The 56473-nt window shown below is 69.1% G+C and carries 52 protein-coding genes and 1 pseudogene (1 of these 53 cut by a window edge); 26 read left to right on the top strand and 27 right to left on the bottom strand.

Going from position 1 to position 56473, the window contains the following annotated elements; all coding sequences use genetic code 11:
• Together purF and MKK50_RS24660 are read right to left on the bottom strand one after the other, a co-directional pair.
• Window positions 1-271: the 5' end (the start) of an amidophosphoribosyltransferase gene (purF, locus tag MKK50_RS24665; RefSeq protein WP_499025822.1), read on the bottom strand. The gene continues 1205 nt to the left of window position 1, outside the view; 271 of the gene's 1476 nt are visible here — the first part of the coding sequence; its start codon is at window positions 269-271; its stop codon lies off the left edge, out of view.
• Window positions 272-691: 420 nt separating this feature from the next.
• Window positions 692-1285, bottom strand: a complete 594-nt coding sequence (locus MKK50_RS24660) for a CvpA family protein (RefSeq protein ID WP_253370064.1) — start codon at window positions 1283-1285, stop codon at window positions 692-694.
• Window positions 1286-1656: 371 nt separating this feature from the next.
• On the opposite strand from MKK50_RS24660, the gene MKK50_RS24655 reads away from it, so the two are divergent.
• Window positions 1657-2775, top strand: coding sequence for an MBL fold metallo-hydrolase (locus tag MKK50_RS24655; protein WP_499025821.1), 1119 nt, complete (start codon window positions 1657-1659; stop codon window positions 2773-2775).
• Window positions 2768-3391 (top strand): SCO family protein, encoded by a 624-nt coding sequence (locus MKK50_RS24650; RefSeq protein WP_499025819.1) that lies wholly within the window; start codon window positions 2768-2770, stop codon window positions 3389-3391. The genes MKK50_RS24655 and MKK50_RS24650 overlap by 8 nt, the downstream gene beginning before the upstream one ends.
• Window positions 3392-3419: 28 nt before the next feature.
• Here MKK50_RS24650 and radA read toward each other — a convergent pair whose 3' ends face one another.
• The 13 genes from radA to MKK50_RS24585 all read right to left on the bottom strand — a co-directional run bounded on the left by radA (window position 3420) and on the right by MKK50_RS24585 (window position 14012).
• Window positions 3420-4850 carry a DNA repair protein RadA gene (gene radA, locus MKK50_RS24645; RefSeq protein ID WP_499025817.1) on the bottom strand — a complete coding sequence of 477 codons (1431 nt, stop codon included), beginning with the start codon at window positions 4848-4850 and terminating at the stop codon, window positions 3420-3422.
• 46 nt (window positions 4851-4896) lie between these two features.
• Window positions 4897-6018: an alanine racemase gene (gene alr, locus MKK50_RS24640; RefSeq protein WP_499025845.1), complete on the bottom strand. Its 1122-nt coding sequence runs from the start codon at window positions 6016-6018 to the stop codon at window positions 4897-4899.
• A gap of 64 nt (window positions 6019-6082) precedes the next feature.
• Window positions 6083-7570, bottom strand: coding sequence for a replicative DNA helicase (locus MKK50_RS24635; RefSeq protein WP_056201164.1), 1488 nt, complete (start codon window positions 7568-7570; stop codon window positions 6083-6085).
• A gap of 367 nt (window positions 7571-7937) precedes the next feature.
• Window positions 7938-8510: a 50S ribosomal protein L9 gene (gene rplI / locus MKK50_RS24630; protein WP_004446280.1), complete on the bottom strand. Its 573-nt coding sequence runs from the start codon at window positions 8508-8510 to the stop codon at window positions 7938-7940.
• A gap of 37 nt (window positions 8511-8547) precedes the next feature.
• Window positions 8548-9585: a DUF2232 domain-containing protein gene (locus tag MKK50_RS24625; protein WP_253370057.1), complete on the bottom strand. Its 1038-nt coding sequence runs from the start codon at window positions 9583-9585 to the stop codon at window positions 8548-8550.
• Between the two features lie 136 nt (window positions 9586-9721).
• A complete protein-coding gene (gene rpsR / locus MKK50_RS24620; protein ID WP_004446294.1) occupies window positions 9722-9976 on the bottom strand; it encodes a 30S ribosomal protein S18 in 255 nt (84 codons plus the stop codon).
• A gap of 2 nt (window positions 9977-9978) precedes the next feature.
• On the bottom strand, window positions 9979-10425 hold the full coding sequence (gene rpsF / locus MKK50_RS24615) for a 30S ribosomal protein S6 (protein ID WP_499025815.1): 447 nt from the start codon (window positions 10423-10425) through the stop codon (window positions 9979-9981).
• 244 nt (window positions 10426-10669) lie between these two features.
• Window positions 10670-11164: an AAC(3)-I family aminoglycoside N-acetyltransferase gene (locus MKK50_RS24610; RefSeq protein ID WP_499025814.1), complete on the bottom strand. Its 495-nt coding sequence runs from the start codon at window positions 11162-11164 to the stop codon at window positions 10670-10672.
• A gap of 9 nt (window positions 11165-11173) precedes the next feature.
• Entirely contained in the window at window positions 11174-11548 is a 375-nt protein-coding gene (locus tag MKK50_RS24605) for a PH domain-containing protein (protein ID WP_499025812.1), read from the bottom strand.
• Between the two features lie 70 nt (window positions 11549-11618).
• Window positions 11619-11945 carry a hypothetical protein gene (locus tag MKK50_RS24600; protein WP_253370050.1) on the bottom strand — a complete coding sequence of 109 codons (327 nt, stop codon included), beginning with the start codon at window positions 11943-11945 and terminating at the stop codon, window positions 11619-11621.
• Between the two features lie 402 nt (window positions 11946-12347).
• Window positions 12348-12728 carry a DUF6481 family protein gene (locus MKK50_RS24595; protein WP_253370048.1) on the bottom strand — a complete coding sequence of 127 codons (381 nt, stop codon included), beginning with the start codon at window positions 12726-12728 and terminating at the stop codon, window positions 12348-12350.
• 219 nt (window positions 12729-12947) lie between these two features.
• Window positions 12948-13157 (bottom strand): cold-shock protein, encoded by a 210-nt coding sequence (locus MKK50_RS24590; RefSeq protein WP_253374008.1) that lies wholly within the window; start codon window positions 13155-13157, stop codon window positions 12948-12950.
• 594 nt (window positions 13158-13751) lie between these two features.
• Window positions 13752-14012 carry a hypothetical protein gene (locus MKK50_RS24585; RefSeq protein WP_253370046.1) on the bottom strand — a complete coding sequence of 87 codons (261 nt, stop codon included), beginning with the start codon at window positions 14010-14012 and terminating at the stop codon, window positions 13752-13754.
• 453 nt (window positions 14013-14465) lie between these two features.
• On the opposite strand from MKK50_RS24585, the gene MKK50_RS24580 reads away from it, so the two are divergent.
• A complete protein-coding gene (locus MKK50_RS24580; protein WP_499025811.1) occupies window positions 14466-14981 on the top strand; it encodes a peptide deformylase in 516 nt (171 codons plus the stop codon).
• Between the two features lie 124 nt (window positions 14982-15105).
• Window positions 15106-15543 carry a hypothetical protein gene (locus MKK50_RS24575; RefSeq protein WP_499025809.1) on the top strand — a complete coding sequence of 146 codons (438 nt, stop codon included), beginning with the start codon at window positions 15106-15108 and terminating at the stop codon, window positions 15541-15543.
• A gap of 20 nt (window positions 15544-15563) precedes the next feature.
• On the opposite strand, the gene MKK50_RS24570 is transcribed toward MKK50_RS24575, so the two are convergent.
• Complete coding sequence (locus tag MKK50_RS24570) at window positions 15564-17741, bottom strand: TonB-dependent receptor (protein ID WP_499025844.1); 2178 nt, start codon at window positions 17739-17741, stop codon at window positions 15564-15566.
• A gap of 286 nt (window positions 17742-18027) precedes the next feature.
• On the opposite strand from MKK50_RS24570, the gene MKK50_RS24565 reads away from it, so the two are divergent.
• From MKK50_RS24565 to MKK50_RS24545, 5 genes are all read left to right on the top strand, one after another.
• Complete coding sequence (locus MKK50_RS24565) at window positions 18028-18873, top strand: DUF3750 domain-containing protein (RefSeq protein WP_499025808.1); 846 nt, start codon at window positions 18028-18030, stop codon at window positions 18871-18873.
• Window positions 18874-19109: 236 nt separating this feature from the next.
• Complete coding sequence (locus tag MKK50_RS24560) at window positions 19110-19601, top strand: GNAT family N-acetyltransferase (RefSeq protein WP_253370037.1); 492 nt, start codon at window positions 19110-19112, stop codon at window positions 19599-19601.
• Between the two features lie 79 nt (window positions 19602-19680).
• Complete coding sequence (locus MKK50_RS24555; RefSeq protein WP_253370035.1) at window positions 19681-21072, top strand: GntP family permease; 1392 nt, start codon at window positions 19681-19683, stop codon at window positions 21070-21072.
• Window positions 21073-21196: 124 nt separating this feature from the next.
• The gene (locus MKK50_RS24550; protein WP_499025806.1) at window positions 21197-22513 is read left to right on the top strand and encodes a dicarboxylate/amino acid:cation symporter; all 1317 of its coding nucleotides are present in this window, start codon (window positions 21197-21199) and stop codon (window positions 22511-22513) included.
• 105 nt (window positions 22514-22618) lie between these two features.
• Window positions 22619-23680, top strand: a complete 1062-nt coding sequence (locus MKK50_RS24545) for an SDR family oxidoreductase (RefSeq protein ID WP_499025805.1) — start codon at window positions 22619-22621, stop codon at window positions 23678-23680.
• Between the two features lie 7 nt (window positions 23681-23687).
• Here the strand turns inward: MKK50_RS24545 and MKK50_RS24540 are convergent, their stop codons facing one another.
• A complete protein-coding gene (locus MKK50_RS24540) occupies window positions 23688-25415 on the bottom strand; it encodes an aspartate ammonia-lyase (RefSeq protein ID WP_499025804.1) in 1728 nt (575 codons plus the stop codon).
• 177 nt (window positions 25416-25592) lie between these two features.
• Window positions 25593-27134 (bottom strand): alginate export family protein, encoded by a 1542-nt coding sequence (locus MKK50_RS24535; RefSeq protein ID WP_499025803.1) that lies wholly within the window; start codon window positions 27132-27134, stop codon window positions 25593-25595.
• 454 nt (window positions 27135-27588) lie between these two features.
• Here MKK50_RS24535 and MKK50_RS24530 point away from each other — a divergent pair, with 454 nt between their 5' ends.
• The 4 genes from MKK50_RS24530 (at window position 27589) to MKK50_RS24515 (ending at window position 30779) form a co-directional block, all read left to right on the top strand.
• Complete coding sequence (locus MKK50_RS24530) at window positions 27589-28512, top strand: amino acid ABC transporter substrate-binding protein (protein WP_499025802.1); 924 nt, start codon at window positions 27589-27591, stop codon at window positions 28510-28512.
• 49 nt (window positions 28513-28561) lie between these two features.
• On the top strand, window positions 28562-29284 hold the full coding sequence (locus tag MKK50_RS24525) for an amino acid ABC transporter permease (protein ID WP_499025801.1): 723 nt from the start codon (window positions 28562-28564) through the stop codon (window positions 29282-29284).
• Window positions 29284-29976, top strand: coding sequence for an amino acid ABC transporter permease (locus MKK50_RS24520; RefSeq protein ID WP_499025799.1), 693 nt, complete (start codon window positions 29284-29286; stop codon window positions 29974-29976). Before MKK50_RS24525 ends, MKK50_RS24520 begins: the two co-directional genes overlap by 1 nt.
• A gap of 74 nt (window positions 29977-30050) precedes the next feature.
• Window positions 30051-30779: an amino acid ABC transporter ATP-binding protein gene (locus MKK50_RS24515; RefSeq protein WP_499025842.1), complete on the top strand. Its 729-nt coding sequence runs from the start codon at window positions 30051-30053 to the stop codon at window positions 30777-30779.
• A gap of 83 nt (window positions 30780-30862) precedes the next feature.
• Here the strand turns inward: MKK50_RS24515 and MKK50_RS24510 are convergent, their stop codons facing one another.
• From MKK50_RS24510 to MKK50_RS24500, 3 genes are read right to left on the bottom strand one after another with little or no spacing between them, the layout of a single operon-like run.
• Window positions 30863-31804 (bottom strand): DMT family transporter, encoded by a 942-nt coding sequence (locus MKK50_RS24510; protein WP_253370020.1) that lies wholly within the window; start codon window positions 31802-31804, stop codon window positions 30863-30865.
• Between the two features lie 57 nt (window positions 31805-31861).
• A complete protein-coding gene (locus MKK50_RS24505) occupies window positions 31862-33130 on the bottom strand; it encodes an arsenic transporter (RefSeq protein WP_253370019.1) in 1269 nt (422 codons plus the stop codon).
• A 48-nt stretch (window positions 33131-33178) separates the two neighbouring features.
• The gene (locus MKK50_RS24500) at window positions 33179-34303 is read right to left on the bottom strand and encodes a metallophosphoesterase family protein (protein WP_499025797.1); all 1125 of its coding nucleotides are present in this window, start codon (window positions 34301-34303) and stop codon (window positions 33179-33181) included.
• A gap of 412 nt (window positions 34304-34715) precedes the next feature.
• Here MKK50_RS24500 and MKK50_RS24495 point away from each other — a divergent pair, with 412 nt between their 5' ends.
• A complete protein-coding gene (locus tag MKK50_RS24495) occupies window positions 34716-34991 on the top strand; it encodes a hypothetical protein (protein ID WP_253370015.1) in 276 nt (91 codons plus the stop codon).
• Window positions 34992-35437: 446 nt separating this feature from the next.
• Here MKK50_RS24495 and MKK50_RS24490 read toward each other — a convergent pair whose 3' ends face one another.
• Window positions 35438-36055 (bottom strand): PepSY domain-containing protein, encoded by a 618-nt coding sequence (locus MKK50_RS24490; RefSeq protein ID WP_253370014.1) that lies wholly within the window; start codon window positions 36053-36055, stop codon window positions 35438-35440.
• A 261-nt stretch (window positions 36056-36316) separates the two neighbouring features.
• On the opposite strand from MKK50_RS24490, the gene MKK50_RS24485 reads away from it, so the two are divergent.
• The 4 genes from MKK50_RS24485 (at window position 36317) to MKK50_RS24470 (ending at window position 43318) form a co-directional block, all read left to right on the top strand.
• On the top strand, window positions 36317-37072 hold the full coding sequence (locus MKK50_RS24485; RefSeq protein WP_499025794.1) for an NUDIX hydrolase: 756 nt from the start codon (window positions 36317-36319) through the stop codon (window positions 37070-37072).
• A gap of 1 nt (window position 37073) precedes the next feature.
• Window positions 37074-38054 (top strand): SPFH domain-containing protein, encoded by a 981-nt coding sequence (locus tag MKK50_RS24480; protein WP_253370010.1) that lies wholly within the window; start codon window positions 37074-37076, stop codon window positions 38052-38054.
• A gap of 11 nt (window positions 38055-38065) precedes the next feature.
• Complete coding sequence (locus MKK50_RS24475; protein WP_499025792.1) at window positions 38066-38989, top strand: NAD(+)/NADH kinase; 924 nt, start codon at window positions 38066-38068, stop codon at window positions 38987-38989.
• A 246-nt stretch (window positions 38990-39235) separates the two neighbouring features.
• Complete coding sequence (locus MKK50_RS24470; protein WP_499025791.1) at window positions 39236-43318, top strand: Pls/PosA family non-ribosomal peptide synthetase; 4083 nt, start codon at window positions 39236-39238, stop codon at window positions 43316-43318.
• 276 nt (window positions 43319-43594) lie between these two features.
• On the opposite strand, the gene MKK50_RS24465 is transcribed toward MKK50_RS24470, so the two are convergent.
• On the bottom strand, window positions 43595-44251 hold the full coding sequence (locus MKK50_RS24465; RefSeq protein WP_253370005.1) for an alpha/beta hydrolase: 657 nt from the start codon (window positions 44249-44251) through the stop codon (window positions 43595-43597).
• A gap of 262 nt (window positions 44252-44513) precedes the next feature.
• Between MKK50_RS24465 and MKK50_RS24460 the strand changes: the two genes are divergently transcribed.
• The 6 genes from MKK50_RS24460 (at window position 44514) to MKK50_RS24435 (ending at window position 51390) form a co-directional block, all read left to right on the top strand.
• On the top strand, window positions 44514-45686 hold the full coding sequence (locus MKK50_RS24460; RefSeq protein WP_499025789.1) for a cysteine desulfurase family protein: 1173 nt from the start codon (window positions 44514-44516) through the stop codon (window positions 45684-45686).
• Between the two features lie 103 nt (window positions 45687-45789).
• Window positions 45790-47259 carry a Fe-S cluster assembly protein SufB gene (gene sufB, locus MKK50_RS24455; protein WP_012255147.1) on the top strand — a complete coding sequence of 490 codons (1470 nt, stop codon included), beginning with the start codon at window positions 45790-45792 and terminating at the stop codon, window positions 47257-47259.
• A gap of 270 nt (window positions 47260-47529) precedes the next feature.
• The gene (gene sufC / locus MKK50_RS24450; RefSeq protein WP_253370002.1) at window positions 47530-48282 is read left to right on the top strand and encodes a Fe-S cluster assembly ATPase SufC; all 753 of its coding nucleotides are present in this window, start codon (window positions 47530-47532) and stop codon (window positions 48280-48282) included.
• Entirely contained in the window at window positions 48282-49604 is a 1323-nt protein-coding gene (locus MKK50_RS24445; protein ID WP_499025787.1) for a SufB/SufD family protein, read from the top strand. Before sufC ends, MKK50_RS24445 begins: the two co-directional genes overlap by 1 nt.
• A gap of 106 nt (window positions 49605-49710) precedes the next feature.
• The gene (locus tag MKK50_RS24440) at window positions 49711-50955 is read left to right on the top strand and encodes a cysteine desulfurase (RefSeq protein WP_253369998.1); all 1245 of its coding nucleotides are present in this window, start codon (window positions 49711-49713) and stop codon (window positions 50953-50955) included.
• Between the two features lie 51 nt (window positions 50956-51006).
• The gene (locus MKK50_RS24435) at window positions 51007-51390 is read left to right on the top strand and encodes an SUF system Fe-S cluster assembly protein (protein ID WP_004446369.1); all 384 of its coding nucleotides are present in this window, start codon (window positions 51007-51009) and stop codon (window positions 51388-51390) included.
• Window positions 51391-51394: 4 nt separating this feature from the next.
• On the opposite strand, the gene MKK50_RS24430 is transcribed toward MKK50_RS24435, so the two are convergent.
• Window positions 51395-51655, bottom strand: a complete 261-nt coding sequence (locus MKK50_RS24430; RefSeq protein WP_499025786.1) for a hypothetical protein — start codon at window positions 51653-51655, stop codon at window positions 51395-51397.
• 204 nt (window positions 51656-51859) lie between these two features.
• Between MKK50_RS24430 and MKK50_RS24425 the strand changes: the two genes are divergently transcribed.
• On the top strand, window positions 51860-52240 hold the full coding sequence (locus tag MKK50_RS24425) for a HesB/IscA family protein (RefSeq protein WP_253369996.1): 381 nt from the start codon (window positions 51860-51862) through the stop codon (window positions 52238-52240).
• Window positions 52241-52339: 99 nt separating this feature from the next.
• On the opposite strand, the gene MKK50_RS24420 is transcribed toward MKK50_RS24425, so the two are convergent.
• The 3 genes from MKK50_RS24420 to MKK50_RS24410 all read right to left on the bottom strand — a co-directional run bounded on the left by MKK50_RS24420 (window position 52340) and on the right by MKK50_RS24410 (window position 55918).
• On the bottom strand, window positions 52340-53407 hold the full coding sequence (locus tag MKK50_RS24420) for a GGDEF domain-containing protein (RefSeq protein ID WP_253369994.1): 1068 nt from the start codon (window positions 53405-53407) through the stop codon (window positions 52340-52342).
• Between the two features lie 426 nt (window positions 53408-53833).
• Window positions 53834-55375 carry a DEAD/DEAH box helicase gene (locus tag MKK50_RS24415; RefSeq protein WP_253369993.1) on the bottom strand — a complete coding sequence of 514 codons (1542 nt, stop codon included), beginning with the start codon at window positions 55373-55375 and terminating at the stop codon, window positions 53834-53836.
• A gap of 303 nt (window positions 55376-55678) precedes the next feature.
• Window positions 55679-55918, bottom strand: coding sequence for a hypothetical protein (locus tag MKK50_RS24410; protein WP_253369991.1), 240 nt, complete (start codon window positions 55916-55918; stop codon window positions 55679-55681).
• 354 nt (window positions 55919-56272) lie between these two features.
• On the opposite strand from MKK50_RS24410, the pseudogene MKK50_RS24405 reads away from it, so the two are divergent.
• Window positions 56273-56473: pseudogene (locus tag MKK50_RS24405) on the top strand (porin family protein); the annotation flags it as partial.

The raw sequence follows: 56473 nt of genomic DNA, 5'->3' as shown, positions 1-56473 counted from the left end.
CCGAGCGGCCGGCGAGGCGCTCGATCGTGGCGCGGTCGGAGAAGGAATCGCCGACGAGGCCCTGGCGGCGTTCGGAGTGGAACACGCCCTCGTCGTAGGAGACGATGCCGGCCGCTTCCTGGCCGCGATGCTGCAAGGCGTGCAGGCCGAGCGCGGTGATGGCCGAGGCGTCGTCGTGCCCGTAGATGCCGAAGACGCCGCATTCCTCGCGAAGCGTATCCCCGTCGATGTCCAGGTTGCGGACATCGGCGCTCGCGCTGACAACAGACATGTCGATCTCGAATCCTGGAGGCGCGCAGGGCGCGGGCCTCGCATCCGGCACGGCGGGAAACGGCCGGAGACGCTTCCGCTCGCGACCTCTGCCGCGAGGGGTTACGCCGGGACCGTCGTGAAACCGTTACCTAGGCCCGGATCGCGTCGCAACCAAGACCGATTCCAGCATATCGCGCGCAACGCGGCTGCGTTGCTGGCGCAGGACAATCGCTCGACAGCGATCGCCCTGATTCTGTTGCTGGCCTCAGTCGCCGACGCCCGCCACTGCGGAAACTCTCGGCTCCCTGGGCTTATCGCTCCGCTCGATGCTTTCCGGGGTTACACCCTGAAAAGCCCGCTCCGCGCGCCGCGAAGCCGCTTCAGCGCCGGCTCTGATCGCTGGTGAAACGCAGATTTCGGATTCGAGGCGCGGTTTTCCTCAGCGCTTCGGCTCGGACCCGGCCTCGCTGCGGCGCTGGGCGGGGAGATCGGTCTCCGGCGGCGGCTCCTCCGGCCCGTCGCCCTTCGGCTTGCGGAACTGCTTGAGGAAGCCCTCCGGATTGTCGGGCAACTGCGCCACCAGCGCCTCGCCCGAGCTTTCGAGCAGCGACCGGCTCTTGGCCTGGGCCGCCCAATCCGGAACCTTGCCCTGGACGAGCCAAGCCAGGAACACCCAGCCGATCACGCAGATCAGGAAGCCGCGGCCCGCCCCGAACAGGAAGCCGAGCGAGCGGTCGACGGCGCCGATGCGCGAATCGAGCACGAGGTCGGAGATCTTCACCGTCACCAGCGAGACCACGATCAGGGTGGCGAGGAAGATCGAGGCGATGGAGGCGACGAGCGCGACCGTGTCGCTGGAGATGTGCTGTTTGACGGTGGGCAGGAGCAGCGGGTGGAGCGACCACGCCACCGCGGCGGCGGCCACCCAGGCGATGATCGCGAGCACCTCGCGGGTCACGCCGCGCACGGCGGCGAGCAGCGCCGAGACGAGCACGATGCCGAGCACCACGAGGTCGAGGACGGAAAACGGCATCGCAGGATATGGTTCGCTGGGGCGGGACGGGGCAGCCTTGCCCGGACGACGACGGCTCCCCCGGGCCGCGCGTCCGCTCTGGTCTTTAACCATATACCCCGGCGAACCTCGGCCGTCACCTTCGGGCCGCGCTCCGTACGAGCGCCGCCGACATTGCCGCATGTCCGACGCGGCAGAGGGGCAAGCTTCTTCCGGGATCGAGCGTCCCGACGCCGATCCGATCCGCCACGGAGGTCGGCGACGAGAGCGAAATCCCTCGCGGCCGCAGTGGCGCGCGCGGAATGTTTCGCGACTGCTCCGAAAGAGGAAAACATCTTCCGAGCGATCTCGGCTATAACCGGGGTATTCAATATACGGACGGGGTGCGCGGGATGGCCGGGACGATCGACAGGCGCGGTTTCCTCCGGGGATCGGCAGTCTTCGCGGCCGGTGCCGCCGCCGGGTTCTCCTGTATCGAGATCGCGAATGCCGCGCCGATCGCGGTGCCGACGGTCGACCGGTTGTCCCTGCGCGTCCTGATCGATTCGGCCCACGACCAGTTTCTGAAGCCCGCGACCGTGCAGGGCGTGCTGCATCAGCCGCCGGGCAACGGGCGCGGCAGCGATTACCGCAAGGTGCTGCACAATCAGTGGGGCCTGTCCCTCTTCGCCGAATCCTGGCGGGCGGAGGAGGCGCGCACGATCCTGCTCGATTTCGGCTACAGCCCCGAGGCCCTGCTCAACAACATCGAGATCCTGAAGGTCGACCCTACCAAGATCGATGCGCTGATCGTCAGCCACGGCCATCACGACCATTACGGCGGCCTGACCGGGTTCCTCGACAAGTACCGGAGCGCGCTCGCGCCCGACCTGAAGCTCTATGCCGGCGGCGAGGACAATTTCTGCCACCGCCACAGCCCGAGCGGCGTCCCCGGCCAGTTCACCGATTTCGGCCAGCTCGACCGGCGCGAGCTGACGGCGCAGAAGATCTCGACCGTGCTGTGCGAGACGCCCACCGTGGTCGCCGGCCACGCCTTCACCACCGGGCAGATCAAGCGCGCCTCCATCGAGCGCATCCTGCCCAACACCTTCGTCGAGCGCGGCATCACCGACGGGCTGGGCTGCGATGCCAGCCACTATTCGCCCGCCGAACTCCAGGGAAAGATCATCCCCGACGAGCACGTCCACGAGCACGCCACCTGCTTCAACGTGAAGGGCAAGGGCCTCGTGGTGATCTCGTCCTGCGGCCATGTCGGCATCGTCAACTCAGTGCGGCAGGCGCAGGAGGTGTCGGGCATCGAACGCGTCCACGCCATCGTCGGCGGTTTCCATCTCGGACCCGCGCCGAAGGACTACCTGACCCAGGTCGTGGCCGAGATCAAAAAGCTCCAACCCGACGTCGTCGTGCCGATGCATTGCAGCGGCCTGAACTTCGCCCTCGAGGCGCAGGCGCAGATGCCGGACAACGTCATCGTCCCGACGACCGGCAGCCGGCTCGTCTTCAGTGCGTAATCGGACGCTCGCGGCCGGACTGCTGCTCTGCCTGCTCGCGGCCTTCGACCCTGCGCGCGGCGAGACCCCGCCACGCCGCTCGGCCGCCGAGCTGATGGACGTGCTGATGTGGAACCGCGAGCCGGTCGGCGGTCCGTTCGCGCTGATCGATCAGGCGGGGCGGCCCCGGACGGAGGCCGATTTCCACGGCCGGCTCCTTCTCGTCTATTTCGGCTTCACCGCCTGCCCGGATGTCTGCCCCACGGACTTGATGGAGATCGGCCGGGCGCTGACGCTGTTGGGCGAGGCCGGCGACGCCGTCCAGCCGCTCTTCATCACGCTCGACCCCGAGCACGATACCGCCGCGCTGCTGGCGGACTACGTGCCGAACTTCCACCCGCGTCTGGTCGGCCTGACCGGCAGCGAGGCGGCGGTTCGCCGGGCCGCCGAGGCCTACAAGGTCTATTACGCGCGGATTGCAGGCTCTGACGGCGGCCGCGCCATCGAGCATTCCGCCTTCGTCTACCTGATGGATCGGTCGGGCGCCTATCTCGGATTCTTCCCGCCCGGCACCTCGGCCGAGCGGATGTTGACGATCCTGCGGCCGCATCTCGCCGCACGGCCCGCGCCCGAATAGGGCGCCCTCTGATCCGGTCAGGCCCGCGCTACATCTCCTCCTCGAACCGTACCGCCCGGGGCCGACCCCCGCCCTTGCGCGGCGCGCCCGAGGCGATGCCGGCCACGAGGTCGGCGATGTGGCGCAGCGCGTCCGTCGGCAGCGCCCGGTCTCCGGCCTCGCCGCGCCCTTGCGGGGTGATCGCCTTGCCGAAGCCGAGCTTCAGCGCCTCCTTCAGCCGGGCCGGCGCCTGCGAGACCGGCCGCACCGCCCCCGACAGGCCGAGTTCGCCGAAATAGACCGAGTCGGAGGGCAAAGCCGCGCCCGAGAGCGAGGAGACGAGCGCGGCGGCCACCGCGAGATCCGCGGCCGGCTCGGTGATGCGCAGGCCCCCGGCGACGTTGAGGTAGACATCGTGCCCCCCGAGCCGGATGCCGCCATGGGCCTCCAGCACGGCGAGCACCATCGACAGGCGGTTGGGATCCCAGCCGACCACGGCGCGGCGCGGCATGCCGAGCGAGGAGGGGGCGACGAGCGCCTGGATCTCGACCAGCAGCGGGCGCGTGCCCTCCATTCCGGCAAAGACGGCGGTGCCGGGTGCTGCGTGGTCGCGCCCGGCCAGGAACAGGGCGGAGGGGTTGAGCACCTCGGCGAGCCCGGCATCGGTCATCTCGAACACGCCGATCTCGTCGGTCGGCCCGAAGCGGTTCTTCACGGCGCGCAGGATGCGGAAATGGTGGCCCTGGTCGCCCTCGAACGAGGCCACCGCATCGACCATGTGCTCGACCACGCGCGGCCCCGCGATCTGCCCGTCCTTGGTGACGTGGCCGACGAGGATGACGGCCGTGCCCGTGGTCTTGGCGAATCGGATCAACGCCTGGGCGGAGGAGCGCACCTGGGTGACAGTACCGGGCGCCGATTCCACCGTCTCGGTCCACATGGTCTGGATCGAGTCGATGATGACGAGTGCCGGCGGGTGGCCCTGCGACAGCGTCTCGACGATGTCCTCGACATTCGTTTGCGCGGCCAACTCCACCGGGTGCCCCGCCAGCCCGAGGCGCTCGGCGCGCAGGCGCACCTGCCCCACCGCCTCCTCGCCGGAGATGTAGGCGACGCGTTCCCCGCTCTTGGCCATGGCGGCGGAGGCCTGCATCAGCAGCGTCGACTTGCCGATGCCGGGATCGCCGCCGAGCAGGATCACCGAGCCGCGCACGAAGCCGCCGCCGGTGACGCGGTCGAGCTCGTTGATGCCGGACGGCGTGCGCGGCGCCTCCTTGGCCTCGCCGGTCAGACCTTCGAGGGGGAAAACGCGGCCCCGCGCCCGCGAGGGCCGGGTCGCCGCCGGGCCGGATTGGGGGCCGGTGGAGGCGACCTCCTCCTGGATCGTGTTCCAGCCGTTGCAGGCCTCGCAGCGCCCGCGCCAGCGGTTGTAGACCGCCCCGCAGGACTGGCAGACGAAAGTCTGTTGGATCTTGGCCATTCGGGGAGGGGGTGTCTGTGAAGGAGACCGGCGGGACGGCTGTTCGTCACTCTACATAAGAGCGAACATAACGGGAACCCAGACCCGTCAGGATCTCGTAGCCGATGGTGCCGGCGGCGTGGCCCACCGTGTCGATGTCGAGCCTATCGCCGATCAGCGTGGCTTTGCCGCCGCGCCGGGCCTGCGATGCGTCGGTGACGTCGAGGATGATGAGGTCCATCGAGATCAGGCCGACGATCGGACAGGGCACGCCGCCGACCAGCGCGTGGCCGCGATTGCTGGCCGAGCGGGGATAACCGTCGGCATAGCCGAGCGAGAGTGTGGCCAGCCGGCGCGGGGCAGGGGCCTGCCAGCGGCCGTTGTAGCCGCAGGTCGCGCCGGCCTCGACGTCGCGGACCTGCAGGATCGTCGCCTCCAGCCGCACCACCGGCCGCATCGGATTGGGTTGGCCCGGCTCCGGATTGCCGCCGAAGAGCGAATAGCCCGGCCGCAGCAGGTCGTGGCGGGCGTCGTGCGCGAGGCAGGTGCCCGAGGAATTGGCGAGCGAGGCGCGCATCTGCGGAAGGGCCGCCCGCACACGGGCGAAATCGGCGGCTTGGCGCACGTTGAGCGGATCGCCGGGCAGTTCCGCGCTGACGAGATGGCTCATCACGAGGTCGATGCCGGCCCGCGCGATCACGGGCTCGCCGGCTAGCGCCAGGGCTTCCGGTACGGAGAGGCCGAGCCGGTTCATGCCGGTATCGATATGGAGCGCGGCCGGCCGCACGCCCTGCGTGGCCTCGGCCCACTCGGCGAGTTCTTGCGCGTCTCCCAGGACCGGGCGCAGGCGGTGGGCGCAGAACCTCTCCGCGCTGCCGGGCGGCAGACCGTTGAGCACGTAGACCGCGGCGTCCGGCAGCGCGGCGCGGGCGGCGATCCCCTCGGAGAGATGCGCCACGAAGAACGTCCGGCAGCCCGCCCGCCACAGGGCGGGTGCGACCGCCGAGAGCCCGCAGCCATAGGCATCCGCCTTCACCACGGCACCGCACTCGGCCCGCGGCGCGCAGGCCGCAAGCGTCCGCCAGTTCGCCACCACGGCCGAGAGATCGACCGTCAGGCGGGCGCCGTGGCCGCTCGGGAATGGATCGCCCGTGGTCGGGTTTTCCGGGAGGGATTCTAGGGGCGCTATGACAGACTCCTGCGGGGAACGCCCCGGCGGAGACGGGACCGGACCGTCGATCCGGCCACCGATATCACATCTGCTCCGGCATCCGGTCGCTCTGCGCCAGGTTCGAGAACCGGGTGATGTTGGCGTCGAACTGCAGCTCCACCGTGCCGGTCGGGCCGTGGCGCTGCTTGCCCAGGATGACTTCGGCCTTGCCGTGGACGCGCTGCATCTCCGCTTCCCAGGCGAAGAACTCCTCCGTGCCCTCGCGCGGCTTCTTGTTGCCGACGTAATATTCCTCGCGGAACACGAACATCACCACGTCGGCGTCCTGCTCGATCGAGCCGGATTCGCGCAGGTCGGAGAGCTGGGGCCGCTTGTCGTCGCGGTTCTCGACCTGACGCGAGAGCTGCGACAGGCCGATGATCGGCACCGCCAGCTCCTTGGCCAGCGCCTTCATGCCGGTGGTGATCTCGGTCATCTCCTGCACGCGGTTGTCGCTCTTCTTGCCGGAGCCGGAGAGGAGCTGGAGATAGTCGATGATGAGGAGGTCGAGGCCCTTCTGGCGCTTGAGGCGGCGCGCGCGGGCGGCGAGCTGGGCGATCGAGATGCCGCCGGTCTGGTCGATGTAGAACGGGATCGTCTGCATGTCCCGGGCGGCGTCGGTGATCTTGTAGAAGTCCTCCGGGCGAATGTCGCCGCGGCGGATCTTGTAGGACGGCACCCCGGACTGCTCGGCGATGATACGGGTCGCCAATTGCTCGGCCGACATTTCGAGCGAGAAGAAGCCGACGATGCCGCCGTTGACGGTCTGCATGGTGCCGTCGGGCTGCTTCTCGCCGCGATAGGCCTTGGCGATGTTGAAGGCGATGTTGGTCACGAGCGAGGTCTTGCCCATGGCCGGGCGCCCCGCGAGGATGATGAGGTCTGACGGCTGCAGCCCGCCCATCTTGGCGTCGAGGTCGGTGAGCCCCGTGGAGATGCCCGAGAGCTTGCCGTCGCGCTGGTAGGCTTTGGCCGCCATGTCGATGGCCGCGGTCAGCGCGTCGGAGAATTTCTGGAAGCCGCCGTCGTACTTGCCGGATTCGGCAAGTTCGTAGAGCCGGCGCTCGGTCGCCTCGATCTGGTCGCGGGGCCTGGACTCGACGGGGGCCTCGTAGGCGCCGTTGACCAGATCCTCGCCGATGGTGATGAGGCGGCGGCGGATGGCCAGATCGTAGATGGTGCGGCCGTACTCGCCCGCATTGATGACGGTGGTCGCCTCGGCCGCCAGCCGCGCGAGGTACTGCATCGGCGTGACGCCGCCGAGGTCGATGTCGCCGAGATAGGTCTTGAGCGTGATCGGCGTGGCGAGCTTGCCCGCCTTGATCAGCGAGACCGAGACCTCGAAGATCTGGCGGTGCACCGCCTCCATGAAGTGCTCGGGCAGCAGGAAGTCCGAGACACGGTAATAGGCGTCGTTGTTGACCATGATCGCGCCGAGCAGGGCCTGCTCCGCGTCGATGTTGTGCGGCGGCACCCGGTATTCGGGCTGCACCGTCTCGAGATTGGCCGTGAGGGCGTTGGGCAGGGCCATGGCGCTTGTCCGTCGCTCCGATGCGGGCGGGCTGGCCGCCCCGTTTCATGCCCGCCGGACCTTGCCTCGGGATGGTGAAGCCTTCCTTAGCCGACCTCACCGGAGGCGGCTGCGACGCTCATGCCACGGGTGCCGAAACGCGAGACGCCCGCGGCTCCCGGCAACGGGAATCGCGGGCGTCATGCTGGAACGAATTGAGAACAAGTCAACGCCGGAGGCCGGCGCATCCCCGTTCTCCACCGCTTATGCGGCTGTCAGGGGGTTCGAAAGGGCAAGCCCTTTCGCGGGTCCAGGGCGGAGCCTTGGAAGAGATCGGGGCGCTGCCCCGATCCCCCGGCGAAGGGATGATCCCTTCGCAATCCCGGACTTAGCCGCGGTCGTCGGCGCCCTCGCCGGCATCGGCGAGCGCCTGGCCGACTTCGAGGCCGAGGTCGTCGAGGTTGAACTGCTCGCGCTCGGTCACCGACTCGCCGCGGGCCTGACGCTCGGCCTCTTCCGGCGAACGGGCGATGTTGACGGTCACCTTCACCTCGACCTCGGGGTGGAGCGTCACCGGCACGGTGTGCAGGCCCAGCGTCTTGATCGGCTGGTTGAGCACGAACTGGCCGCGCTCGACGCTGAATCCCTCCTTGGTGACGACCTCGGCGAGGTCGCGGGTCGAGACCGAGCCGTAGAGCACGCCGGTCTCGCCGGACTGGCGGATCAGCACGAAGCTCTGGCCGTCGAGCTTCTCGGCCACCGTCTGGGCCTCGTTGCGGCGCTCGAGGTTGCGGGCTTCGAGCTGGGCGCGCTGGGCCTCGAAATGCTTCTTGTTGTTCTCGGTGGCGCGCAGGGCCTTGCCGCGGGCGAGCAGGAAGTTGCGGGCGTAGCCGGGACGCACGTTCACGGTCTCGCCCATCTGGCCGAGCTTGGCGACGCGTTCGAGCAGGATGACTTCCATGGGGCTTCTCCTTGAGGTTGCTTGGAAGCGGGTACGATCAGGCGTCGCCGCGAGCTTTCGGGCGGCGCCGGTCGAGGGCGGTATCGGCAATGCCGAACAGGATCAGGGCGAGCATGGCCACGCCCTGGGTGAGGAACAGCAGCACGTAGAGGCCGGCGAGCAGGGCGAAGCGCCCCGGCCGGCCGCGGCTGCGGTCATGGAAGGCGGCGAGCCCCTGGAGCGCGAAGGCCGCACTGAACGCGCCGATCAGGGCGATGCCGAGCGCGCCGGGATAGCCGGGCACCATCGCCAGCGTCAGGGCGGCGGCGAAGACCAGCAGCGTGGACCGCGGCATCATCGTGGACGGGAGGTCGGGCCAGGGCCGGAGCAGGCGCCCCGAGATCTGCACGATGCGGGCGGCGGCCCAGAGGTAGAAGGTGAACAGGATCGTGAGACCCTGGGCGGCGATCGCGGGCGCGACAGTCGCCAGCGCGTCGGCGACCTCGCTGGCGAGGTCGTCGGCCTTCTGCGGCTCGTCGGTCGGCGCACCAGCCTGCGGCGACGCGTCGGCGGGCTCGGCGTTCCCGGCCGGGGTCTCGTTCGCGGTGCCGCTCGGGGGAGGGGCGGGAATCCGGCCGCGCTGCACCTGAACCTGCACGATCCGGCGGCTCATCGTGGTGAGCTGCGTGCGAAAGGTGTCGTAGTCGGGCGAGGCGATGACGGCGATGGCGATGAAGGCGAGCGCTGCGGTGCCGGCGACCCAGGCGAGCAGGCGCCCGGTGGGATACCACTCGATCGTGCCGTCCGCGTTCGGCCGGCCGAGCAGGGCGAGATAGGCGAGCCACCACGCGGGGATGGCGAGGTAGGCCGCGAAGGCAAGGCCGAGATAGGGCGAGATGAAGAGCGCGAGCGCCAACCCACCCGCAACGACGGCGGCGAGCGCCGCACGATGGCTCCAGCCCAGGCCGACGATGAGGATCGGCAGCGGGGCGAGCAGGTAGAGAAGGATCGAGAGCGTCGTGGCCTTGAGCAGCACGCCGAACAGCAGCGCCGCCACGAGGCCGGCACCGGCGCCGACGGGAATGTCCTTGGTCATAAGGTCCGCTGTCCCGCTGTCCCGTGATGGGCAGGGTTAGGGGCTAAGAAACGAGGCCCCAACGATCGGACGCCCCCTTTTCGGAAAGGCCGCCCTCACGGTGATGGCCGGCCCCCGTGAGGGCCGGCAGAAAACCCTACTTGATGACGTAGGGCAGCAGGCCGAGGAAGCGCGAGCGCTTGATCGCCTGGGCAAGCTCGCGCTGCTTCTTGGCCGAAACCGCCGTGATGCGCGAGGGAACGATCTTGCCGCGCTCAGAGACGTAGCGGGAGAGCAGCTTCACGTCCTTGTAGTCGATCTTGGGAGCGTTCTCGCCCGAGAACGGGCAGCTCTTGCGACGACGGAAGAACGGACGACGGCCACCGCCGCCACCACCAGCACCGAATGCCATGATCAGTTCTCCCCGCCGAAGTTGCGCTCGGGACGGTCGCCGCGATCACCACGGTCGCCGCCACCGAAGTCGTCGTCGCGGCGGCGCGGACGGTCACCGCGGTCGCGGTCCTTCCGGTCGTCGCGGTCGCGCTTCTGCATCATCGCGGAAGGTTCGGCCTCCAGCTGCTCGACGCGGACGGTCATGAAGCGCAGCACGTCCTCGGAGATCTGCATCTGGCGCTCCATCTCGGCCAGGGCGGCCGGGGGGGCGGAGATGTTGAGGAGCGTGAAATGCGCCTTGCGGTTCTTCTTGATACGGTAGGCGAGGGACTTGACGCCCCAGGACTCGATCTTCTCGATCGTGCCGCCACCCGTCTCGATGACGCCCTTGTAGGTCTCGACCATGGTCTCGACCTGCTGGGCCGTCACGTCCTGGCGCGCCAGGAAGACGTGCTCGTAGAGAGGCATTCTTGGGCCTTTCCTTGCCATAAGGAAGCCCGCCCGCGCGTCGCGGGTTGTCGGGCCGGTTCATCCCGCATTCTCTCGGCGCCAAGCCCTTCGAGCCGTGATGATGGCCCGAGCGGTTGATCGAAGGCGGAGACACCGGACGACGGGATTTCTCGGAAGAACACCCTGTGCCGTAAACGGCACCGTCCGTTCAGCCCCCGGCCGGAGCGAACGCGAAGGCCGGGCCTTTAGAGGGATTCGTTCCTTATGGCAAGGGCAGGGGGCCGACGGGCAGGTCGAAATGCAGGACTTCCTCGCGGGTGCCGAGCCGGTCGTAGAGCGCGAGCGCTGGACCGTCGCCGGGATCACCCTGGACGAAGACGACCCAGGCGCCCCGGCGCGCGGCATGGGCCTGAAGCTGCCGGATCAGCGCCGTGGCGATGCCGCGGCGGCGGTGCTCGGCCTCGACGGCGAGATCGTAGAGGTAGATCTCGCGCCGTGCCCGCTCGAACTTGTCGAGTTCGTAGGCGACGAGGCCACCCAGAACGGTGCCGTCGCGCTCCGCCACCAACACCGCGACATGCGCCTTGGCCAGCAGGTCCGCGAGGTAGGCGTCGTCCGGCGGCGTGGCGCCGTAGGTGTCGGGCTCGGCGAAGGCGCGTCCGAACAGGGCGTTGAGGGCGCGCATCGACGGGATATCGCCGGGGCCGAGGCGCCGGACCGTGAAGCCCGGCTCGGACCCATCCTTCCTCGAAGTCATGGCGGAGGCCTATTTCAGGGAGCCGGCGATGGCCTGCTGAATCCCCAAAATGTCGGCGCCGCGCTTGAGCGTGCGCTGGATCGGGTCGAGCCGCCCCGAGACCCAGATCTTCAACTCCGAATCCATGTCGAAGCTGCCCGCGGTCTCCACCGAGAACGAGGTGATCGCGCGGTAGGGCACGGTCAGGTACTCGACCTTGCGGCCGGTCATGCCCTGGCGATCGACCAGGATCAGGCGGCGGTCGGTGAAGACCATCAGGTCGCGGATCACCTTGAAGGCGACGCGCACGCTCTCGCCCGGCGCCAGCACCCCGGCGAGCTGCCGGTCCACCTCGTCCGCGGAGAGGTCGCTGCCGTGCCCGAGCAGCCCGTCGAGTAAGCCCATCACGCGTCTCCTGCTTTGTCTCCGGCAGGATGTGGGGACGGCCCCGCTCGCGTGCGAGGGAAGTTTGCGCTCAGCGATGGCGGCGCTTGCGCGGTTTCTGTCCCTTGTGCGGATGGGCCTTGCGCTGGGTCCGGTCCATGCAGCTCGCCCAGATGCGGCGGCCGATCTCGCGCAGGCCGAGATTGAGCGGGTCCGGGGCGGAGAAGACCTGCGCCCGCGCCTCGCTGCGGCAGAACGCGTCCTCCGCGCTGCGGATCGGCGGCTCGCTCTGCGCGGCGGCGGGCGACGGCCCGAGGCCGGTTCCCATGCCGATGCCGAGAAGCGTGCCGAGAAGCAGGCCGGCCGCGGTCAGACCGCGCCGGGCCGGCAGACCGAAGTGGTTGCCCAGGACACGCAATGCTCGGCCCTCCCTGTTCGGCCCCGGCGCTCGCTGCCGCGCGCATCTGCGGCCATCGAATCGCCTCTCGCAAACCGTCCGCCCCACCTTCGTCGCCGGGGCGAGAACGGTCCGCGACCGGGCTCTGTGTGCGGCACTCTAACGTCGTGGGAAACAGGCTTGCCAAGCCTTGTCGGTCGATTGCAGCCACCAACTGCGTCGTCTGCCCACAGAGAATGCCGCCGGTCGTCCGGCCGGGTGCCGTCGAGCGGTCTCGCATCGCGTCATGACGAGGCGGAGGGGCAAAAGAAAACGCGCCGGGCTCGAAGCGTCCGGCGCGCGTGGTCGTGTCGAAAACGGCCGATCGGTTTGGCGGATCGGCTTTGCGGCGCTCCCGGAGGTCCGGGGGCGTCCGCGGGAGGCTCAGCGACGAATCTTGACGTTGGCCTTGCGGGCGGCATAGCGCGCGTCGCGGGCCGCCTTCTTCTCCGCGGCTTCGGCAGCCTTGCGCTCGGCAAGTGCGGCGGCCTCGGCGGCCTCGCGGGCGAGCTGAGCGGCGAGCTCGGCTTCCTCACGCAGGCGCTTCTCCTCCGCCGTCTTCCGCTCGGTCTCGATGCGGATGCGCTCGCGCTCGCGGGCGCGCTCGTCACGGGCGCGGGCGACCTCGGCACGCGCCTGGGCCTTCGCACGCATCTCCGGATCGTCGAGCGGTGTCCGGGCCTTGAACTTCTCGAGCAATGCCGCCTTAGCGGCCTGGGAGTTCTGACGGCGGTCTTCGAAATTCCTGAAGTCGAATGCGCTCATATGACCTTTCTCATGCATTGAAACGGCCGGATGCCGGATCAGTCACAGTCCGGGCAGCCTGGACTCGGATCGAGCCACTTATAGACCGGCGCAGTCGATGCACGAGTGCGCCGCAACACGCAACAGATGTCGCCCCTGTTCGGGGCGACTCCAGTAACATTTTCGGACCTGTTGCGGTATGGGATCAGGTTTTAGGGCAGGAACTCCAAGGGTCCAGCCTCAGCTGACCTGCAGGTTGACCGCGGCCGGTTTGCCGCTGCGGCGGTCGTTCTCGACGTCGAAGCTGACCTTCTGCCCCTCGACCAAGCCGCGCAAACCCGCCTGCTGGACCGCAGAGATATGCACGAACACGTCCTTGCCCCCGGTATCGGGCTGGATGAACCCGTAACCCTTGATCTCATCGAACCATTTCACGGTACCAGTCTGCATCCGGGTTCCTCCTCCGCTCACCGCGGCACCCCGTATGAAATGCGTCCCGTCCTCGGCCGAAAAGGCCGTCCCGTTCGTCGAAGCGAGCGAGGAAAAAAGCCGGCGCCGCGTCCCTTCCGGGGGCATCGAAGGCCTTGCCAAAGGCAGCCACCGATCGACGGTGCCGCAATGGTTAGATTCGATGCGGTAGCGGTGCAAGCGGCGCAAAGGTTTCCGCCAAGCACTGCTCTTCACGCAAAGCGGACATTCGAGGCAAAAACTTAGCCATTCGGGACAAGTACGCTGGTCTGGCACCGGACGTGACCGATTTGCCTCCGCGTAACATTGTCGTGACGACAACATTTGTTGGGAGGATTGCCGCAAGCGATCGCTGCTGCTGATTCGAGCCGTCGATCCGTACGGTCATTGTCGCCGCATCCCGAAGACGCGCGGCCGGCATGAAGTGATGTCGGGGGGCGGGGAGGAGATGGGCGTGTTCTCGGGCACGAAAAAGGGCCGGTCGCCCGGCCCCATTCCGTCGTCTCATCAGAGTGACCCCACCCCGACCGCGGTCGATCGAGGCAGGACTCCTGAAGCTGAGGGGCTCGCCCCCGATCAGTAATCGTAGCCGCGACGGTCGTAACCACGGCGCTCGTACCGGTCGCGATCCCGGAAGCGCTGCTCGCGGTAATACCCGTCGCGGTCGCGCCTGCGCATCTCGCGGCTGTCGTCGCGATCGCGCTGCGCCCGGGACCGGAGATCGAGCCCCGGCCGTCCGTCCGGACCAATGGTGATCGACTGCGCGGAGGCCGGCACCGCGGCGATCATGGTCGCCGCGACGATTGTGCCGGCGAGCAGGGTCGTCATGGTCTTCATGAGGGATCGCTCCTTTGTTGGTTAAGACGACAATGCATCGTCCCCGGAGCGGTTCCAGTATCTTGCCATCGGCAGATCCATCGCGTCTGGACTTTCCGGATGAGGAGAAGGCGCAATTCGCCGAACATCAATCTTCGCGTCCGGGCGCCTCCGAAGGCCGACATCGTCCTTCGATTGGTGGCGTTGCGGATTGGGATGTGGGCGGAATCCCCGGAGCGAAATCCGGGTCCTGTTCCTCCCAATACATTCATGGGAGCGAGCCCGTCGTGTCGATGATCCGTCTTCGTCCGGGCTTGCCCTCCGCTCACCCCATACGCCGCGGCGCGGCGATCCTCGACGACACGCCGAGCCGGGAGGTTCCCGGCTTGACTCGATCTCAAGGCTGCATCTCAAGGCGGCGGGCGCGGATCGGTCCCGCCGCCGCCTTGTTGCCAGTCCCCGGAACCTGCTTGCATGCCCGTCCGCCCGCTGATCCTCTATCCCGATGCGCGTCTGCACCGGGCGGCTGAACCCGCCGCCGCGGCCGGGGAGGCCTTGCGCGCGCTCGCGGCGGACGTGCTCGACACCCTCGGCGCCGTCTCGGCGATGGGGTTGACCGCGATCCATATCGGGCGCCCGGAGCGGGTGGTGGTGATCCGGCTTCAGCCGGACGAGCCGCACGCGGTCTACGTCGATCCCGTCGTCGCCTGGGCCTCGCCCGAGCGGGCCGCGCATCCGGAGGGAAGCGTCTCGATGCCGGGCGTGGTCGAGCCGGTGGAACGGCCGGCCCGGATCCGGGTGCGCTACCGCGATCTCGACGGCGCCGAGCACGAGGAGGAGGCCGAGGGCCTGCGCGCCGCCTGCCTGCAGCACGAGATCGACCAACTCGCTGGCATTTTCTGGATCGACCGGCTGACCCGGCTGCGCCGCGACCGGGTTCTCAAGCGCTACGCCAAGCTGCGGGCGCAGCAGGCGCGCGCGGGATCGTGAGGTGTCGCCCCTTGCGTGCAAGGCTCGGTCCGGGGCGTCGGGCATGGTATGCCGAACCTCGGCGTCTCGTCCCGAAAACGGCCATCGCCGTCCGCGACGAGGCTCCACCGTCCGAGATCGATCCATGTCCCGCCTGCCGCACGTCGCCCTCCGAGCCCTCGCCCCGGCGGCCCTGGCCGCCGTCACCCTCGTGCTGTCCGCGCCCGGCGCCGCCGCGCAGGGGACCGGGCAGGGGACGGGGGCGCGGGCGGGCGATCAGAAGGCCGCGGCCCGGCCCGCTTCCGTGGTCGGCTGCACCTCGCTGGCCAACCTGCGCGGACTCCTGCGCAGCGCGGGCGAGGACCGCGCCGCCGCACTCGCGGTCGCGAGCGATCCGAAATCCGATCTCGGCTGCAGCGCGGTGGACCGCGCCACGGTCACGGGGCTCGCCGACCATGTCGCCCTCAACGGCCGCGCCTACGATTGCCTCACCCTCAAGGGCACGGCGGTGTGCCACTGGACGGTGGCGGGCGCCGTCACGCCGCCCGAGCGACCGGCAGGCAAGCCGGCCCGCGGCAAGTAGGCTCGGGCGCGAGGGGCGCCTCAGAACCGTGCCGTCAGGAACAGGCGGAGGTTGCGGCCCGGCAGCAGGATCTCGTCCTTCTTGAACGAGGCCGAGTTGCGGATGTCGTCGTCGAGCAGGTTGCGGCCCTGGAGCCCGAGCGTCACCTCCGTGGCGCCGTAGACCGCGGGGTCGAGCGCCTGGGTGTAGGCGAGTTCGGCGCGGAGATCGTTCCAGCCCGGCGTCGTCGTCTCGAACGGGGCGATCTCGGTGTGGTCGAAGGCGTGGAGCAGGTTGATCCGCGCGAACCAGCCATTGGCCCGCACGAAGGCGCCGCCGCCGAGCCGGTGCGGCGGGATGCGCGGCACGAAGCTGCCGTCGTCGAACCGGGCGCGGACGAAGTCGTACTGCGCCTCGATTCCGGCCCAGCCGTCGCCGACGGGGAAAAGATCGAGCTGCGCTCCGATCTCGGCGCCGTAGAAGCTGGCATTGGCCTGCGAGTAGACGATCTGGCGCAGCTCGTCGCCGGAGCCGCAGGAGCCGAAATCGTCGTCGCAGCGGTTGCCGGTGTCGCGCCGGAAGATGAAGCCGGTGTAGCGGGTGACGTAGCCGGTGGCGTCGAGCCGCAGCGGCCCGTCCGCCCGGCGGAGGGAAATCTCGGCGGTGCGGGCGCGCTCCAGCCGCAGGGTCGGGTCGCCGATCTCGAAGGTCGCCGAGGCGTGGTGCGGCCCCTGCGAGAACAGTTCGGGGCCGGTGGGCGCACGCTCGACATAGGAGCCGTTGAGGCTCGCCACGAAGCCATAGGGCAGATCCTGCAGGGCGCCGATGCTGGCGCTCTTCGGGGCGAAGCGGCGCGTCAGGGCGTAGCTGAACGGGTCTCCGTCCGTCGGAAGGTAGCTGCCGGGGAACTGCGTCGCGATGCTGTTGAGCCGGTCGCCCTCGATCCGGCCCGCGGCCTGGAACCGGAGGCCGCCGCCGACCGCCAGTTCCTCGAACAGGTAGGCCGCCAGCACCCGCGACTCGGTCGGCGGCAGGAAGCTTTCGAGCTGCGAGTTGAGCACCCGCCGGCTCGTCTGGACGCCGACCGCGCCGGTGAGCGTGCCGAGCGCGGTGAAGACCGGCACGTGCTGCGCCTCGACCCTCGCCTCGACCTCGCGGTTCTTGAAGATCGCCTGCACGCCCTCGCCGGCCGGCCCCTCATGCGCGTGGTCATGGTCGTGATCGTGGTCGTCGTGCCCGTGGCTGTGGCCGAAGCCGATCTCCTCGTGGCGGTAGACCGAGCCGCCGGCCCAGAAGCGCAGCACCTCGAACGGGCCTTCCAGCGGGCGATATTCGCCGCGGGCGAGCACGCGGTCCTCGTTGGGGTTGAGCCGGGTGCGGGCCTCCTCCGCCTCGCCGCCGGGGATCTGATAGAGCGCGTTGAAGTGGCTGTAGGAGATGCCGAGGAAGCCGCGGTCGCCGATGGCCGAGATGCCGACCGAGCCCCCTTGCGTCTCGGTCGCCGAGTTGCGCTGGATGCCGCCGGGGATCGCATAGGAATCGGTCGCGGTCGCGAACCCGTCGGCGTGGACCGCGATGCCGTTGGCGCCCGCATCGACGCTGGCCGCGCCGAGCCGGCCGTTGTCGACCGTGGTGTATCCTGTCGTAACCTGGCCCGTGATCCCGCGGGCGGGAATGAAGGTCGGCACCTGATTGTTCTCGGCCGAGACCACGCCGCCGATCGCGCCCGAGCCGTAGCGCAGCGTGGCGGGGCCCCGGATCACCTCGATCCGGCTGGCGTTGAGCGGGTTGACCGGCACCGCGTGGTCCTCGCCAAGATCCGACACGCCGCCGTTGACGATGCCGTTCTCCTGGATGCGGACCCGGGCGTTGTCGAGGCCGCGGATGATCGGCCGCGAGGCCGCCCCCGGCGCGTAGGTCGAGGCGGAGATGCCGGGCCGGTCGGCCAGCGCGTCGCCGAGCGTGCGCGGCTGGTCGCGGGCGATCCGATCCTGCGGCACCACGGTGACCGGCGAGAAGGTGTTCGTCACCACCGGCAACACCTCGGCCGCCCGGGCGAACGGCACGGCGGGGGAGGGAGCCGCCGGAGCGGCGGGCCGGCCCTGAATCGGGCTCACCGAGGTCACGCTGATCTCCTCCAGCGTGGCCGCCTCCTGCGCCCGCGCCGAGAGCACGGTTCCGGGGACACCCGTCAGCACCGCCCCCGCCGCCAACAGCATCCGTCCCGAACGTCCGCGTCGCATTCCCGTCGATCCAACCTTGTCACGTTACAATGTTTCATCGCGAGGATGTTACAATGTTGCAAGGCTTATCTGCCGCCGTCCCGGCGGGGGCGGGTGGGTGTGACCGGCCTGCATCAGGCGGCGATCCGGTGCGCTGCTGCACGGTGCGCGCCCCGTAACCCGGCGCGGGGCGTCGCAGGTGCTTGTGCCGCGCGGAGCTGGACGTGACATTGGGGTCCCCGGAGATGGTGCCGCCTGTCCGGATCGATCTTTCCGGAACCCGATGCCCACCGACGTGCTCCTGTCCGCCCTCCGCTTCCTCCTTTTCGGCCTCGGCCTCCTCATCCTTCTCTTCCTCGTTCCGCTCGCGACCCACGCCCTGTGGTGGACCGCGAAGGGCGGACGCGCGGAAAGCTGGTCGACGGCGGATTGGTCGAGCGCCGGGCTGCTCCCGCCGGCTGCGGCCGTGCCGGGGGCGATGGTGCGGGTCTACGCCGCCCGGGTCGGGCGCTGGCGGGGCATCTTCGCCCATCACAGTTGGGTGGTGGTCAAGGAGGCGGGCGCTGCTCGCTACAACCGCTACGACGTGGTCGGCTGGGGCAGGCCGGTGCGCACCGACGCCTACGCGCCGGACGGGCGCTGGTTCGGCAACGAGCCGGAGATCGTACTCGGGCTCGACGGCGAGGCGGCGGCGCGGGCGATCCCCGAAATCCGCGCGGCGGTGGCGGACTATCCCCACCGCAGCCAGGGCTCGTATCAAGCGTGGCCGGGCCCGAACTCGAACACCTTCGCCGCCCATGTCGTCGCGCGCATCCCCGACAACGACGTACCGCTGCCGCCCACCGCGCTCGGCAAGGACTGGACGCCGCCGGGCCGCATCGCCGAAATCACCCCGAGCGGCACGGGCTTGCGCCTGTCCTGGCGCGGCTATGTCGGCCTCACGATCGGCTGGGTCGATGGGCTGGAGCTCAACCTGCTCGGCGCGGTGGCCGGCCTCGACTGGCGCCGCCCGGCCCTCAAGCTGCCGGGTTGGGGCCGGATCGCCCTGATCCCCGGCGGCGACGCGGACAAGGCGGTGCCGGCGGCGGAACCGGAGCGCCGCCCGGCTGCGGATTCCGTTTCCGGCTGAGCCGGCGTCGCGGCGGGCTCAACGCCGCGACGACTTCTGCTGCGGCAGGGTCACGTCGCCCTGCCACTGGCTGGCGAAATCCAGCGCCGAGCTGTAGGCGACCGAGAAGTTGCCCTTGCCCTTCACGCCCGTGAAGGCACCGGTGGCCGTACGCTCCGGGGTGATGCGCCGGACGCCCGATCCGTGATACGAGCCGGCGGACCGGACCGCGATACCGGCACCGCCCCACGGACACGATGACCGACCTTTCCCTCCGCCCGGCGCAAAGCCATGACCGCGACGCGATCTGGTCGATCCTCGAGCCGATCCTGCGGCAGGGCGAGACCTACGCCCTGCCGCAGGACTGGGACGGTGAGCGGGCGCTCGCCTACTGGTTCTCCCCGGCCCACCATGTCTTCGTTGCGGAACGTGCGGGCGCGGTGCTGGGCAGCTACTATGTCCGCGCCAACCAGCTCGGCCCCGGCGACCACATCGCCAACGGCACCTACGCCACGCATCCCGAGGCGCGGGGGCGGGGCATCGCCCGCGCCATGGGCCTGCATTCCTTCGAGACCGCCCGGTCGCTGGGCTTTTCCGCGATGCAGTTCAATCTCGTCGTCGCCACCAACACCCACGCCGTCGCACTCTGGACCAGCCTCGGCCTCAGGGAGGTCGGCCGCCTGCCCGGCGTGTTCCGCCATCCCACCCTCGGGCCGGTCGATGCGCTGGTGATGCACCGCCCCCTGTAACCCGCCTCCATTGAACACGGCCGCGCTTGGGGCAGATTGAGCCTCGCGCACCGTGAGAGGTGTGGGGAGGGCCCGTGCCTTGAGCTTCCTGATCTGCCTCGCGGCGCTCTTCTTCCTGATGGGGATCGCCTATCGCGGCTTCTCGGTGATCCTGTTCGCGCCGGTCGCCGCCATGGGCGCGGTGCTGCTGACCGATCCGGCCGCCGTGCCGACTCTGTTCTCCGGGTTGTTCATGGAGAAGCTGGTCGGCTTCCTGAAGCTGTACTTTCCCGTCTTCCTGCTCGGCGCCGTGTTCGGCAAGCTCATCGAGATCTCAGGATTCGCCCGCTCCATCGTCGGCGCCGTCACCGGGCTCTTGGGCGAGGGCAGGGCGATCGTCGCGATCGTGCTGGTGGGCGCGATCCTCACCTATGGCGGCGTCTCGCTGTTCGTGGCGGTGTTCGCGGTCTACCCCTTCGCCGCCGAGCTGTTTCGCCGCTCGAACATCCCCAAGCGCCTGATCCCCGGCACGATCGCGCTCGGCGCCTTCACCTTCACCATGGACACCCTGCCGGGCACCCCGCAGATCCAGAACATCATCCCGGCCTCCTTCTTCAAGACCGACGCCTACGCCGCCCCGTGGCTCGGCGTCATCGGTGCGCTCTTCGTGTTCGCGGTCGGCGTCGCCTATCTCGAGTGGCGCCGCCGCTCCGCCGGGGACGAGGGCTACGGCGAGGGCCACACCAACGAGCCGCAGGCGGTCGAGGACAAGGTCGTCATCCACCCCGCGGTGGCGATCCTGCCGCTCCTCATCGTCGGGATCGGCAACAAGCTCCTGCTCGCCTGGATCACCGCAGCTTACGGCGAGCAGGCGAGCGCGGCACTGACGCCGGAGATGGCGGCCCATCCCGTGACCGTCCAAGTCAAGACCGTGGCGGCGATCTGGGCGGTCCAGGGTGCGCTGCTTCTCGGCATCCTCGCCACCGTGATCCTCGGATACCGCAACCTCGCGGAGCGCTTCTCCGATGGCTCGAAGGCGGCGGTGGCCGGCTCGCTGCTCGCCGGCATGAACACCGCCACCGAATACGGCTTCGGCGCGGTCATCGCCGCGCTCCCCGGCTTCAAGGTGATCTCGGACGCGCTCTCGGCGATCCCCAACCCGCTGATCAACGAGGCGGTGACGGTCAACGTACTGGCCGGCGTCACCGGCTCGGCCTCGGGCGGACTCTCGATCGCGCTCGGCGCCCTGTCGGGCCGCTTCGTCGAGGCGGCGCAGGCCGCCGGCATCCCGCTCGAAGTGATGCACCGGGTCGCCTCCATGGCGAGCGGCGGCATGGACACGCTCCCCCATAACGGCGCCGTCATCACCCTGCTCGCCGTCACCGGGCTGACCCACCGCCAGTCCTACGGCGACATCTTCGCGATCACGATCATCAAGACCGTGGCCGTCTTTTTCGTGATCGGGGTCTACTACCTGACCGGATTGGTCTAGGGCCATACCCGCCCACGTTGCGCGAAGGGCCGACAGACGCTGCGCGCAAGCGATCGTCCGTCGAGGCAAAGGCCGGTTCGGCGCAGCGGGGCGCGCGAAAAACCACCGGGAGGAGCCTGCCCGAATGAGCACCACCGCCACCCTGCCGTCCGGGCGGGCTCCGCTCCACAAGTCCCTGTTCGTGCAGGTGATCGCCGGGCTCCTGGCCGGCATCCTCGTCGGCGTGCTGGCGCCCGGCTTGGCCGGGGAGCTGAAGGTCCTGAGCGACGCCTTCCTCCGGCTGATCGCGATGATCGTGGCGCCGATCGTGTTCTGCGTCGTCGTGCACGGCATCGCCGGGGCGGGTGACCTCGGGAAGGTCGGGCGGGTCGGCGTGAAGGCGCTGATCTATTTCGAGGCGATGACGAGCGTGGCCCTCGTGCTCGGGCTCGTGCTCGCCTACCTCGTCGGGCCGGGCCACGGCATGAACATCGATGTCGCGAACCTCGATGCCGGCGCCCTCGGCGGCTACGCCGATTCCGCGCAGAAGCTGCAAGGCGGCGGCATCGCCCATTTCCTCCTGGCCATCATTCCCCGGACCGCCTTCGACGCCTTCGCCCGCAACGACGTCCTGCAGGTGCTGTTCTTCGCCGTGCTGTTCGGGGTGAGCCTCGCGCTGGTCGGCGGCGAGAAGGCCCGGGCGGTCTCGGACCTGATCGACGCGCTGGCCACGGTGCTGTTCAAGGCCATGGGGCTGATCGTGCGGGTAGCCCCGCTCGGGGTGTTCGGCGCCGTCGCCTACACGGTCGGACGCTACGGCATCGGCTCGCTGGCGCAGCTCCTCTCGCTCGTGGCCCTGTTCTACGTCGCGGTGGCTTTGTTCGTGTTCGTGATCCTCGGCACGGTGATGCGGCTTGCGGGCCTCAGCCTCGTCAAGCTCCTGACCTACCTGCGCGAGGAGTTGACCATCGTGCTCGGCACCGGCTCGTCCGACGCGGTGCTGCCGCAGATCATGCGCAAGCTCGTACACCTCGGGGTGAAGGAGTCCACCGTCGGCCTCGTGGTGCCCACGGGCTACTCCTTCAACCTCGACGCCTTCTCGATCTACCTGACGCTGGCCGTGGTCTTCATCGCGCAGGCGACCAACACGCCGCTCTCCTTCAGCGACCTGATGCTCGTGCTCGGCGTCTCGCTGGTCACCTCGAAGGGCGCCCACGGCGTGCCGGGCTCGGCCATCGTGATCCTGGCCGCGACCCTGAACGCCGTCCCCTCGATTCCCGCGATCGGCCTCGTGCTGGTGCTCTCGGTCGATTGGTTCGTCGGCATCGCCCGGGCGCTGGGCAACCTGATCGGCAATTGCGTCGCCACCGTCGTCGTCGCCGCCTGGGAGGGCGACCTCGACCGGGAGCGTGCCGCGCGGGTGCTCGACGGCCGGGAGAGCGCGGACGCTGCCGCCGGTTAGGGGGAATGCCGGATGCGCGATCGAACGTATCGCCCCGAGGCCGGTTTCCGACCAGGAGGCACCGCACCGGTCGTGACGGGGCCGAGGACGGCACCGGAGTCGGGTATGACGGGAACGGCACTGATCGCGGGGGTCGGCGGCATCGTCGGCAACAATCTCGCCCGGCACCTCGTGGCGCGGGGCTGGACGGTGGAGGGGCTCGCCCGCCGCCCACCTGAAATCGCCGGCGTCACACCGGTCGCCGCCGACCTGCTCGACCCGGAGGCGCTCGCCCGCGCGCTCGACGGGCATCGGCCCAGCAACGTCTTCCTCGCCACCTGGCTGCGCCAGCCGACGGAAGCCGAGAACATCCGCGTCAACGCGGCGATGGTCGCAAACCTCCTCGAAGCGCTCCGCCCGGCGGCAAGCGTGCGCCACGTGGCACTGGTGACCGGGCTCAAGCACTATCTCGGGCCGTTCGAGGACTACGGGAAGGGAAGCCTGCCGCCCACGCCGTTCCGCGAGGACCTGCCGCGCCTGCCCGTCGAGAATTTCTACTACGCGCAGGAGGATGCGGTGTTCGAGGCCGCCGCGCGCCAAAACTTCTCGTGGAGCGTGCACCGCCCGCACACGATCGTCGGCTACGCGCTCGGCAACGCCATGAACATGGGCGTGACGCTGGCCGCCTACGCCACGCTCTGCCGCGAGACCGGGCGACCCTTCCGCTTCCCCGGCTCGGCGGCGCAGTGGAACGGGCTCACCGACGTGACCGATGCGCGGCTGCTCGCCCGCCACCTCGAATGGGCGGCGCTGACGGAGGCCGCGCACAACGAGGCCTTCAACGTCGTCAACGGCGACGTCTTCCGCTGGCAATGGATGTGGGGTCGGCTCGCCCAATGGTTCGGCATCGCGCCCGCGCCCTTCGACGGCGCGGGGAACCCGCTGGAAGCGCAGATGGCGGGGGCCGCCCCGCTCTGGGCCGAACTGGCCGAGCGCCACGGCCTGATCGAGCCCGACCTGAACCGCCTGGCTTCGGCGTGGCACACCGATGCCGATCTCGGCCGGCCGATCGAAGTCGTGACCGACATGAGCAAGAGCCGTCGCCTGGGCTTTCTCGATTACCAGCCTTCGGACGATGCGTTCTTCGACCTGTTCGCGCGGCTGCGGGCGGAGCGGGTCATCCCCTGAGCGGACCTCACCCCACTGTCCCGGCTCTCTGGCGCCGGGTCGGGTGGGTCATGGCTTCCAGTTCGAGCAGATCGTTGAGCTGGGCCTCGGTGAGGAGGCCCTCCTCCAGCACCAGATCCGCCACCGCGCGGTTCTCCTTGAGCGCGCGGCGGGCGATGCGGGAGCTGGCCTCGTAGCCGAGCGTCGGCGCGAGCGCCGTGACGAGGCCGATCGAGCCCTGGACGAGGCTGCGGCAGCGCTCGCGGTCGGCCTCGATGCCGTCGACGCAGCGCTTGGTCAGGGTGTCGATGGCGGCCGTCAGCATCCGCAAAGAGCTCAGTACGCAATAGCCGATGGTCGGCTCGAAGGCGTTGAGCTGGAGCTGGCCGCCCTCGGCGCAGAGCGTCACCGTGAGGTCGTAGCCGATCACCATGTAGGCGACTTGGTTGACCACCTCAGGGATCACCGGGTTGACCTTGCCCGGCATGATCGAGGAGCCGGCCTGCACCGCCGGCAGCCGGATCTCACCGAACCCCGTGCGGGGACCGGACGAGAGCAGGCGCAGGTCGTTGCAGATCTTGGACAGCTTGACCGCGACGCGTTTCAGGACGCCGGAGAACAGCACGAAGGCGCCGAGATCCGAGGTCGCCTCGATCAGGTTCGAGGCCAGCACCATCGGCTGGCCGGCGAGCCGCGACAGCTCCTCCACGGCCAGCGCGGCGTAGCGCGGGTCGGCGTTGATCCCGGTGCCGATCGCGGTCGCCCCGAGATTCACCTCGCGGAACAGGCCGACGATCTCGGTCAGCCGCGCCACGTCCTCCTTGATCGTGGCGTGGAAGCCGTCGAACTCCTGGCCCAGCGTCATCGGCACCGCGTCCTGGAGCTGGGTGCGGCCCATCTTGAGCACGTCGGCGAACTCCACCGCCTTGCTCTTGAAGGCGTAGGCGAGGTCGTCGAGCGCCTTCACCAGCGGTTGCGTGGCGAAGATCACCGCGAGCCGCAACGCCGTCGGGTAGGCGTCGTTGGTGGATTGGGCCATGTTGACGTCGTCGTTGGGGTGCAAAGCGGCGTAGTCGCCCGGCGCCCGGCCCATCAGGCGCAAGCCGACATTGGCGATGACCTCGTTGGCGTTCATGTTGGTCGAGGTGCCGGCCCCGCCCTGGATCGCGTCGACCACGAAGGATTCGGCGTAAACCGGATCGGTCGCGACGAGGGTGCAGGCCTCCTCGATGATCTTCGCCTTCCCCTTCGGCAGGGTGCCGAGCCGGTGGTTGGACCGCGCCGCGGCCTGCTTCACCAGGGCCAGCGCCCGCACCAGGTCCGGGTAATGGCCCACCGACACGCCGGTGATCGGGAAGTTCGCCACCGCCCGCTTGGTGTGGATGCCCCACAGGGCATCGACCGGCACCTCGCCGTCCCCGAGCAGGTCGTGCTCCGAGCGGGTCTTCGCCCCCTCCATCGCCACCTTGCGCACGGTGGCGACGGCGAGATCCTCCTCCTGGGGTGGCGTCTCCGCGGCAGCCCTTGCCGCCGTCCCGCGCGCGTCCGGGCGGGCGGCCTTCTCGGCCGCCGCGATGGCCGCGGCCTTCATCTCGGCCTTGGCCGCCTTCTTTCCCGTACCGCCTGTACCGCTGGGCTTCCCGGCCGCACCCTTTGCTTTCCCGGCCGCACCCCTGGCCTTCTTGACCTCACCCTGGCCGCCGGCCGCATCCTTGGCGGAGCGCTTGGCCTTGGTGTCGGATGCCGTCTTCGCCACGGAAGTCTCCCCCGATGCGTCGATCCGGCCGAATCCTCGATGTCAGCGGCCGGTGACCGTCGGGTCTGTGTTCAGATCTTGGCGCGCCGGACTGTCAACCGCTCTCAGTCTGGTTGACGTGTCAGCAGTCCCGCGTCGTCAGCCTTCGCACGCACGACGCGGGACCGGGGTGAGGGGTTAGAAGAAAAAGGTCGTGTTGAGATAGCCGTAGAAGGTGTCGCCGGTATCGGGCGCGTTGGGGGCGTTGCGCAGGAAGTCGTCCTTGGCGAGATAGGCGAGACCCGTATCGAGGAGCATCGTGTCGGGGATGATCCAGTAGCGCACGCGTCCCTCGATCTGGTGGCCGGCGAAGGTGCCGGAGCGGCCGGTGCGGTCGCGGATCAGGGTCGCGGCGAAGGTGTCGGTGGCGCTCTCCAGCCAGAGCGGCCGGTAGGCGATGAAGGCGTCCCAGACCGGGCTCGGGGTGATCTCGGCGCGGATCGCGGGCGAGATCAGGTTGGCGCGCTGCACCGGGCCGTAGAGGCCGGTCGGGCCGTACTCGAAGCGCCGGGCGCCGAACAGGGTGTCGAAGCGGCTGAACTTGCCGTCGTTGGCCCGGTCGCCGCTGGCGTGGTCGTAGTGCAGCGAAAACCGCGGCTTCCATTCGTGGTCGAGGGTGTAGCCGACCTCGGCGTGGACGAAGTAGGCCGAGACGGTGAGGTCGCGCAGGTCGGCGGCCGAGGCGGTCTCGCGGGCTAGCCCGGTCTGGTAGATCCCCTCGAGATCGTAGTCGAACTCGCCGACCCGCGGCTGGCGGGCCAGCCGCAGGCCGGGGGTGAACAGGCGCCGGTCGCGGGTCTGGACCGAGCGCAGGCCGGTGCCCGAATCCTGCTCGTAGAGGCCGTAGCCGTAGAGTTCGAACGTGCCGCCGAAGATGCCCGCGAAGGTGTAGGAGGCGCCGAACAATTGCAGGTTCAGGCTCTCGCGGTCGAACTCGATGCCGTTGTCGAGGATGCCGTTGACGTCGTCCGGCAGGCGGGTATGCGGCATCGACCACAGGGCGGTGAACTTGTCCTTGTTCGCGCCCTGCCAGTCGAAGGTCACACCGGTATAGGCGTTGATGGTGTTGCGGAACTGCTGGCGCGAGACGAGGCGGCGCGAGCCGATGTTCTTGGTGAAACGGCCGACCGTGAGGTTGCTCTTCGAGCCGTTGTCACCGAGATCGCCCGTGTCGAAGTTGAGATAGGCTTGGCCGGGCTCGAGAGCGTTGATCTCCGTGGTGAAGGCGGAGGAGTTGCGCTGCTGGAAATAGCCGCGGCTGTCGAACAGCTCGACGCCGAGGCGTACAGGTCCCTTGATCCCGTACTCCACATGCAGGGTGGTGAGGTACGAGTTCAGGATGTCGTTGGCGGGGAAGGTCGGCACCGGGCGGAACTGGTTGGCGATGCCCTCCACCCGCGGCCGGAACGAGCCGCTGATGCGCCAGTTCTCCGGCTCGCCGAGCCCCTTGTAGAGGAAGTTCGGCGGCTTCACCGGCATGGCCGCGAAGTAGGGGCCGTCCTGCTTCTTGCGGGACGCCGCGATCCCGGCCTGCACCTTGGCGGTCGCGGCCTCCGTGGCCGTGACGGGCCGTGTTTCCAGGGGGCCGGCAAAGGGTCCGCTCTGGGCCAGCACCGGACCGATGAAGAGGGGAATGGAGGCGCCGGCAAGTAACGACGCGCAGAGAACCGACCGCTTCACCACACCGCTCCTGTTCTTTCGCAGAGTTCGTCCGAGGGCGGTTAGTGATTGCTTGGTCTGGTATACCAGCGCAAGAACTGCCTTTTGGATCGATGCATTTTGTCGAAGCGGCGCCGGGCCGGAGATCCGGCCGGGACCGGTTTTCCACACGGCGCCGGGAGCGCAAAACAAAATAAAATCAGGGATTTGAGTTTCTTGATTTAATCCGCCCCATGGGTCGGTCGCTTGTCCCCCGTCTGCAACGGATGGAACGGAACGTCAGAAGTACTTGGATTTCTCGGGATTAAATTCGAATTTTCCTGTTGCGGCGCGGAGCGGGCTTCGTGCCGCAACCGTTCCGTGCAGGCTGATGGCGGGCTCGGATGGATGACAAGCCCGTGTCCCGGCCCCACTATGGGTTCGCCGCCGCCCGCGGGTGGCGGCGCGTCAAGTCCCGTGTTCGGAAGGTCCGCCGATGCGCCTCAAGGCCGCGCTCCTGCTCACCGCTTTCGCCGCGGCCGCCTGTTCGCCGGCCCGTGCGCAGGATCTTTCCGGCAATGACTTGTCCGGCACGCTGAAGAAGGTGCGGGAGGCCCGCGCCATCACCATCGGCCACCGCGACGCCTCGGTGCCGTTCTCCTATCTCGACGGCAATCAGAAGCCGGTGGGCTACGCCTACGAGATCTGCCTGAAGGTGGCGGATGCGGTCAAAGCGCATCTGAGGCTCGACACGCTGGAGGTGCGGCTCAACCCCGTCACCTCCGCCACCCGCATCCCGCTGATCGCCAACGGGACCATCGACCTCGAATGCGGCTCGACCACCAACAACGCCGACCGGCAGCGGCAGGCGGCCTTCACCAACACCCACTTCCTCACCGCGACGCGCTTCGTCGCCAAGCGGGAGAAGGGGCTCGACAAGACCGACGACCTCAAGGGCCGCACCGTGGTCTCGACCTCGGGCACCACCAACATCCGCCAGATCAACGAGATCAACACCGCCCGCGGCCTCGGGATGCGGATCCTGCCGGCCAAGGACCATGCCGAGGCTTTCCTGATGGTCGAGACCGGCCGCGCCGACGCCTTCGTGATGGACGACGTGCTGCTCGCCGCCCTCGTCGCCGGCTCGAAGACGCCCGACGCCTACGCGATCTCCTCGGAGGCGCAGTCGCGGCCCGAGCCCTACGGCATCATGCTGCGCAAGGACGACCCGGCCTTCAAGGCCGTGGTCGATGCCGCCACCGCCGCGCTCTACAAGAGCCCGGAGGGCAAGGCGCTCTACGAGAAGTGGTTCACGCAGCCCATTCCGCCGCGGGGCATCAACCTGAAGCTCCCGATGAGCGAGGCGATGCGGAAGGTCCTGGCCAGCCCCAGCGACAGCCCGGATCCGGCGGCCTACTGACCGTGCCGGCGCGGCTGCGGCCGAGCGAGCTGCGAATGATGGGCGCCCGATGAACTACACCTGGAACTGGGGCATCTTCCTGGAACCGTCGCCCGAGGGCGTCGGCACCTATGCCGACATGCTGCTCTCCGGGCTGGCCTGGACGGTTGTCACCGCCCTCTGTTCCTGGGCCATCGCCTTCAGCCTCGGCTCGGTGGTCGGCGTCATGCGCACGCTGCCCTCGCGCACCGCCAACGCCATCGGCGCGGCCTATGTCGAAGGGTTCCGCAACGTGCCGCTCCTGGTGCAGATGTTCCTGTGGTACTTCGTGCTGCCGGAACTCCTGCCCGCGCGTCTCGGCTCGGCCGTCAAGCAGATCCCGGACGCGCCGTTCATCACGGCGGTTCTCTGCCTCGGCTTCTTCACCGCCGCGCGGGTGGCCGAGCAGGTGCGGGCGGGCATCCGCGCCCTGCCGCGGGGGCAGGCGCAGGCGGGCCTCGCGCTCGGCCTCACCTGGGCTCAGACCTACGGCGCCGTGCTCCTGCCCAACGCCTACCGGATCATCCTGCCGCCGCTCACCTCGGAATTCCTGAACAACCTCAAGAACACCTCGGTCGCGCTCACCATCGGCCTGCTCGAACTCACGGCGCGGGCCCGCTCGATGCAGGAATTCTCGTTCCAGGTGTTCGAGGCCTTCACCGCAGCGACCCTGCTCTATGTGGCCCTCAACCTCGTGGTGATCGCGGGCGCGACCCTGCTGGAGCGGCGCGTGGCCGTGCCGGGCGGGCGCTGATGCTGGCCGGTCTCGACCTTGCCGTCGTCGCCGATTCGCTGCCCTACCTGTTCGGCGAGGGCATGGTGTTCACGCTGACGCTCACCGCGCTCGCGGCGGGCGGCGGCATCGTGCTCGGCACCGGGCTGGCGCTGCTGCGGCTCTCGGGCGTGCCGGGTCTGACGCATACGGCCAAGCTCTATGTCGAGCTGATGCGGTCCCTGCCGCTCGTGCTGGTGATCTTCTGGTTCTACTTCCTCGTGCCCTATCTCGGCGCCTGGGCGATCGGCGCGGACACGCCGATCCGGGTCGGGGCGTTTGCCAGCGCGCTCGTCACCTTCACCCTGTTCGAGGCGGCCTACTTCTCCGAGATCGTGCGGGCCGGCATCCAGTCGATTCCCAAGGGCCAGAGCGCGGCGGCCCGGGCGCTCGGCATGAGCTACGCGCACGTCATGCGGTTCGTAGTGCTGCCGCAGGCGTTCCGCAACATGGTGCCGCTGCTGCTGACGCAGACGATCGTGCTCTTTCAGGACACCTCGCTCGTCTACGTGCTCTCGCTCACCGATTTCCTCGGCGCCGCCTCCAAGGTCGCGCAGCGCGACGGGCGGCTCGTGGAGATGTACCTGTTCGCCGCGCTGGTCTACTTCGCCGTCTGCTTCGCGGCCTCGCTGCTGGTGCGCCGGCTCCAGGCCCGCACGGCGATCGTGCGGTGAGGAATAATCAAGATGAGGGTGGGCCGATGACCGTGCCGCTGACATCGCCGCCGCCGCCCGCCGCGGGCGGGCCGATGATCGCCATCGAGGCGGTGTCGAAGTGGTACGGCGAGGTCCGCGTCCTGTCCGGCTGCTCGACCGCGGTGACGCGCGGCGACGTGGTGGTGGTGTGCGGCCCCTCGGGCTCGGGCAAGTCGACGCTCTTGAAATGCGTCAACGCCCTGGAGCCGTTCCAGGAGGGGCAGATCACCGTCGACGGCACGCGGGTGCGGGACAGGGCCACCAACCTGCCGCGGCTGCGCGCGCGGGTCGGCATGGTGTTCCAGCATTTCGAGCTGTTTCCGCATCTCAGCGTCATCGACAACCTCACGCTCGCCCCGCGCAAGGTGCTCGGGCGCTCAAAGGCAGAGGCGACCCAGCGCGGCCTCGACCTGCTGGCCCGCGTCGGGCTCTCGGCGCATGCGCAAAAACATCCGGGCCAGCTCTCGGGCGGGCAGCAGCAGCGGGTGGCGATCGCCCGCGCGCTCGCCATGGACCCGGTGGTGATGCTGTTCGACGAGCCGACCTCGGCGCTCGATCCGGAGATGGTCGGCGAGGTGCTCGACGTGATGGTGGAACTGGCCCGCGACGGCATGACCATGATGGTCGTGACCCACGAGATGGGCTTCGCCCGCAAGGTGGCCGACCGGGTGGTGTTCATGGATCGCGGCGAGATCGTCGAGGACGTGGTGAAGGACGCCTTCTTCGACCGACCCCGCAGCGAGCGCGCTCAGCAGTTTCTGTCGAGGATCCTCGCGCATTGACGCCGACAGGCCGACGCCGGCTCCGCCCGTGAGGCGGTCCGGCCGTCGGGTGGCGACGCGTGCGGCTGCACCGGTCTCGGTTGTCAGAACAGCGAGATGAGGACGATGCCGGCCACCATCAGGGCGGCCCCGCCCAGCCGCGACGCGCCGGCCCGCACCCGCTTCATGCCGACCCAGCCGAAATGGTCCAGCGCCACCGAGGTCAGCAGGTTGGCGGTGATCAGGAGGCCGTTGAAGGCGCCCGCGCCGACCTTGTCGACGAAGAGCAGGCCGGCGAACACGGCGACCGCACCGGTGAGGCCGGCCAGCGGCATCCACCAGCGCACCCCCTCGATGTCGGCGCGCTGCGGCAGGGGCTTGGGCCGCAGCAGGAAGACCAGCACGAAGACGAACACCACCGGCAGGAACGAGACCAGGGCCGCGAGCCACGGGTTGATCAGGGCTCCGCGCAGCTGCGCATTCCACACGACGCCGATCGCCTGGAGCGCCCCCGCGACGACGATGAAGGGATAGAGCAGCCGCGGGTTGAGGCCGTGGCCGGTGTCCTTGGTCTCGCCGTCCGCCCCGCCTTTGTCGGGTGTGACGCGGGCGATGAACGTCACGCCGACGGCCATGAGCAGGCCGCCGAGCCAGGGCATCAGCTTGAACCCGCCGCCTTGCAGCCCGAACAGGCCCAGCGAATCCATCGCCAGCGAGGTCAGGATGTTGGCCGTCAGCGTCAGTCCGTTGAAGGGGCCGGCGCCGACCTTGTCGACGAAGGCGAGGCCGCCGAACACCGCCACCGCGCCGGCCACGCCGCCGAGCGGCGCGTACCATGGCATCGCGGCGAGCGTGTCGAGGCTCGGCAGCGGCGTCGGCATCACGAGGAACAGCGTCGCGAAGACGAAGACGATCGGCAGGAAGGAGATTGCCGCGGCAAGGAACGGGTTGACGAGGTGCCCGCGCAACTGCGCGTTCATGGAGTTGCCGAGCGCTTGGAGCGCGCCCGCCACGATGATGAAGGGATAGAGCAGGGCGGCACTCACGCGGGTCGGCCTCCGGATTGGCGAGGAAGTGGGACAGGGGGTGGGATCAGGCGGGGATCAGGCAAGAATCAGGGCCGCGAGGGCTAGCGCCAGCGCCGGCGGCATGACGAGGGCGCCGAGCTTCAGGAACGCCCAGGCGGAGACGTTCTCGCCCTCGCGGCGGATCGCGGTGAGCCAGAGGATCGTGGCGAGCGAGCCCGTGACCGAGAGGTTCGGCCCGAGATCGACACCGATCAGGATCGCCCCCGCCACCGTCTCCGGCACATGGGCGGCCTGCACCGCGGCACCCGCCAGGAGACCCGCCGGCAGGTTGTTCACGAGGTTCGATCCGAACGCGACGAGCGCGCCGCCGGCCCAGGCGGTCGCGGCGGGATCGCCCTGCGCGGCGTGGGCCAGGAGGTCGGCGAGCCGCGCGAGCAGGCCGGTCTTCTCCAGGGACTCGACGAGGACGAAGAGCCCGGCGACCAGCGGCAGCACGCCCCAGGAGACATCCCGGGCGACCGCGACCAGCCCGCCCCGGTTGATCGCGAGCACGACGAGGGTGGTGGCGAGCCCGGCGATGAAGGTCGGCAGGCCGAGTTCGATCCCGGCGGCCGAGGCGCCGATCAGGGCCGCGCCGGTGGCGACGATGCCCCCGGCCGCGATCGTGCCGCCGAGCCCGAGCTTCGGGATCGCGACGTCGGTTGCGACCGTCTCGGCCTTCAGCCGCGCGTTCTGGGTCAGGCGCAGGACGATGTAGGTCGCGAGGATGGCGAGGAGGGAGGGTAGGGCGAAGGTCGCCAGCCAGCGGCCGAGCGGCGGCATGTGCTCGGCGAAGACGACGAGGTTGGCCGGGTTCGAGATCGGCAGCACGAAGCTCGCCGCGTTGGCGATGAAGGCGCAGATGAACAGGTAGGGCAGGGGCTGCTTCACCCCGGCGGCCCGCGTCGCGGCGAAGACGGCGGGCGTGAGCACCACCGCGCAGGCATCGTTCGAGAGGAAGACCGTGACCACCGTCCCGACGACGTAGATGAGCAAAAACAGCCGCGTCGCCGATCCCTTCGCGGCCCGCACCGCGTGGGCGGCGAGCCAATCGAACAGGCCCTGCTTCCGGGCGATCTCGGAGAGCAGCATCATCCCGACGAGGAAGAGGTAGACATCGGTGCCCTTGGCCGCGCCTTCCAGGGCGGTCTGCCAGGGGATCAGGCCGAGGACGACGAGGAGCACCGCGCCGGCCACTGCCCAGATCGCCTCCGGCCAGGAGAACGGGCGCAGGATCACGCCGAGTGTCGCCAGCGCGGCGATACCCCAGGTCGCGACGTTCGGGGTCAGGGTGAGCGCGCCCATCGGCGTCGGGAATCCTTCTCGGTGAGGGTTACGAGGTCGGGCCGCGGGTCACCATGACCTCCCGTTCCGGTTCGGGCCGAGCTGGGTCCCGAACAGGCCCTTCTCCGGCCAAGCCCCGACGGCGTCCGCGTCGCTGCCGATCCCCTTCGAGACCGGGAGCGGTGCGCGCGGGCCGGCCGGCTCGACCGCATCCTCGTCCGTGCCGCCATCGGCATCCTGCGCCCGCACCGCGATCCGCCCTGCGCCGGGCGGTCCGTCGAGGCGCGCGCGATAGCGACCGCCGCCGTCGGCCCGCATCGGGTGCCAGGGGCCGCCGTCGATGCTGTATTCGCACCGAGTGACGGCGGCCGATCCGAGGACGAGGGCCCGGATCTCCGGGTTGGGCCCGGCGCGACGGTCGTCGGCACGGGGTGCGTCGAACGCCAGCCGCCGGTCGCCGGGGGCGGTGATGAGCACGAACGGCCAGGACCGATCGAGTTCCTTGAAGCGCCATGCGACCCCGCCGCGGTCGAGGGCGACGATGGCGTAGCCAACCGGGCCTTCCTCGATCTGGCCGGTGGAGCGGCAGGCCGCGTAGACGGTGCGGCCGTCGTTGGCGAGTTCGTTGTAGTGGGTATGGCCCATCTCCACGAGGCGGACCGGCCCGCGGTGAACGAGGTCGGCGACGCGGACCGCTTCGCCCTCGGCCTTCAGGTCGGCCGGGTAGCTGTGCATGAACAGCGCGCAGTCCTGGCCGCTCGCCTCGGCCTCGGCCAGTTCCCGATCGAGCCAGGAAACCTGCTCCGGCCCGAGCCGGAAGTCGGGACCTCCGGAGCCGGCGCCGCAGATATCGAGGAACAGGCAGCGCGTGCCCGAGACCGTGACGGCGTAGGGAAGGCGCGGCACGCCGAGGCCGGCATAGAAGGCATCGAGGCTGCCGCCTTCCATGTCGTGGTCGCCGGGGATGACGTGAACCGGCAGCCGCAGGCTGTCGATTCCGGCTCGGACGAGGGCGTACTGCTCCGGCCGGCCGTTGTCGGCGTTGTCGCCGGGCAGGAATACGAAATCGAGGCCGCCGACCTCGCCGAGTTGGGCGATCACGGCCCGATAGTCGCGGGCGTTCTCGGCCTGCGGATCCGTCAGATGCAGGTCGCCGACATGGGCGAAGACGAGGAGATCGTCGCGGGTGCTCATCGTCGGCCTCCTCCACGGGGGTTGCGGATTGGATCGCGGGACGGGGACAGGCTGCATACTTCGGGAGGTGCCTGTCTGGATGACGGCATCATCGGGGATGCCCCGGTGATGACGCCCTCGGCGCGGCAAAACCCCCGCAGCAAAACTGGCTGCAGGACATGCCGCCCACAGGGGCAGCCGCCGCTCAAGCTGTTTTGGGCCCCACGGTTCCGTCTTAATCCATCACAACGGCGCGATTATCTGAGAAGGGATGTGGGTGGGGTCGGGATGCGTGCTGTCGGGACGGCTCTGGCGGGGTGTGGTTCCGAGCCGCGATCCGTCGATGCTTCGTGTGAGAGGGGGCGGGGGGAACAGCGTCCCGGGGCGTCGGTTCTCCGAAGGCCCAATCCCATCAGCAATAGGGAGACACGCCATGAAGGCTCTGACCCTCGCTCTCGCGAGCACCCTCCTGATCACGCCCGCCGCCTTCGCCGCCGAGGGCTCGGGAGCCTCCGGGACCAGCCGCTCCGGCACGGCCAACAGCACGGGCGCCAACGATGCTGGTTCCGGCGCTTCGCCCGGCGCGGCCGGTAGCGGCCCCACCTCGGGCGACAAGAGCCGGTCCGGTACGACCAACAGCACGGGCGCCAACGATGCCGGCTCCGGCTCCTCGCCCGGCGCCAGCGGCAAGGGCCACGACGCCCGTTAGAGCCGTATCCGACCTGATTGCATCAGGCCGTCATCTCTCGATCCTCGTTTTGACGCGCAGTCTTTCGACGAACCGGTTTCCGCTTCGTCGGACGGCACTCGAACGGGAGCGGGGAGCGCTGTCCCGAAACGGTGGTCACTGGCTTTCGGGACAATGCAAGAACAAGAGGCCTGAATCGCGTCCCGGACGCTGAAGGGGCTCGGCTCGGCCGGTCACGTTCGGTTGAGGCGTGACGGCAGCGCCTTCCGCGTCACCTTTGAAGACGATTTCCGGCCGCCGTTCCAGCGACGGGGGCTCGGGATGCTCCCCCGAAGCGATCCCTGCGCCGCCCCTCCCGAGTTGGTGCGTCGGCGGCGGACCGTCCGGGTTCCATGCGGTTCCCGGACGGTCCTTGGCGGTCTCCGCTCGACCGCCTTCCCTCGGAGGAAGGCGGCATTTAAGCGGGATCAGTCGTTCTTCACCGTGCCGTCCGGGCCGACCTTAACCTCCTGCTCGCGGTCGGTGAGGGCCAGCTTGATCTCGTACTCGACCGCATTGCCCTCCCGCTCGACCTCGGCCTCGTAGGCCTTGCCGCCCGGCGCCTTCTTCTCGGCGAGCGCGATCGCGTCCTTGAGCGAGACCTTGGCGTTCTGGAAATCGCCCACCTTCAGACGGGTGAAGTAGCGCTCGAACGGCTGGTTCTCGGACTTGTAGAGTTCGCCCGTGTCGGCGTTGACGCCGTGCTCGACGAGCTTGCCGCTCGGGTAGACGACCTTGATCGAATAGTGCGCCGGGTTCTTGCTGTCGGCCTTCTCGAAGTCGGCGTCGATCGCCTTGCCGCCCTTCTCGTCGCCCTCGGCCTTGCCCTCGGCGGTGGCGATGGCCTGCGCGAGGCCGACCTTGGCCGACTTGGCGACCTGCCACTCCTTGAGGTCGCTGTTGGACTTGGTGGCCTCCGTGGCGGTCGGGGCGCGGCCGGTGTTCTCCGGGTTCTTGGTCAGGTCGGGGTTCTGGGCCGCGGCAAGGCCGGTCATCAGGGCCAGCAGGCCGGTGGCGGCGGTGAGGCGCAGGGCGTTCGTCTTCATGTGGCGGGGTTTTCCGTTTCTTGCGTTGGCGGCGCCTGGGGCGCTCGGGCTTGTTGCGGACCCACAGAACGGTCCGAGCCGCCGCTTGGTTGCAGCGCATCACGACGTTCGAGACGTGCTGGTGCGCGCCGCCGATCGCGCGTCGTCGCGATTGAGTGAGCCGGAGCCAGCACGCCGGTTTCTCTCGTCGCGTTGACATATATTCAATTAGAATATAACTAAGTCGCGAAATGGATATAAGGCTGGTCGAGCGAGATTCCCATGAGCCAAGCTGAGTCCGAGGCCGCCTTTCTGGCGCGCTACGATCCCGCCGACTACGCCCGGCCCGCCGTGGCCGTCGATCTGGTGCTGTTGGGTCTCTTGGGCGGTCGCCCGACCCTCTTGCTGCTGAAGCGCGACCGGCACCCGCATGCAGGGCGTTTTACGCTGCCGGGCGGCTTCGTCGGGATCGACGAGGCGTTGGATGAGGCTGCCGCGCGCGTCCTGCGCGAGAAGGCGGGCGGGGCGCAGGCCCATCTGGAGCAGCTCTACACCTTCGGCGCGGTGGAGCGCGATCCGCGCATGCGCATCATTACGGTCGCCTATCTCGCGCTCCTGACCGAGGCGGCCTTCGTCGAGGCACGGACGCGGGCCCCGGCCCTGCTTCCCGGCACGGTCGCGGCGCCGCCCGAGGAGGCGGGATCCGTGACGGTCCATGCGGCCGACGGCGCGGCCCTGCCGCTCGCCTTCGACCACGCCGAGATCGTCGCGCTGGCGATCCGGCGCCTGCGGGGCAAGCTCGACTATTCGGAGGTCGGCTTCGCCCTGCTCCCCGAACGGTTCACCCTGCGCCAGCTCCAGGACGTGCACGAGGCGATCCTCGGCGCGGGCCTCAACAAGCCCGCCTTCCGCCGCCGGATGCTCGACCGCGGCTGGCTCGACCCCACCGGCCGATTCGAGACGGGCACCTCCTACCGCCCCGCCGAGCTGTACCGCTTTCGCCAAACCCCTTCGCAAATTCCCTCGCAAGGAGACTGACATGGCCACGATCCGCCGCTTCGGCGTTCTCTCCCAGTTGCGGAGCGAGGCGAGCCACTACGTGATCCGCTACCGCAACGGCCGCCCGCGCCAGAGCGGGCGCGGCCTCGTCTTCTGGTTCCGCCCGGAGACCGCGAGCATCAGCGAACTGCCGATGGACGACCGCGAGATGACGCTGTTCGTCCGCGGCCGCAGCGCGGACTTCCAGGCGGTCGCGGTGCAGGGCAGCGTCGGCTGGCACGTCGCCGATCCCGAGCGGCTCGCCGCCCGCGTCGATTTCTCCCTCGACCTGCGCACCGGCCGGTTCCAGGGCGAGCCGGTCGAGCGGATCGAGGCGCGCATCGCCGGGCTGGCCAACCAGGCCGTGCTGCAATTCCTCGGGAGCGCGCCGGTGCGCGCCCTGCTCGATGCCGGACCGGAGGCCCTGCGCGGGCAGGTGCAGGCGACGCTGGCCGCCGATCCGTCGCTGGCCGAGATCGGCGTCGCGGTGGTCTCGGTGCGGCTCACCAACCTCGCCCCGTCGAGCGAGCTGGAGCGCGCGCTCCAGACGCCGACCTACGAGGCGCTGCAGCAGAAGGCGGACGAGGCCACCTTCGCCCGCCGGGCGCTGGCGGTGGAGAAGGAACGCGCCATCGCCGAGAACGAACTCGCCACCCGGACCGAACTCGCCCGGCGCGAGAGCCTGCTGATCGCCGAGGAAGCGCAGAACGCCCGCAACCGGGCGCAAGGACGGGCCGAGGCGGAAGGGATCGAGGCCGGCGCGGAGGCCGAGCGCATCCGCATGGTCGAGGGGGCGCGGACCGAGGCCGAGGCCGCGCGCGTCGCGATCTACCGCGACGTGGCGCCGGGCACCCTGCTCGGCCTCGCCGCCCAGGCGCTGGCGGGCAAGCTCGACACGATCGAGCACGTCAACGTCACGCCGGACCTGCTTGCCACCCTGATCGGCGAGGTCCGCCGGCCGGCCGGCCTCCCGGCGCGCTGAGGGAGGGAGGCATGGCCGCGCTGACTCCGCGGGCGGTCTTCGTCACCCGCGAGACCGATTACGAGCTGCTCATCGCCCGGCACGCCACGCGGGGACAGGCCCGCTTCTTCCTGGAGAGCCGTGGCCAGGGTCTCGCGCAAGTCGAGGCCCGCCACGAGCGCTTCCACGCGGTGCTGGCGCAGGCCCGCGCCGCGGTGCCGGGCGAGTGGCGCCAGGCCCTGGTACGGCGGGCCGATCTCGATCGCTTCCTGTTCGCCGCCGACGACGTGGTCGTCGCCGTCGGGCAGGACGGGCTGATCGCCAACGTCGCCAAGTATCTCGGCGCGCAGCCGGTGATCGGGGTGAACCCGGCGCCCGACCTCTATGACGGCGTGCTGGCGCGCAACCCCGTCGAGCGGCTCCCCCGCTTGCTGCCGGCGATTGCCGCGGGCGATGTGGGCATCGAGCGGCGCACCATGGTTCAGGCGGTGATCGACGGGGCCGAGCGCCTGTTTGCCCTCAACGAGATCTTCGTGGGCCACCGCAGCCACCAATCGGCCCGCTACCGGATCGAGGCGCCGCGATCCGGGGAGGCACAAGGGGAGGCGGAGATCGAGGCGGAGGAGCAGTCCTCCAGCGGCCTCATCGTCGCCTCCGGCACCGGGGCCACCGGCTGGGCCCGCTCGATCAGTGAGGCGACCCGGCTCGGCCTGTCGCTCGCCCCCGACGAGCGGGCGGTGGGCTACTGGGTGCGCGAGCCGTTCCCGAGCGTCGCCACGGCGACGCGTCTGCGGGCCGGCAAGCTCACCGATGCGCCGCTGGTCGTCACCTCGCGGATGAACGAGGGCGGCGTGATCTTCGCCGACGGGATCGAGCAGGACTTTCTGGGCTTCGGCTGGGGCCGGCAGGTGCGGATCGCGCCGGCCGACCGGGTCCTGCACCTCGTCACCGGGTGAGCCGGGCGGCGTCGCAGGCCCGAGGTGTTCGGGAACACCGGTTTTCTGGCCGCCCATCCCGTATATGGAACGCGTGCGGGATATCCGTGTGGGTCTCTCGACCACAATCATCCGTAGGGCGCGATCCTGTCGCAAAACCGCCAAGGGTGCCGATCATGGGGCGCGGGATCGCGCGCCGCCAGCGTCGGCGCGGGGTACGACCGATCCGGGAATGGGCAGCACGTGGAATCGGCAGCAGAGCATCGGATGAGCGGTCTCGCCGAGGCGGGGCGGCACGACGACGGATCGGGTGGGCGCCTCGGCGGCCGCGCCGTCCTGCGGGGGCCCGCGCGGCCCGACCTGATCCGCCGGGAGACCCTGGCCGACCTGTTCCGGGCGAGCGCCGCTGCGCGCGCTGACGCACCTTCCCTGATCGACGCCGCCGAGCCCGGCTCGGACGGGCGCCGTCCGGTCCTGACCTATGCGGAGGTCGATGCCCGCTCCGACGCCATCGCCGCCGGGCTTTTCGCCCGCGGCATCGGCCCGGGGGATGTGGTGGGGCTGTGGATGGCCCGCGGCACCGAACTGCTGATCGCGCAGATCGGCATCACCAAATCCGGCGCCGCCTGGCTCCCCTTCGACGCTGAGGCGCCTGCCGACCGGGTCGCGGTGTGCCTGAACGATGCCGAGGCCAAGGCGCTCCTCGTCTCGGAGGCCCTGCGGCCCCAGGCGCCGGAGGGCACGCCCGCCGTCACCACCGAAGCGCTTCTGCGGGCGGGGCAGGGAGCCTCCGCGCCCGATCTCGACGCTGCCGGCCTCGGACCGGAGCACCCGGCCTACCTGATCTACACCTCGGGCTCGACCGGCGTGCCGAAGGGCATCAGCATCAGCCACGCCAACATCTGCCACTTCCTGCGCGCGGGCAACGCCGTCTACGGCCTCTGCGCCGAGGACGTGGTGTTCCAGGGCGCCTCCGTCGCCTTCGATCTCTCGATGGAGGAGATCTGGGTCCCCTATCTCGTCGGCGCCTGCCTGTTCGTGGCGAGCCCGGCGATGATGGGCGACGTGGAATCGCTGCCCAAGATCATCGCCGAGGCGCGAATCACCGTCCTCGACACGGTGCCGACCCTGCTCGCCATGATCCCCGGCGACCTGCCCACCGTCCGCCTCGTGCTGCTCGGCGGCGAGGCCCTGCCCGAGCCCCTGGTGGCGCGCTGGGCGACCGGTGAGCGGCGCCTGTTCAACACTTATGGCCCGACCGAGGCCACCGTGGTGGCGACCGCCGCCGAGATGCGGCCGGGCCGGCCCGTCACCATCGGCGGCCCGATCCCGAACTACTCCGTCTACGTCGCCGACGAGGCGCTGAACCTGCTCGGCCCCGGCGAGCAAGGCGAATTGCTGATCGGCGGCCCCGGCGTCGCCGGGGGCTACCTCAAGCGGCCCGAACTGACGGCCGAAAAGTTCGTCGCCAACCCCTACCCGTCCGAAGGGACCGACCCGGTGCTCTACCGCTCGGGCGACGCGGTCTCGATGACGGCCGACGGCGACATCCTCTTCCACGGCCGCATCGACGACCAGGTCAAGATTCGTGGCTTCCGGGTCGAACTCGGCGAGATCGAGGCGCGCATCCGGGCGCAGGACGGGATCAATCAGGCGGCGGTGGTCTTGCGCCGGGACGACGAGGTCGACCGGCTGGTCGCCTTCCTCGTGCCTGAGCGGAATGCCGCCCTCGACCGCGCGGCGCTCCGAAAGAATCTCGCGGCGCAGATGCCGCCCTACATGGTGCCCGGCCATTTCGAGACGGTCGAGACCCTGCCGCGGCTCACCTCCGGCAAGGTCGATCGCAAGGCGCTGCGGATCGCGCCGCTGACCGTCGCGGTCGCCGACGGCGAGCAGGAAGCCCCCGACAACGAGACCGAAGCCGCGCTGCTGGCCGCCGCCAAGAAGGTGTTCGGCGACGGTCCGATCGGGTTCGAGGCGGACTTCTTCTCCGAACTCGGCGGCCACTCGCTGCTCGCTGCCCGCTTCGTCGGCGCGGTGCGCGAGACCCCGGCGCTCGCCGGCATCACCCTTCAGGACGTCTATAACGGCCGTACCCTGCGGGTGATGGCCGCGAATCTGATCGAGCGCACGGGCGGGGCGGGGGCGCAGACCGCGATCCGCGATCTCAGCTTCGTCCCGCCCCCGCTTCTGCGCCGCGCCCTGTGCGGGCTGGCGCAGGCCATCGCCCTGCCGTTCGTGATCGCGCTGGCCACGGCGCAATGGCTCGGCATCTTCGTCACCTACCTGCTGCTCACCGGCGGCGGGCTCGGGTTCTGGGGCGAACTCGGCGTCCTCCTGCTGGTCTATATCGGCATCAACGCAGTGACCGCGACGGTCGCGATTGCCGCTAAATGGCTGATCCTCGGGCGGACCAAACCGGGGCGCTATCCGCTCTGGGGCGTCTATTATTACCGCTGGTGGCTGGCGCAGCGCCTAACGCCGCTGGTGCACATCAAGTGGCTGCAGGGCTCGCCCGTCATCGTCACCTATCTGCGCCTGCTCGGCGCGAAGATCGGCGACGACGTGCTGATCTCCGACCTCGATGTCGGCGCGGCCGATCTGCTCACCATCGGCCGCGGTTCCTCGCTCGGCGGGCGGCTCGTCATCGCCAACGCCGAGGTCGTCGGCAACGAACTCGTCATCGGCCGCGTCGAGATCGGCGAGGACGTCGCCATCGGCACCTCCTGCGTGATCGGCCCCGGTGCGGTGATCGGGGATCACGCCGAGATTTCCGACCTCACCACCGTGCCGGCCGGCACCGAGGTCGGCCCGGCCGAGGCCTGGGACGGCTCGCCGGGGCGCCGGGTCGGCACCGTCGACTTCTCCGCCCTGCCCGAACCGGCCACCGCCTCGCCCGCCCGCCGGGCGGCCTTCGGCGCGGTCTACGCCTTCCTGCTCGCGGCGGTGCCGGCGGTCGGCCTGCTGCCGATCTTCCCGGCCTTCTACATCTTCGACCAGATCTCCGATAACCTCTCGGAACTCACCGATGTCGATTACCACGTCTACCTGCCGCTGCTGACTTGGCCCACCGCCATGCTGATGACGGCGGGCACGGTGCTGCTCATCGCCGCCATCCGCTGGGCGGTGCTGCCGCGGGCGACATCCGGCACCGTCTCGATCTGGTCGGGCTTTTATCTCCGCAAGTGGCTGGTGGCGCTCGCCTCCGAAGTGACGCTGGAGACGCTCTCCTCGCTGTTTGCGACCGTCTACATGCGGGCGTGGTACCGGCTGATGGGGGCAAAGATGGGCCGGGGCGCCGAGATCTCGACCAATCTCGGCTCGCGCCACGACCTTGTCGCGATCGGCGCCAACAACTTCATCGCCGACGAGGTGGTGGTCGGCGAGGAGGAGATCCGCCGCGGCTGGATGCATCTGCACCCGGTCGAGACCGGCGCCCGCGTCTTCGTCGGCAATGACGGCGTGCTTCCGCCGGGGGCGAGGATTCCCGACGACGTGCTGATCGGCATCAAGTCGAAGCCGCCGGCCAACGCGGCGATGAGCCCGGGCGAGACGTGGTTCGGCTCGCCGCCGATCCGCCTGCCGGTGCGCCAGAAGGTCGATCTCGGCTCCAACGCCCAGACCTTCGAGCCGAGCGTGGCGGCCAAGCTGCGGCGCGGCCTGTTCGAGGCCTTCGCCACCTCGTTCTCGCCGATGCTCTACATCTCGCTCGCCATCTGCGCGATCGACTGGGTGTTCTATCCGGCCATCCTCGCCGAGGATTGGGGCGGGCTGGCGCTCGCCTTCGTGCTCGCGAGCGTCGCCATCGCGCTGATCCAGACCGGCAGCGTCATCGCCCTCAAATGGCTCCTGATGGGGCGCTACCGCCCCGGCATGCGGCCGATGTGGTCGTGGTGGGCCATGCGCACCGAGGCCATCGCCGTCGCCTATTGGGGCTTGGCCGGCAAGGTGCTGCTGGAGCACCTGATGGGCACGCCCTTCCTGCCCTGGATGCTGCGGCTCTTCGGCGTGAAGGTGGGCAAGGGCGCCTGCCTCCTGATGACCGACATCACCGAGTTCGACTGCGTCGAGATCGGCGACTTCGCTGCGATCAACCGCTCGGCGGCGCTCCAGACCCACCTCTACGAGGACCGCATCATGAAGGTCGGCCGTGTCGTGGTCGGGCGCGGCGTCTCAGTGGGCGCTTTCTCGACCGTCCTCTACGACAGCCATGTCGGCGATTACGCGCGGCTGCGCCCGCTCACCATCGTGATGAAGGGCGAGTCGATTCCGGCCCACTCGGAATGGGAGGGCGCGCCCGCCGTGCCGGTGGTGCACGCGGCGGCCGAGCCGGCGGCGCGGGCGGCGTGAGGCCGGCGCCGCCGCAGGGCCTGGATGGCTTCGCCTTACGCTCGCGAGAGCATCGTCCTGGATCCGATATTTAGGGCGATGCTCTCGGCACTTCTTTTTGCAGCATCTTTTTCCGAAGGCCGGCAACCACCTTTCGGGACGATGGTCTGGGACGGCGCAGGATGATCCGCCCCGTCGTCGCGAGTGTTCAGCGCAGCGATCCAGCTTCGCGACCTCATTGGATGATCGAACAGGCGTGAGCGTGGCCCACCGATCGGTGGGGTGGGCTGACGCGACTCACGCCGCTTCGGGCTTCGCCCCGAGGCGCTTGTCGAGATAGGTGTCTACGGTCTGGGTCAATTCGTCGACCCGGCCGTCGAAGAAGTGGTTGGCGCCCTCGACCATCTGGTGCTCGATGATGACGCCCTTCTGGGTCTTCACCTTCTCGATCACCGGGATCACCTCGCGGGCCGGGGCCACCCGATCTTCCGAGCCGTGCACGAACAGGCCGGAGGAGGGGCACGGCGCCAGGAAGGTGAAGTCGTAGCGGTTGGCCATGGCGGCGATCGAGATGAAGCCCTCGATCTCCGGGCGGCGCATCAGGAGCTGCATCCCGATCCACGAGCCGAACGAGACGCCTGCGATCCAGCAGGACTTCGCCTCCGGGTTGACCGACTGCACCCAGTCGAGGGCGGCGGCGGCGTCGGAGAGTTCACCCGAGCCGTGATCGAAGGCGCCCTGGCTGCGCCCGACCCCGCGGAAATTGAAGCGCAGGGCTGCGAATCCGCGATTGGCGAAGGTGTAGAAAAGATTGTACACAATTTGATTGTTCATCGTGCCCCCGAACTGGGGGTGCGGATGAAGCACGATCGCGATCGGCGCGCCCTTCTTCTTGGGGGCTTGGTAGCGCCCTTCCAGGCGGCCGGCGGGGCCGGAAAAGATGACTTCGGGCATGGTGTCCTCGAGATGATCCGACTCTCACCCCTGATGCCCCCCGCGAAGGCAGGGGGAGGCTGGCCGGTCACGGCTTGACTCGTTGCGCGCGCCACCTACAAGCGCTCTTAGAATAATTCTAGGTCATTAGAATCATTCTAAACAGTTCGTCGGGCCTCGACCTGCGAAGCACACGGCGCGTTTCGCGCGGCTTAGCACGGGGGAGGGGGGCGAAATCAAGAAAATCAGGATGTGGCAGGACGATACGGAGCAAAACGGCAGGATGACGTCGGGCGCGCGCAGCTATCTCGATCACAACGCGACCTCTCCGGTGCGGCCGGAGGTCGCGGCGGCGGTCGCGCGCGCGCTGGCACTGCCCGGCAACCCCTCCTCGATTCATGAGGAGGGGCGCGCCGCGCGCCACGCGCTGCAGACGGCGCGGGCACGCCTCGCCGCCTTGCTCGGGGTGAGCCCGGAGCGCGTTACCTTCGCCAGCGGCGGCACCGAGGCCGCCAACGCCGTGCTCTCCGGCGCGTTGCGGAAGGCGGGCCTCCCCGCCCCCACCCGGCTAATGGTCTCGGCGACCGAGCATCCTTGCGTCGCCGCGGGCCACCGCTTCGCGCCGGACGCGGTCGAGGTGCTGCCGGTGGACGGGGCCGGCTTGCTGCGGCTCGATGCGCTGGCGGCCCGGCTCGACGCCCTTCGCGACGAGACCGTGCTGATTTCGGTCCATGCGGCCAACAACGAGACCGGGGTGGTGCAGCCGCTGACCGAAATCGTGCGGCTCGCCCGCGTCCACGGACGGGCTCTGGTCCACAGCGACGCGGTGCAGGCGGTCGGAAAGATCCCGCTCGATTGCGCCGCCCTCGGCCTCGACGCCCTGACCCTGTCGGGACACAAGTTCGCCGCGCCGAAGGGCGTCGGCGCCATGGTGCTGGCCGAGGGGGCAAGCCTGGAAGCGGCCTTCCTGCGCGGCGGCGGCCAGGAGGCGCGCCTGCGCGGTGGCACCGAGAACCTTCCGGGGATCGTCGGCCTGGGCGCAGCGGCCGACATCGCCCGTGATGCCCTGGAGGCCGAGGCGGTGCGGCTTGCGGGTTTGCGCGACGCCCTCGAAGCACGCCTGCGGGCGCTCGCGCCGGACATGGTGGTGTTCGGGGAGGGCGTGCCGCGGCTTCCCAACACGCTGGGCTTCGCCGTGCCGGGCCTGGAGGCCGCCACGGCGCTGATCGCCCTCGATCTCGCCGGCCTGTCCGTGTCGTCGGGCTCGGCGTGCGCCTCGGGCAAGGTGGCCCGTTCCCCCGTGCTCGCGGCGATGGGCGTGAGCCCTGCGCTCGCCGCGGGGGCGTTGCGCGTCAGTTTCGGCTGGAATTCGCGCCCGGAAGACCTCGAACGCTTCGCGGCGGGGTTCGAACGGGTCGTGTCGTCCCTATATCAGCGGCGAGGGCAGGCAGCCTGAGGGACTCTCAGTGCCGCCCGCCCAAGCCATTCTTTCGGCGGTAAACCCGCCGTGTCGTTGGAAACCCCCGGTCCTTGAAGCCGGAGTCGGTAGGAGACGCTGAATGCCTGCAGTGCAGGAGACCATCGATCGGGTCCGTTCAATCGACCTCGATCAGTACAAGTACGGTTTCGAGACCGTGATCGAGATGGAGAAGTCCGAGAAGGGCCTCTCCGAGGACGTCGTCCGCTTCATCTCGGCCAAGAAGAACGAGCCGGAATGGATGCTCGAATGGCGCCTCGACGCCTACAAGCGCTGGCTCACGATGAAGGAGCCGGAATGGGCCCGGGTCGAGTACGACCGGGTCGATTACAACAACATCTACTACTACGCCGCGCCGAAGCGTAAGGGCCCGGAATCGCTCGACGAGATCGATCCCGAAATCCTGAAGACCTACGAGAAGCTCGGCATCCCGCTCCGTGAGGTCGAGGTGCTGGAAGGCATCGCGCCGGAGCGTCGCGTCGCGGTCGATGCGGTGTTCGACTCGGTCTCGGTGGCGACCACCTTCCGCAAGGAACTCGAGAAGGCCGGCGTGATCTTCATGCCGATCTCCGAGGCCATCCGCGAGTACCCGGATCTGGTGAAGAAGTATCTCGGCTCGGTCGTGCCCGTGACGGACAACTTCTTCGCCACGCTGAACTCGGCCGTCTTCTCCGACGGCTCGTTCGTCTACATCCCGCCGGGCGTGCGCTGCCCGATGGAGCTCTCGACCTATTTCCGCATCAACGAGCGCGATACGGGGCAGTTCGAGCGCACGCTCATCATCGCCGACAAGGGCTCCTACGTCTCGTATCTCGAGGGCTGCACCGCCCCGAAGCGCGACGACAACCAGCTCCACGCCGCGGTGGTCGAGCTCGTCGCCCTGGAGGATGCCGAGATCAAGTACTCGACCGTCCAGAACTGGTACCCCGGCGACAACGAGGGCAAGGGCGGCATCTACAACTTCGTGACCAAGCGCGGCGATTGCCGCGGCGCCCGCTCGAAGATCTCGTGGACGCAGGTCGAGACCGGCTCGGCGATCACCTGGAAGTACCCGTCCTGCATCCTGCGCGGCGACGATTCCCGCGGCGAGTTCTACTCGATCGCGGTGTCGAACGGCATGCAGCAGGTCGATTCCGGCACCAAGATGATCCATCTCGGCAAGAACACGACGAGCCGGATCATCTCGAAGGGCATCTCGGCCGGCCGCTCGCAGAACACCTACCGGGGTCTCGTCTCGGCCCACAAGAAGGCCAAGGGCGCGCGCAACTTCACCAATTGCGACTCGCTCCTGATCGGCGACCAGTGCGGGGCGCACACCGTGCCCTACATCGAGTCGAAGAACGCGTCCGCCGTCTTCGAGCACGAGGCCACCACCTCGAAGATCTCCGAGGACCAGAAGTTCTACTGCTTGCAGCGCGGCCTCTCCGAGGAGGAGGCGACCGCGCTCATCGTCAACGGCTTCGTCCGCGACGTGCTGCAGCAGCTGCCGATGGAGTTCGCGGTGGAGGCCCAGAAGCTGATCTCGATCAGCCTCGAAGGCTCGGTGGGCTGACGCGCTTCGACACGGCTGTGCCGCGTGCCGCCCCCGGCACAGCGCGCGGCACGCCGACGAGGTGAGGGGCAGCGCCGTGTGCGGCTGCTTCTACGGCCTGAACACGTTCGCGCCGGATGAGACGGAGGGTGGATCGCCGATGACGGCACCGCTCGCTGTCCCCGGTGCGGCGTCGACGCGGTGATCGGTGACATGCCCGGCCAGTCAACCGGACGTGTCACCGTCCTGCGGGCGATGCATCAGGAATGGTTTTGAAGGACTTGGACGGACATGCTTGAGATCAAAAACCTCGTCGTGCAGATCGAGGACAACCGCATCCTCAACGGCCTGAACCTCACCGTGAACGACGGCGAGGTCGCCGCGATCATGGGCCCGAACGGCTCAGGCAAGTCGACGCTCTCCTACGTCATCGCCGGCAAGGAGGACTACGAGGTCCTCGACGGCGAAATCCTGCTCGATGGGCAGAACGTGCTGGAGATGGCGGCCGACGAGCGCGCCGCCGCCGGCATCTTCCTGGCCTTTCAGTACCCGCTGGAAATCCCCGGCGTGGGCACGATGACCTTCCTCAAGGCCTGCCTCAACGCGCAGCGCAAGGCGCGCGGCGAGGCCGAGCTCTCGACCCCCGACTTCATCCGCGCGGTGAACGGCGCGGCGGACAAGCTCGAGATCAACAAGGAGATGCTCAAGCGCGCGCTCAATGTCGGCTTCTCCGGCGGCGAGAAGAAGCGCATGGAGATCCTCCAGATGGCGCTGCTGCAGCCGAAGTTCTGTGTCCTCGACGAGACCGATTCCGGCCTCGACATCGACGCGCTGCGCATCGTTTCCGAGGGCGTGAACGCCCTGCGGGCGCAAGGCCGTTCGTTCCTCGTCATCACCCACTACCAGCGGCTCCTCAACCACATCGTGCCCGACACCGTGCACGTCATGTCGAAGGGCCAGATCGTGAAGACCGGCGGCAAGGACCTGGCGCTGGAACTCGAGGCCTCCGGCTACGCCGAGTACCGCACGAGCGAGGCTGCGTGATGGCCGACGTCACCAATCTCCGCTCCCCCGCCGAGGCCGGCCTCTCGAACCTGTTCGAATCCGCACGGAAAGGCTTCGCCAGCGAGCAGGCGATCAGCCGCGAGGAGGCGTTCCGCTTCTTCGAGGCGACCGGCCTGCCGAGCCGCCGGGTCGAGGCGTTCAAGTACACCGACCTGCGCGCCGCCATCACCGAGGCCGCCCCGCCCGCCGAGACGCCGAGCGAGGACGCGGCCCGGGCCGCCGTTGCCGGGACGACGGGCTTCAACGAGGTCGAGGCCGTCCGCCTCACCTTCGTCAACGGCCATCTCGTCGCGTCCCTGTCGGATCTCGACCGGGTGCCCGAGGGCGTGACGGTCACGCCGCTCAACGAGGCGATGGGCAAGGGTGACGCCCGCCTGAAGCTCCTCGCCCCCGTCGAGCAGGTGCGCGAGAACCCGATCTATCAGCTCAACACCGCCTTCCTGGCGGACGGCGCGCTGATCTCGGTCGCGCCCTGCGCCAAGCCGCAGACGCCGATCCACCTGCGCTTCGTCGGCACGGGGGAGGCCGCCTTCTCGACCGCGACCCGCGTTCTGGTCGATGTCGGCGCCGAGGCGGAATTATTCCTGCTGGAGAGCCACGAGGGACCGTCCGGGCTGGCCTACCAGCCCAACGACGCGCTCGACGTGCATATCGGCGCCGAGGCCGCCTTCCGCCACACCCGGCTCAACCGGGAAGGGGATGGGGCGGTCGCCCTCTCGACGCTCTCCGTGCGCCTCGACGCGCGGGCACAGCTCGAGACCGTCAACCTCGTCACCGGCGCCAAGCTCTCGCGTCACCAGATCTACCTGCACATCGCGGGCGAGGACGCCAACGCCGTGGTCAACGGCGCGACGCTGCTCGGCCACGGCCAGCTCGCGGATTCGACCCTGCTCGCCGACCATGCGGCGACCGGGGGCATCGGCCGCGAGATGTTCAAGACGGTGATCGACGGCGATTCCACCGGCGTGTTCCAGGGCAAGATCATCGTCCGCCAGGTCGCGCAGCAGACCGACGGCAAGATGAAGTCCGACTGCCTGCTCCTGACCGACGACGGTCAGATGATGAACAAGCCGGAGCTGGAAATCTTCGCCGACGACGTCGCCTGCGGCCACGGCGCCACCTGCGGCGCGCCGGACGAGGATCTGCTGTTCTACCTCATGGCCCGCGGCCTGCCGCGCGCCACCGCCGAGAGCCTGCTGGTCCAGGCCTTCGTCGGCGAGGCGGTGGAGACGGTCACGCACGAGGGCGCCCGCGAGGTGCTGATCGGCGGGATCGAGGCGTGGCTGGCGTCGCGCGGCTGACCCTGCTGGCCGGTTCCTTCCGGGGAGCCGGCCAAGCTCATCGACGCCGAACCTGTTCCGGCGGGCGGCGCTGGACCCGGATAGCACAGGATCCAAGGTCGCGAACATGAACGCACCCGTCCGCACCCCCCCCTACGACGTCGAAGCGATCCGGAAAGAATTCCCGATCCTGTCGGAGAAGGTCTACGGCAAACCGCTGGTCTATCTCGACAACGCCGCCTCGACGCAGAAGCCCAAGCGCGTGATCGATGCCATGGTCTCCTGCATGGAGACCGGCTACGCCAACGTCCACCGCGGCCTCCACTACATGGCCAACGCTGCGACCGAGGGGTTCGAGGGCGCCCGCGAGACCACGCGCCAGTTCCTCAACGCGGCCTCGACCGACGAGATCATCTTCACCCGCAACGCGACCGAGGCCTACAACCTCGTGGCCTCCTCCATGGGCTGGGCCGGGCTGATCGGGGAGGGGGACGAGATCATCCTCTCGATCATGGAGCACCACTCCAACATCGTGCCCTGGCATTTCCTGCGCGAGCGGCGCGGTGCCGTCATCAAATGGGCGCCGGTCGATGACGACGGCAACTTCCTGATCGAGGAATACGAAAAGCTTTTCTCGCCGCGCACCAAGATGGTGGCGATCACCCACATGTCGAACGTGCTCGGCACGGTGACGCCGGCCGAGGAAATCGTGCGCATCGCCCACGCACACGGCGTGCCGGTGCTGCTCGACGGGGCGCAGAGCGCGGTGCACCGCCCGGTCGATGTGCGCGCGCTCGATTGCGACTTCTTCGTCTTCACCGGCCACAAGGTGTACGGGCCGACCGGCATCGGCGTGCTCTACGGCAAGAAGGAGTGGCTGGACCGGTTGCCGCCCTACCAGGGCGGCGGCGAGATGATCCGCACGGTGAGCCAGGACGCGGTCACCTACAACGATCCGCCCCACCGCTTCGAGGCGGGCACGCCGGCGATCATCGAGGCGGTCGGCCTCGGCGCGGCACTCGAGTTCATGATGGATCTGGGTCGCGAAAAGATCGCCGCGCACGAGGCGATGCTGACCGCCTACGCCCAGGAGCGGCTCGGCGCGATGAATTCGATCCGCCAGATCGGCAATTCCCGCGACAAGGGCGGCGTCATCGCCTTCGAGGTGAAGGGGGCGCACGCCCACGACATCGCCACCGTGATCGACCAACAGGGCGTCGCGGTGCGGGCCGGCACCCACTGCGCGATGCCGCTGCTCACGCGCTTCGGCGTCACCTCGACCTGTCGCGCCTCGTTCGGTCTGTATAATACGACGCAGGAAATCGATGTTCTGGCCACGGCCTTGGCCAAGGCCGAGATGCTGTTCGCCTGATTCTTTTGAGAGTTTCGGCCGCCGTGAACGGGGACCGGAAGGAGTGATCCGATGAGCACCGACGCCACCATCACCGGGGGCACCAACACCCCCGCCCTCGCGGCCGCCTCCGCGATCCCGGCCGAGGAGATCGATCGCCTGACCGACGACATCGTCGTGGCGCTCAAATCGGTCTACGATCCGGAGATTCCCGCCGACATCTACGAACTCGGCCTGATCTACCGGGTGCAGATCGAGGACGACCGTCGCGTGCTGATCGACATGACGCTGACCGCCCCCGGCTGTCCGGTGGCCGGCGAGATGCCGGGCTGGGTCGAGAACGCGGTCTCGGCGGTTCAGGGCGTGCAGTCCTGCTCCGTCACGATGGTGTTCGACCCGCCGTGGGACCAGAGCCGGATGTCCGACGAGGCCCGCGTCGCGCTGGACATGTGGTAGCGCGTCAGCGCGTCGAAATCGTGCGTCCCGGCTCGAAGGAGACATCCTCGTCGATGTCGGCCAGCGCGAGCCGCGCGCCGATGGCGGGCAGCGCGATCACTGCGTCGAGCCCTTCGAAGCTCACCTCGTCTCGGCCCTCTCCCTCGCGCCGGTGGAGCACGGCGTTCGGGAAGCGCGTCTCGACGAGGAGGATATAGGCGAGGGCTGGGGGGGCGCCGGTACGCCGTCGACGAGTTCGTAGAGCCTGTCCTGGGTCGCTTGCCACGCGAAAAATTCTTCCGGCGTCATCCGCTGCCTTGCAGGCTCGGCGATCGTGCGCTCCGTCACCGATTCAGCATAGCACGGCTGCAATCGTCCGGTGTGCCGGGTCTCCTAGTGGACCGGCACCGGGGGAGTGCTTATCTTCTTCGTTGTACGAAAACCCCTCACCCGCCCGGGCCTTGAACCCGGCCGCAGGAGAGAGACCACGATGTCCAGTTTCAAGGTGATCACGCTGACCGACCGCGCCGCGGACCGGCTCAAGGCGATCATGGCCGATGCGGAGACGCCGATCGCGGGCTTGCGCGTCGGCGTGAAGAACGGCGGCTGCGCCGGCATGTCCTACACAATGGAATATGCCGAGGAGCGGAAGGTCGGCGAGGACGTGATCGAGGACCGGGGCGTGACCGTGTTCATCGATCCGAAGGCGGTGCTGTTCCTGCTCGGCACCGAGATGGATTTCCAGACGACCAAGTTGTCGTCCCAGTTCGTGTTCAACAACCCGAACCAGACCTCGGCCTGCGGCTGCGGCGAATCCGTGGCGATCACGCCGGTCAATCCCGAGCGGCTCACGGCCGGCGCCGCGGCCTGATCGGAGCCGGGCTCGTCGCGCAAGACCGGACGAGGCCCTAGCTCCCTGCATCTGCATCGCCCCGGAGGCTCCCTTTCGGGACGATGCTCTCATCCCGTCTCAGGCGACGTCGCGCAGGTTCTCGACTTCGGTCTCGTCGAGGGTGCGGTTGCGGCCAGCGCGCTTGGCGGCGAACAGGCAGGCATCGGCTCGTTCCAGCAGGGAGACCGCGTTGTCGTCCTCGCGCTGGGTCGCGACGCCGAGTGAGACCGTGACCTTGCCGAGCGATTCGCCGGTGGAGCGCTTCACCAACTCGCGGCCGGTGACGCCCGTGCGCACCCGCTCGGCGATGGCGCGCGCCTCGACCCGGTCCGTTTCCGGCAGGACGATGCCGAACTCCTCGCCGCCGAACCGGGCGAGCGTCGCGTTTCTCTGGCCGATATGCTCGCGCATCACGATGGCGACGAGGCGCAGCACCTGATCCCCGGTCAGGTGACCGTAGAGGTCGTTGAAGCGCTTGAACGAATCGATGTCGATCACGATCAGGCTCGTCGGCTTTCCCTGCCGTGCCGAGGCGGACGGAACATCGACGGTTTTGCGGAGCGACTCCTCGAAATTCTTGCGGTTGCCCAGCCCCGTCAGTGCGTCGGTCAGGCTCTCCAGGCGGGCCGCCTCCAGCGTCTCGCGCAACGCCTCGATCTCACTGCGGCTCTCGCGCATCCGCGCTTCGAGGGTGCGGTTGTTGGCCGTCACATCGCGGGTGTTGGCGATGATCGTCGTCACGACCTCGCGCAGGCGTGTCCGGCTCGTGGCGGTGTTGGCGATGTCGTGGGACAGGGCCTGAAGCGACTCGCCGTACTGAGCGGTGGAGCGGATCGAGACCTCGATCATCTCCATGATGCCCTCGACCTCGGCGATGAGGCTCGAATTCATCCGGTCCACCTCCACGGCCATGCGGCGGCCATCGATGTAGGTGTCGTGGAGTCCTTCGATGTCAGCGCTGGTCAGCGTGCCGTTCTGCGTCGTGAGCCGTTTGACCGCATCGTTCATCAGCGGCTGTGTGCCGGAGACGTAGAGATACCACACGGCGTAGGCCCGCGGCGTCGCGCAGGAACAGTAGTCGCGCATCAGCTCGAAGCTGCGCTGCGCGAGCACGAAACTGCGGTCACGATCGGGATCGGGGCTCATCCGGTGACGTAGGCTCCTACGGAGGGGGCACACCGCCCACAGAGTCCGCTCCGCCGAAGTGTCGCCTCAGAATCTCGCCAGGACGTTAAGAGTGCCTCACAAAACGCCCGACCGCTGACCATTCGCCGCTTTGGTCAAGGCGGCGTAGCGGGCGTCATATGAGAGACACGCGGAGGGCGCGCCGAAAGCGCCTGCCGTTACCGGCGCTCTCGCGGGATACGGTCCCCGTTTGGTCGCCGTGTGGACTGTATCGCTAAAGCATCGTCCTGTATATCGGATCCAGGACGATGCTCTAGCCTTTCGGTTTTGCATCATCCCGAAAGCCGGCAACCAGCTTTCGGGATGATGCTCTAGGCCCGCGCGGCGCCTGAGGAGGGCGCCCATCGCGTCTGCGCGATGGGATGGCCGCGGATTTGGTCGCGGGAGTTACTTGCTCTTCCCGAACCCGGTCGGCTTCAGCAGGAAGGCCGGGACGTGCGAGCCGAGGCCGACCGGCGTGTCGCCGTCCTCGTCGCGACGCGGGGGACGACGCTCCCCGCGCGCGCGTTCGGGGGCATTCCGGGCGGGCTCGCGTGCCAGCTCGCGGGGCGGGGGAGGGGAAACCGGTTCCGGCTCACGCACCGGCTCGCGCCGGGGCGCTTCGGCGCGGCTGCGCTCGGCGGCCGGACGCCGCCCTCCGCGGGAGCGGCTCTCGCTGCGGGGGCTCTCGCTCGACGGGGCGGCACTCTTCTCGGTGCTGCGCCCGATGCTCTTGGTTTCCTCGCCGCCCTTCGTTTCCTTGGCGCGGCGGCTGCCGCGGCGGCGGCGCGGCTCGTCGCCCTCCACCTCGTCGGAAACGCTGGACAGATCGCCGTCGAGCCATGCGATCGGCTGGCCGATCAGGCTCTCGATCGCCGAGAGCGAGCGCTCGTCGGTTCGGCTCGCGAGGGTGAAGGCCTGGCCCGAGCGGCCGGCACGGCCGGTGCGGCCGATCCGGTGGACGTAATCCTCCGGGTGGTGCGGCACGTCGAAGTTGAAGACGTGGCTGACGGCGGGGATATCGAGGCCGCGCGCGGCGACGTCCGAGGCCACCAGCAGCGGAACCTCGCCGCTGCGGAAGCCGTCGAGGGCAGCCATGCGGGCGCGCTGGTCCATGTCGCCGTGGAGCGCCGCCGCGTTGAAGCCGTGGCTGGTCAGCGAGCGCTGGAGTTGGGCGACGTCGCGCTTGCGGTTGCAGAAGATGATGCCGTTCTGCAGCTCGCTCGCCGAGCGGATGAGCTGGCGCAGCACCTTGCGCTTCTCGTGGCCCTCCGCGCCCGTCGCCACGAGGCGCTGCTCGATGGTCGTGGCGGTGGAGGCGGGGCGCGCCACCTCGACCCGCTGCGGGTTGTGCAGGAACATGTCGGCCAGCCGCTCGATCTCCGGCGGCATGGTCGCCGAGAAGAACAGCGTCTGGCGCGTGAAGGGCACCATTTTCACGATGCGCTCGATGTCGGGAATGAACCCCATGTCGAGCATCCGGTCGGCCTCGTCGATGACGAGAAGCTCGACGCCGGTCAGCAGCAGCTTGCCGCGCTCGAAATGGTCGAGCAGGCGCCCCGGCGTCGCGATCAGCACGTCGGTGCCGCGGGTGAGCTTGGCGTCCTGGTCGGCGAAGGAGACGCCGCCGATGATGAGCGCCACGTTGAGCTTGTGGTTGGTGCCGTAGCGCTCGAAATTCTCCTCGACCTGCGCCGCGAGTTCGCGGGTCGGCTCGAGGATGAGCGTGCGCGGCATGCGAGCCCGGGCGCGGCCGGCCTCCAGCATGGTCAGCATCGGCAGGGTGAAGGCGGCGGTCTTGCCGGTGCCAGTCTGGGCGATGCCGAGCACGTCGCGCCGGGCGAGCACATGCGGGATCGCCTGGGCCTGGATCGGCGTCGGCTCGGTGTAGCCGGCCGCGGTGACGGCTTGGAGTACCTTGTCGCTCAGTCCAAGATCGGCGAAAGACATCGGGTAGGAAAAACCATTGTGCGCGTGAAGTGGGCCGATCAAGGGCTCGAAAGCTCGCGCCGGCGGCGGATCGCGAGAGCCGTGCGCGGTACGCCATCACGCGTCCGAACGCGCGCGACACTTAGACCCCTGTGCCTGCTTGTCAATCGACCGAGACGGCGCAGTCTCCTCCCGTGCGGGCAGGGTACGGTTGCGTCGCCGGCATCCCGAGGCCATCCCGAACCCGCGCTCGCGTAGAGCCGACGCCTCCGGCATCGCCTTGGCGGCTGTCGCGAGCCTCGCCGCGTAAGGTCGGTCGCGAGGTCAGTCCCGCGCGCCCGTGCCGAGGGCGCCGCGGAGCGTGCAGGGGTCGAGCCGCGTCGTCTGCGCCTTGCTGCCGAGCGAGCCCGTCACCTCCGGGTCGCCCCCCCGATAGGGCGGCTTGCCACCCGGCTGGGCGATGTGGTGGCCGAGTGCCATGGCGCCGAGGCCGACGATCAGCGCGGTCTTGATCGACCATGCGAGGGGGCCACGCGGTCGGGGCGAGCCGGAATCGAAGGACATGGGCAGCGCGATCCATCGGGCCGGCCGGATCCGGGATCGGGCGCCGGCGCGGGAGGATGATCGCCCGCATGTGGTTAATGCGGTCTTGCGCGGCGGGAGGCACCACCTGTTAACCGTATTGTCGTCAGGTTTTGCCTGATGGTTTGACTGTTGCCGATTTTCGACAAGACGAGCCAGCGATGTGCGTAAAGACACGTCGGGCCTGATCGAGTGCTCACGGCTGGGTAAGCTTCACCTTTCGTTGACGGGTTCGGGTGCATTCATCGCTTCATCGCTGGAGGGCGACGGATACCGGGGAGATCCCCGGACCACTTCACACCAACACCGGCTCCCGCCAAATCAGGACACGACACGATGAAAATCCTGCTTCTTGCTTCGAGCGCGCTCGTCGCCGCTACCGTCGCCGCTTCGGCCGCCGACCTCCCGCGCCGCGCGGCTCCCCCGCCGGTGTTCCAGCCGGTGCCGGTGTTCACCTGGACGGGCTTCTACGCCGGTTTCAACGCCGGTTACGGCTTCGGCACCCAGGACGACCGCGTCCCGACCGTGATCGGCGTC

Origin of the sequence: Methylobacterium sp. J-043 (genome assembly GCF_022829505.1) — a bacterium.
Taxonomy (GTDB): domain Bacteria; phylum Pseudomonadota; class Alphaproteobacteria; order Rhizobiales; family Beijerinckiaceae; genus Methylobacterium; species Methylobacterium extorquens_A.
This window is presented reverse-complemented; position numbering and strand designations above follow the sequence as displayed.

Coding starts and splice junctions, on each gene's coding strand:
- MKK50_RS24660 (WP_253370064.1), bottom strand. CDS start 1,285: ATGCCGTTTTCCGTCCTCGACCTCGTGGTGCTCGGCATCGTGCTCGTC.
- MKK50_RS24655 (WP_499025821.1), top strand. CDS start 1,657: ATGGCCGGGACGATCGACAGGCGCGGTTTCCTCCGGGGATCGGCAGTC.
- radA (WP_499025817.1), bottom strand. CDS start 4,850: ATGGCCAAGATCCAACAGACTTTCGTCTGCCAGTCCTGCGGGGCGGTC.
- MKK50_RS24635 (WP_056201164.1), bottom strand. CDS start 7,570: ATGGCCCTGCCCAACGCCCTCACGGCCAATCTCGAGACGGTGCAGCCC.
- rplI (WP_004446280.1), bottom strand. CDS start 8,510: ATGGAAGTCATCCTGCTCGAACGCGTCGCCAAGCTCGGCCAGATGGGC.
- MKK50_RS24625 (WP_253370057.1), bottom strand. CDS start 9,585: ATGACCAAGGACATTCCCGTCGGCGCCGGTGCCGGCCTCGTGGCGGCG.
- rpsR (WP_004446294.1), bottom strand. CDS start 9,976: ATGGCATTCGGTGCTGGTGGTGGCGGCGGTGGCCGTCGTCCGTTCTTC.
- rpsF (WP_499025815.1), bottom strand. CDS start 10,425: ATGCCTCTCTACGAGCACGTCTTCCTGGCGCGCCAGGACGTGACGGCC.
- MKK50_RS24610 (WP_499025814.1), bottom strand. CDS start 11,164: ATGACTTCGAGGAAGGATGGGTCCGAGCCGGGCTTCACGGTCCGGCGC.
- MKK50_RS24605 (WP_499025812.1), bottom strand. CDS start 11,548: ATGGGCTTACTCGACGGGCTGCTCGGGCACGGCAGCGACCTCTCCGCG.
- MKK50_RS24595 (WP_253370048.1), bottom strand. CDS start 12,728: ATGAGCGCATTCGACTTCAGGAATTTCGAAGACCGCCGTCAGAACTCC.
- MKK50_RS24590 (WP_253374008.1), bottom strand. CDS start 13,157: ATGCAGACTGGTACCGTGAAATGGTTCGATGAGATCAAGGGTTACGGG.
- MKK50_RS24585 (WP_253370046.1), bottom strand. CDS start 14,012: ATGAAGACCATGACGACCCTGCTCGCCGGCACAATCGTCGCGGCGACC.
- MKK50_RS24580 (WP_499025811.1), top strand. CDS start 14,466: ATGCCCGTCCGCCCGCTGATCCTCTATCCCGATGCGCGTCTGCACCGG.
- MKK50_RS24575 (WP_499025809.1), top strand. CDS start 15,106: ATGTCCCGCCTGCCGCACGTCGCCCTCCGAGCCCTCGCCCCGGCGGCC.
- MKK50_RS24570 (WP_499025844.1), bottom strand. CDS start 17,741: ATGCTGTTGGCGGCGGGGGCGGTGCTGACGGGTGTCCCCGGAACCGTG.
- MKK50_RS24565 (WP_499025808.1), top strand. CDS start 18,028: ATGCCCACCGACGTGCTCCTGTCCGCCCTCCGCTTCCTCCTTTTCGGC.
- MKK50_RS24560 (WP_253370037.1), top strand. CDS start 19,110: ATGACCGACCTTTCCCTCCGCCCGGCGCAAAGCCATGACCGCGACGCG.
- MKK50_RS24550 (WP_499025806.1), top strand. CDS start 21,197: ATGAGCACCACCGCCACCCTGCCGTCCGGGCGGGCTCCGCTCCACAAG.
- MKK50_RS24545 (WP_499025805.1), top strand. CDS start 22,619: ATGACGGGAACGGCACTGATCGCGGGGGTCGGCGGCATCGTCGGCAAC.
- MKK50_RS24530 (WP_499025802.1), top strand. CDS start 27,589: ATGCGCCTCAAGGCCGCGCTCCTGCTCACCGCTTTCGCCGCGGCCGCC.
- MKK50_RS24525 (WP_499025801.1), top strand. CDS start 28,562: ATGAACTACACCTGGAACTGGGGCATCTTCCTGGAACCGTCGCCCGAG.
- MKK50_RS24520 (WP_499025799.1), top strand. CDS start 29,284: ATGCTGGCCGGTCTCGACCTTGCCGTCGTCGCCGATTCGCTGCCCTAC.
- MKK50_RS24515 (WP_499025842.1), top strand. CDS start 30,051: ATGATCGCCATCGAGGCGGTGTCGAAGTGGTACGGCGAGGTCCGCGTC.
- MKK50_RS24505 (WP_253370019.1), bottom strand. CDS start 33,130: ATGGGCGCGCTCACCCTGACCCCGAACGTCGCGACCTGGGGTATCGCC.
- MKK50_RS24500 (WP_499025797.1), bottom strand. CDS start 34,303: ATGAGCACCCGCGACGATCTCCTCGTCTTCGCCCATGTCGGCGACCTG.
- MKK50_RS24495 (WP_253370015.1), top strand. CDS start 34,716: ATGAAGGCTCTGACCCTCGCTCTCGCGAGCACCCTCCTGATCACGCCC.
- MKK50_RS24490 (WP_253370014.1), bottom strand. CDS start 36,055: ATGAAGACGAACGCCCTGCGCCTCACCGCCGCCACCGGCCTGCTGGCC.
- MKK50_RS24485 (WP_499025794.1), top strand. CDS start 36,317: ATGAGCCAAGCTGAGTCCGAGGCCGCCTTTCTGGCGCGCTACGATCCC.
- MKK50_RS24480 (WP_253370010.1), top strand. CDS start 37,074: ATGGCCACGATCCGCCGCTTCGGCGTTCTCTCCCAGTTGCGGAGCGAG.
- MKK50_RS24475 (WP_499025792.1), top strand. CDS start 38,066: ATGGCCGCGCTGACTCCGCGGGCGGTCTTCGTCACCCGCGAGACCGAT.
- MKK50_RS24470 (WP_499025791.1), top strand. CDS start 39,236: ATGAGCGGTCTCGCCGAGGCGGGGCGGCACGACGACGGATCGGGTGGG.
- MKK50_RS24465 (WP_253370005.1), bottom strand. CDS start 44,251: ATGCCCGAAGTCATCTTTTCCGGCCCCGCCGGCCGCCTGGAAGGGCGC.
- MKK50_RS24460 (WP_499025789.1), top strand. CDS start 44,514: ATGACGTCGGGCGCGCGCAGCTATCTCGATCACAACGCGACCTCTCCG.
- sufB (WP_012255147.1), top strand. CDS start 45,790: ATGCCTGCAGTGCAGGAGACCATCGATCGGGTCCGTTCAATCGACCTC.
- sufC (WP_253370002.1), top strand. CDS start 47,530: ATGCTTGAGATCAAAAACCTCGTCGTGCAGATCGAGGACAACCGCATC.
- MKK50_RS24445 (WP_499025787.1), top strand. CDS start 48,282: ATGGCCGACGTCACCAATCTCCGCTCCCCCGCCGAGGCCGGCCTCTCG.
- MKK50_RS24440 (WP_253369998.1), top strand. CDS start 49,711: ATGAACGCACCCGTCCGCACCCCCCCCTACGACGTCGAAGCGATCCGG.
- MKK50_RS24435 (WP_004446369.1), top strand. CDS start 51,007: ATGAGCACCGACGCCACCATCACCGGGGGCACCAACACCCCCGCCCTC.
- MKK50_RS24425 (WP_253369996.1), top strand. CDS start 51,860: ATGTCCAGTTTCAAGGTGATCACGCTGACCGACCGCGCCGCGGACCGG.
- MKK50_RS24420 (WP_253369994.1), bottom strand. CDS start 53,407: ATGAGCCCCGATCCCGATCGTGACCGCAGTTTCGTGCTCGCGCAGCGC.
- MKK50_RS24415 (WP_253369993.1), bottom strand. CDS start 55,375: ATGTCTTTCGCCGATCTTGGACTGAGCGACAAGGTACTCCAAGCCGTC.
- MKK50_RS24410 (WP_253369991.1), bottom strand. CDS start 55,918: ATGTCCTTCGATTCCGGCTCGCCCCGACCGCGTGGCCCCCTCGCATGG.